Here is a 50,532-nt window from a genome sequence, read left to right on the forward strand (position 1 = left end):
GATTCTGAGCCGGATTTTCCGCCTCGATGGGGCAGGACTCAGCGCACATGAAGCGGCCGGGCTTCCCTCTGAGGCGGAGCCGTAAACGTACTGGAGCGGGGTGCCCCGATGCAAATCGGGGCACCCCGCTCCGGGTTCACACGGACGAGGGAACGTCCGCGGGTCAGACCTCCACGACGACCGGGAGGATCATCGGCCTGCGCCGATAGGTGTCCGAGACCCACTTGCCCAGGGCACGGCGGATGAGCTGTTGCAGCTGGTGGGGTTCCACGACGCCGTCCTGGGCGGATCGCTCCAGCGCTTCCGTGATCTTCGGGATGACGCCCGCGAAGGCGGAGTCCTCGATGCCGGAGCCGCGGGCCTGGACGTGCGGGCCGCCCGTGATCTTGCCGGTGGAGGAGTCCACCACCACGAAGACCGAGATGATGCCCTCGTCGCCGAGGATCTTGCGGTCCTTCAGGGCGGGCTCGCCGACATCGCCGACCGAGAGTCCGTCGACGTACACATAGCCGGCCTGGACCTTGCCTGAGATCTTCGCCTTGCCCTCGACGAGGTCGACGACGACGCCGTCCTCCGCGATGACGATCCGGTCGTGCGGGATGCCGGTGAGGGCTCCCAGTTCGGCGTTGGCCCGCAGGTGGCGCCACTCGCCGTGCACCGGCATCAGGTTCTTCGGGCGGCAGATGTTGTAGAAGTACAGCAGCTCGCCGGCGGACGCGTGGCCGGAGACATGCACCTTGGCGTTGCCCTTGTGGACGACGTTGGCGCCCCAGCGGGTCAGGCCGTTGATCACGCGGTAGACGGCGTTCTCGTTGCCCGGGATGAGGGACGAGGCCAGGATGACCGTGTCGCCGTCGACGATGCGGATCTGGTGGTCCCTGTTGGCCATCCGGGACAGGGCGGCCATCGGTTCGCCCTGGGAGCCCGTGCAGACCAGGACCACCTCGTCGTCCGGCAGGTCGTCGAGCGTCTTGACGTCCACCACCAGGCCCGGCGGGACCTTCAGATAGCCCAGGTCGCGGGCGATGCCCATGTTGCGGACCATCGAGCGGCCGACGAAGGCGACCCGGCGACCGTACTCGTGTGCCGCGTCCAGGATCTGCTGGATGCGGTGGACGTGGCTGGCGAAGCTGGCCACGATGATCCGCTTGCGGGCGCTCGCGAAGACCTGGCGCAGGACGTTGGAGATGTCCCGCTCGTGCGGGGTGAAGCCGGGGACCTCGGCGTTGGTGGAGTCGGTGAGAAGGAGGTCGATGCCCTCCTCGCTCAGCCGTGCGAACGCGTGTAGATCTGTGAGGCGATTGTCCAGCGGCAGCTGGTCCATCTTGAAGTCGCCCGTGTGGACCGCCATGCCGGCGGGGGTGCGGATCGCGACCGCGAGGGCGTCCGGGATGGAGTGGTTGACCGCGATGAACTCGCAGTCGAAGGGGCCGATGCGCTCGCGGTTGCCCTCGGCGACTTCGAGGGTGTACGGGCGGATGCGGTGTTCCTGGAGCTTCGCCTCGATCAGCGCGAGGGTGAGCTTGGAGCCGATCAGCGGGATGTCCGGCTTCTCCTTGAGAAGGAACGGCACTCCGCCGATGTGGTCCTCGTGGCCGTGGGTGAGGACGATGCCGTCGACGTCGTCGAGGCGGTCTCTGATGGACGAGAAGTCCGGCAGGATCAGATCGATTCCGGGCTGCTCCTCCTCGGGGAAGAGCACTCCGCAGTCGACGATCAGCAGGCGGCCGCCGTACTCGAAGACCGTCATGTTCCGGCCGATCTCGCCGAGACCGCCGAGCGGGGTGACCCGCAGGCCGCCTTCGGGGAGCGGCGGGGGTGAGCCGAGTTCAGGATGCGGATGACTCAAAAGACTCTCCTCACCACACGCGCCACGTACCGGTGGGCACGTGGCGCGCGTGACGTTCGTGCAGAAGCAGTTGTCGTTGTCGGATGCGGGCACCGGTGGCCCGCCTGTTCAGTTGTGAAGCCCGGGTGGTGCCAAGTCTGGTGTTAGAGCTGTACCCCGCCGGCGGCAAGATCGATCTTGAGCTGTGCGATCTCCTCGGGCGTGCACTCGACCATGGGTGCGCGCAGCGGTCCGGCGGGCAGTCCCTGGAGGGCGAGCGCGGCCTTGGCCGTCATGACGCCCTGGGTGCGGAACATGCCGGTGTAGACGGGGAGCAGCTTCTGGTGGATCTCGGTGGCCTTGTGGACGTCGCCCGAGGTGAAGGCGTCGACCAGGGCGCGCAGGTCCGGGGTGACCACATGGCCGACGACCGAGACGAAGCCGACCGCGCCGATGGAGAGCAGCGGCAGATTGAGCATGTCGTCGCCGGAGTACCAGGCGAGTCCGGACCGGGCGATGGCCCACCCGGCCCGGCCGAGGTCGCCCTTGGCGTCCTTGTTGGCGACGATCCTCGGGTGCTCGGCGAGGCGGACCAGGGTCTCGGTGTTGATCGGTACGCCGCTGCGGCCGGGGATGTCGTACAGCATGACCGGCAGTTCGGCGGCGTCGGCGACGGCGGTGAAGTGCCGGTACAGGCCCTCCTGCGGGGGCTTGTTGTAGTACGGGGTGACGACCAGGAGGCCGTGTGCGCCGGCCTTCTCCGCGGCGCGGGCCAGTTCGATGCTGTGGTGGGTGTCGTTGGTGCCGACACCGGCCACGACGTGGGCGCGGTCGCCGACCGCCGCCAGTACCGCTCGTACGAGATCCGTTTTCTCCGCGTCGCTGGTGGTGGGGGACTCGCCGGTGGTGCCGTTGACGATCAGGCCGTCGTTGCCTGCGTCCACCAGGTGGGTGGCGAGCCGCTGGGCGCCGTCGAGGTCGAGCGCGCCGTCCGCCGTGAAGGGCGTGACCATGGCGGTGAGGACCCGCCCGAAGGGGGTCTGCGGAGTGGAGGTCGGAGCCATGGGTAACACGCTACTCGCTGCTCACTGCGCGGTCTGCCCTAGGGGTGACGGGAAAGTCCGGACAAATGCGGAGCCCGGCACTGCCTGCTCGGGGGTTCAAGCAGTGCCGGGTCCGTTTGATCAGGCTAGATGAACTTCTCTAAATGCCGCAATACGGACACTTCGCGAGGCTGATCCGTACCTGCGTGCGGTCTCAGGGGGCGACGCGGCCGTTGGCGTTGAAGGCGGCGTGGGTGAGCGGCATGAGCTGGGCCCAGGCGGCCTCCATCCGCTCGCCGACCATCTCGATCTCCCGCTGCGGGAAGGACGGCACCTTGGCCAGCTCGTGCTGGGTGCGCAGGCCGAGGAAGTGCATCAGCGAGCGGGCGTTGCAGGTGGCGTACATCGAGGAGTAGAGGCCGACCGGGAGCACCGACCGGGCCACCTCGCGGGCGATCCCCTCGGCGAGCATCTGCTGGTAGGTCCGGTACGCCTGGCGGTAGGACTCCTCCATGGCGCGCGTCACCAGCTCGTGCTGGCCGGGTGAGCCCTCGACGAACACGTACTTGCCCGGCCGTCCCTGCTGCACCAGCTTGCGCGACGTGTCCGGCACGTAGAACACCGGCTGCAGCTCGCGGTAGCGGCCGGACTCCTCGTTGTAGGACCAGCCCACGCGGTGCCGCATGAACTCGCGGAACACGAAGATCGGGGCGCTGACGAAGAACGTCATCGAGTTGTGCTCGAACGGGCTGCCGTGCCGGTCCCGCATAAGGAAGTTGATCAGGCCCTTCGAGCGCTCGGGGTCCTTGTTCAGCTCGTCAAGGGACTGCTCCCCGGCCGTCGAGACGCGGGCCGCGAACAGCACGTCGGCGTCCGCCGCGCTGTGCTTGACCAGTTCGACGGTGACATCGCTGCGCAGCTCGATCTTGAACTCGTCGTCGGGGGTGGGGGTCACGATGCGGCGGGTCCTTCCCATCTCGTCACTTGGCGACGCCACTCTACGGCCCGCCAAAGGGGGCGTTCACTGCCGGGACCCAATGAATTTGGCGAAACCGGGCACCTTTCCCGTCGCTCACTCGTCTGTCCGGGTGAGAGCCATCCGTTCGATCACGATGTCCGCTTCCCGAAGGGAGATGTCCGCCCGATGTTCCGCCGGCGCGAACCCGTGCCGTTCGCCTTCCTCGCCGAGGCCGACAAGTTCCGCAGCAATGTCGCTCCCCCGCCGCGTCAGCGCGCGTCCGCCGGTCAGATGGCCGGGCGCTGGCTGCTCGGACTCACCCTAGTGGCCGGGCTCGTGGGCTCCCTCGTCCTCGGGATACCCGCGCTGTCCACTCCCGCCGCCCCACAGACCCCGCAGTCGCAGGCCGCGCAGGGGCGCTGACCGGGCACGGCCCGTGCGCCCCCCTTACGGACCCCCGCGGGTGGTGAGCGGGAACCCCGGCGGATAGCCTCACCGGGCACAGCCCATGCATGGACGAGTGAGGACCAGCCGTGCCCCTGCCCTTCCTGACGGCCGACCGCGCCTTCGAGGCAGCCGACGACATCGCGTTGCCGCACGACGACCGCGCCCGTTGGCGCCGGCCCTACCGGCCGGGTCCCTGGCGGGTGGGAGCGGCCGCGCTGTGGCTGCTGCTCGCCTCGTTCGTGCTGTTCGGCGCCGTCATCATCGCCCTGACCGCCGCGCCGGCCTCCGCGGGGGTGGTGTTCGCGCTCGCGCTGCTCGTCATCGCCGCGGCACTGCGGCTGCTGCGCATGGGCGTGTGGGTGAGCGCGCGCGGCCTGCGCCATGTGGCCTTCCTCGTCACCCGCACCGTGCCCTGGAAGCGGGTCGTCGCGGTGCGTACGGTGCAGACGCCGGTGCGCTGGCTCGGGCTGCCGCGCACGGTGCAGGGGCAGGCGCTGGTCCTCGTACGCCAGGACCGTGCGGCCGAGGAGTCCGCGCCGCTGCTGACCACGCACAACCTCGACTTCCTGGGTCGGATCTCGGCCTTCGACCGGGCGGCGGACACCATCGAGGCATGGGCGGCGGAGTACCGGCGGGGCTGAGCGGCACATGGGGCGGGGCCCGGCCCGCACGATCGGCGCAGTGCCTCGCCTCTTGCCGTATGCGTTGAGGGCGGCCTCGGCCAGGACAGCACGGCAGAGCGGTGGCGGGGGCGGCTGGGGTTGCGGACGGCGTTCGACGGCACGCTGATGTGGGCACCCGCCCTGGCCTTGCGCCATCACGTGCGGGATGAGAAACGGGACGCACCGGACCGGGCCGCCCCCGTCGGCGGACCTGTGGCGTGCGGGCCTCAGCGCACCGATGACGCGTGCGCGAGCCTCAGCACGCCGACGACGGGTGCGGGCTCAGCACGCCGACTTCGTGCGCGGGCCTCAGCACGTCGACTTCGTGCGCGGGCCTCAGCACGTCGACTTCGCGCGCGGGCCTCAGCGCACCGATGGCGTGTGCGGGCTCAGCGTGCCGACGACTGGTGCAGGGCGATGGCCCGCTGCATCGCCTTGCGGGCACGCGGGGTGTCGCGGGCGTCGTGGTAGGCGACGGCGAGGCGGAACCAGCTGCGCCAGTCGTCGGGGGCCGCCTCCGTCTCCGCCTTGCGCCGGGCGAAGACCTCGTCGGCCGAGTCCCGGTCGATGCGGCCCGCGGCGGTGCGCTTCAACTCGTCGACGGGCAGTCCGCCCTCGGCGTCGAGTTCGGCGGCGAGCTGGTTGGCCCGGCGGACGAACTGGGTGTTCTTCCACAGGAACCACACCCCGATCACCGGCAGGATCAGCACCGCGATCCCGAAGGTGACCGTGAGCAGGGTGCCGGACTGGATGAGCATGACGCCGCGGCTGCCGACCAGGACGAAGTAGAAGACCAGCAGGGCGGCCGTGACGGCGTAGGAGATCTTCGCGCGCATGGGAGCAGGGGTCCTCGGATCAGCCCAGGTCCAGGAAGTGTTCCAGGCCGAACGTCAGGCCGGGAGCCGACACCACGCGGCGCGCGCCGAGCAGGATGCCCGGCATGAAGCTGCTGTGGTGCAGGGAGTCATGGCGGATGGTGAGGGTCTCGCCCTCGCCGCCGAGCAGCACCTCCTGGTGGGCGAGCAGCCCGCGCAGCCGTACGGCGTGGACGGGGACGCCGTCCACGCTCGCGCCACGGGCGCCGTCCAGGGCGCTGACGGTCGCGTCCGGCGCCGGTGCCGAGCCGGCCAGGCGGCGCGCCTCGGCGATGAGCTGGGCCGTGCGCGTGGCGGTCCCGGACGGGGCGTCCACCTTGTTCGGGTGGTGCAGTTCGATGACCTCGACCGACTCGAAGTAGGGCGCGGCGATCTGCGCGAACTTCATGGTCAGGACGGCGCCGATGGAGAAGTTCGGGGCGATGAGCACGCCCGTCTCCGGGGACTGGGCGAGCCAGCCGCGCAGCTGCGCAAGGCGCTCCTCGGTCCAGCCGGTGGTGCCGACGACGGCGTGGATGCCGTGCCGCACGCAGAAGTCGAGGTTGCCCATCACCGAGGCGGGGGTGGTCAGTTCGACCGCGACCTGGGCGCCGGTCTCCGCCAGCGTCTCCAGCCTGTCGCCCCGGCCGAGGGCGGCCACCAGTTCCATGTCCTCGGCGGCCTCGACGGCCCGTACCGCCTCGGAACCGATCCGGCCCCTGGCACCGAGGACCGCCACGCGCAGCTTGCTCATGTTCTTGCTTCCTAACCGGAGGTGATGGGACCCGAGGTGGGGTGGCCGGGTGCGCTAGGCGACGGCTTCGTGCAGCCGCGCGGCCTGTTTGTCCTTGAGCGGGCCGATGACCGACAGGGAGGGCCGCCGGCCGAGGACGTCACGGGCGACCGCGCGGACCTCGTCCGGGGTGACCTGTGCGATCCGGGTCAGCATGTCATCGACGGACATCTGCTCGCCCCAGCACAGCTCACTCTTGCCGATACGGTTCATCAGCGCGCCGGTGTCCTCAAGGCCGAGCACCGTCGAGCCCTGGAGCTGCCCCATGGCGCGGGCGATCTCGTCGTCGGACAGCCCGTGCTCGGCGACGTGGTCCAGTTCGTCGCGGCAGATCTTCAGCACGTCGTGCACCTGGCTCGGGCGGCAGCCCGCGTACACGCCGAACAGGCCGCAGTCGGCGAACCCGGAGGTGTACGAGTACACGCTGTAGGCCAGGCCGCGCTTCTCGCGGACCTCCTGGAACAGCCGGGAGGACATCCCGCCGCCCAGCGCCGTGTTCAGCACGCCCAGGGCCCAGCGGCGGTCGTCGGTGCGGGCCAGGCCCGGCAGGCCGAGCACCACGTGCGCCTGCTCGGTCTTGCGGCCGAGCAGTTCGACGCGGCCGGCGGTGCGGATCGTGCGGCGGCCGTCGCGCGGCGCGACGGGCACCGCGTCCGGGCTGCCGAGCGCGCCGGCCTTCTCGAAGGCGGCCCTGACCTGGCGTACGACCTTGTTGTGGTCGATGTTGCCCGCGGCCGCCACGACCAGGTGCGTCGGGTCGTAGTGCTTCTTGTAGAAGCGGCGGATGCGGTCCGCGGAGAGGGCGTTGACCGTGTCGACCGTGCCGAGGACGGGCCGGCCGAGGGCGCTGTCGCCGAACATGGTGTGCGCGAACAGGTCGTGCACGCAGTCGCCGGGGTCGTCCTCGGTCATGGCGATCTCTTCGAGGATGGCGCCGCGCTCGACGTTGACGTCCTCTTCGAGGATCAGCGAGCCCGTCAGCATGTCGCAGACGACGTCGATGGCGAGCGGCAGATCGGTGTCGAGCACGCGCGCGTAGTAGCACGTGTACTCCTTCGCCGTGAACGCGTTCATCTCGCCGCCGACCGCGTCGATCGCGGCGGAGATGTCCAGCGCGGATCTGCGGCCGGTGCCCTTGAAGAGCAGGTGCTCCAGGTAGTGCGTGGCGCCGTTGAGCGCCGGCGTCTCGTCGCGGGAGCCGACGTGCGCCCAGATGCCGAAGGTGCCGGAGCGCACCGAGGGCAGGGTCTCGGTGACGATGCGCAGGCCGCCCGGGAGGGTGGTCTTGCGGACCGTGCCGATGCCGTTGGTGCCCTGGATGAGGGTTTGGGTACGGGCGACGGCCCGCGCCTCCGTGGAGGTGCGGGCCGTCGCCATGGCGTTACGCGACGTCACTTGTCGGCGTCGTCCTTCTTGTCCGAGCCCGCGGCGGCACCGCCGTCGGGGGCACTGTCCTCGCCCTCGATCACCGGGATGAGGGAGAGCTTGCCGCGGGAGTCGATCTCGGCGATCTCGACCTGGACCTTCTGGCCCACGCCGAGCACGTCGTCGACGTTCTCCACGCGCTTGCCGCCGGCCAGCTTGCGGATCTGCGAGATGTGCAGCAGACCGTCCTTGCCGGGCAGCAGGGAGACGAACGCACCGAAGGTGGTCGTCTTCACGACCGTACCGAGGTAGCGCTCGCCGACCTCGGGCATCGTCGGGTTGGCGATGCCGTTGATCGTGGTGCGGGCGGCCTCGGCGGACGGGCCGTCGGCGGCACCGATGTAGATCGTGCCGTCGTCCTCGATGGTGATCTCGGCGCCCGTGTCCTCCTGGATCTGGTTGATCATCTTGCCCTTGGGGCCGATGACCTCGCCGATCTTGTCGACCGGGATCTTGACGGTGATGATCCGCGGGGCGTGCGGGGACATCTCGTCGGGCCGGTCGATGGCCTCCATCATCACGTCGAGGATGTGCAGGCGGGCGTCGCGGGCCTGCTTGAGGGCCGCGGCCAGGACGGAGGCCGGGATGCCGTCCAGCTTGGTGTCGAGCTGGAGGGCGGTCACGAAGTCCTTCGTGCCGGCGACCTTGAAGTCCATGTCGCCGAAGGCGTCCTCCGCACCGAGGATGTCGGTGAGGGTGACGTAGTGCGTCTCGCCGTCGATCTCCTGGGAGATCAGGCCCATGGCGATGCCGGCGACCGGGGCCTTCAGCGGCACACCGGCGTTCAGCAGCGACATGGTGGAGGCGCAGACGGAGCCCATGGAGGTCGAGCCGTTGGAGCCCAGGGCCTCGGAGACCTGGCGGATCGCGTAGGGGAACTCCTCGCGGGTCGGCAGGACCGGGACCAGGGCGCGCTCGGCGAGGGCGCCATGGCCGATCTCGCGGCGCTTCGGGGAGCCGACGCGGCCGGTCTCGCCGGTGGAGTACGGCGGGAAGTTGTAGTTGTGCATGTAGCGCTTGCGGGTCACCGGGGAGAGGGTGTCCAGCTGCTGCTCCATGCGGAGCATGTTGAGGGTGGTGACGCCCAGGATCTGGGTCTCGCCACGCTCGAACAGCGCGGAGCCGTGCACCCGCGGGATGGCCTCGACCTCGGCGGCGAGCGTCCGGATGTCCGTGACGCCACGGCCGTCGATGCGCTTCTTCTCCTTGATGACGCGCTCCCGGACCAGACTCTTGGTCAGCGAGCGGTACGCGGCGGAGATCTCCTTCTCGCGGCCCTCGAACTCCGGCAGCAGCTTCTCGGCGGCGAGCTGCTTGACGCGGTCCAGCTCCGCCTCGCGCTCCTGCTTGCCGGCGATGGTGAGCGCCTGGGCCAGCTCGGGCCGGACGGCGCCGGTCAGGGCCTCCAGGACGTCGTCCTGGTAGTCCAGGAAGATGGGGAACTCGCCGACCGGCTTGGCGGCCTTGGCGGCGAGGTCGGCCTGGGCCTTGCACAGGACCTTGATGAACGGCTTCGCGGCCTCCAGGCCGGCGGCGACGACCTCCTCGGTCGGCGCCTCGGAGCCACCGGCGACCAGCTTGATGGTCTCCTCGGTGGCCTCGGCCTCGACCATCATGATCGCGACGTCGCCGTCCTCCAGGACGCGACCGGCGACGACCATGTCGAAGACGGCGTCCGCCAGCTCGGTGTGGGTCGGGAACGCCACCCACTGGCCGCGGATCAGCGCGACGCGCACGCCGCCGATCGGGCCGGAGAAGGGCAGGCCGGCCAGCTGGGTCGACGCGGACGCGGCGTTGATCGCGACGACGTCGTACAGGTGGTCGGGGTTGAGGGCCATGACCGTGGCGACGATCTGGATCTCGTTGCGCAGGCCCTTCTTGAACGAGGGGCGCAGCGGCCGGTCGATGAGCCGGCAGGTGAGGATCGCGTCCTCGGAGGGGCGGCCCTCACGGCGGAAGAAGCTGCCGGGGATCTTCCCGGCCGCGTACATCCGCTCCTCGACGTCCACCGTCAGCGGGAAGAAGTCGAGCTGGTCCTTGGGGGTCTTGGAGGCGGTGGTGGCCGACAGCACCATGGTGTCGTCGTCCAGGTACGCCACGGCGGAACCGGCGGCCTGCTTGGCCAGGCGGCCCGTCTCGAAGCGGATGGTACGGGTGCCGAAGGCGCCGTTGTCGATGACGGCCTCGGCGTAGTGGGTCTCGTTCTCCACTAGCGTTTTCTCCGTTACTTGTCGTCTTCGTCCCGCGGCTGCCCGTGTGGCAGGGGGACGGTCGCGGAGAAGCGCTCCGTCTGGTGCGGGCCGGTCTTCGATCGAAGCACCCGGGGCTCCCCCGGGGGCCACTACCGAGGACCGGCGGCGGCGAGGTGCGCTCCTCCTCGTTCATTGTCGTGCTGTGTCGTATGTATTGCGTTGTGCTACCACACTACAAAGCGTGAGTGACACTCCGCACGTTTCCGTACGTACAGCAAAGGGAGCGGCCCCCGATCGTTCCGGGAACCGCTCCCTTCGCGGCGTCTTACTTGGCGCCCGCCGCACCGCGGCGGATGCCAAGGCGGTCGACCAGGGCGCGGAAGCGCTGGATGTCCTTCTTCGCCAGGTACTGCAGCAGGCGGCGGCGCTGACCGACGAGGATCAGCAGACCGCGACGGGAGTGGTGGTCGTGCTTGTGGGTCTTCAGGTGCTCCGTCAGGTCGGAGATCCGACGGGACAGCAGAGCGACCTGGACCTCGGGGGAGCCGGTGTCGCCCTCCTTGGTACCGAACTCGGAGATGATCTGCTTCTTCGTGGCGGCGTCGAGCGACACGCGTACTCCTCTTGATCTGTGAGTGGCCGCCGAGTGCCCCCGGTCTTCGTCTCGGGGGAGCTTCCACAACTCGGAGGCGGGGATCCGTCGCGCGCGTCCGTCAGGGCCCGTGAGGGGTTCCGGGGGTGCGCGCACATACGGCCGTCACTCAGGGTACCAGGCGGACGCGTGTGCCTTTGCCCCGGCCGCCGAAGCACTCCGCGGCGACCGCGGCGGCCACTAGGGTGAGCGCCCGGATCAACGGTATACGTGCGGGAAGGGGTCGCTGCGGCATGGCGGAGACGGCGGAGGAGATCAAGGCGCGCAAGGAGCGGGAGCGCGACGAGCTGTACGCGCTCGACATCTCGGACGTCGAGTGGCACAGCGCGCCGGGCACGGAGCAGCACGAGGAGCGGGTCGAGATCGCGTACCTGCCCGGCGGGGCGGTGGCCATGCGGTCGTCCCTCGATCCGGACACCGTGCTGCGGTACACGGAGGCGGAGTGGCGGGCGTTCGTGCTCGGAGCGCGGGACGGCGAGTTCGATCTGGAACCCGCGCCGCAGGACGGGGCGCCCGCCGCGGAGTGAGCGGGGCGCGGCCGGAGTGAGCGGCACGCGCGCGTAGGGGAACGTGGCCGCCGGGTCGAGCGGCACACGCGCGTGCGAGGGAATTGCCGGCCCGGTTGAGCGGTACGCGCGCGTGGGGGAAGGTGCCCGTTCGCCTTCCCCCACGCGCGCGTGGCCTAGTTGTATTGCCCCGTGAGGTCGGCACTGCGTTACCGGCCCCCGCCATGCCGGTCAATTCTTGTGCGAGGCACGCCGGTTCGGGACCGACACTGATCGACCCCTGCCCCATTCCACCCCCCTTGTTCATACTTGTCTTGCGGAATGTTCACCAATACGCGGACTGTGTACGGCACTTCAGGGCAGGGTGTGACGGAGTGGGCGCATGCCCGGGGGCGGACGGGCCTGCCGGGGCGGGGGGCTCGGTGACTAGGCTGGGAGCGGGCGTGACGCCGGTACCCATGGACGGGACGTCGGCGCCCCAGGGGGAGAGCCGGTGGATCGGACTACCTCGAACGACAACGGACGACTGAGAACGACACGAGATGGTCGCCCCGGCACGGCACGAGGGTGCTCGACCAAGCGGGAGGAACTGTGAGCAGCGATCGGGACGGGATCCGCGGGGGCTGGGCCACACCCGGCGATGACCAGCCCGACGCGGAGTCGGCCATCGAGACGACCGGCGAATTCACCATCGACTACGCGCCGCCCGCCTGGTACACGCAGAACGCGGCGGGCGTTACGGGCGCTACGGGGGCGTCCGGATCTTCCGGATCTTCCGGGTCTTCCGAGCCCTCGGAGTCATCTGGGCCATCGGGCTCGTCGGGATCCTCCGGGTCGCCCGGTCCGTCGGAGGCATCCGGTGGTTCATCGCAGCAGGCGGGCGGGGCGTCCGGGCCCGGTGCGTCCCCTTCCTCGTCTTCCCCGTCTTCCTCATCTTCCCCGTCTTCCTCGTTCCCGAGGCAGGGCTCGCCGTTCCCGCCCGGTGCGCCGATTCCGGGTCTGACTCCTCCGCCGCACGCACAGGCCGGCGGGGCGTCGGGCCCCGCTTCTCCGGCGCCCGGGGCCCCGTTCACGCCCCCGGCGCCCGCGCCCGGGGCGCCCTTCACGCCGCCGGCTCCGGCGCCCGGCGCGCCGTTCACTCCCCCCGCGCCCGCGGCCGGGCCGGGTGCGCCGTTCACTCCGCCCCCGCCGCCCACCGGGAGTCCCGTCGCGGTGCCGAAGCTGCCGGTGGGCAGCGGGTTCGAGCCGCAGCAGCCGCAGCCGCAGCCGCAGCCGCAGACCGATCCCGCGTCGCCGACGGCCGTTCCGGACATTCCGGTCGCCGGAGCCCAGCCGTGGGCGGCGTCCTCGCCCACGGCTCCCCCGGCCCCTGCCGCGGCCGACGCGGACGAAGAAGCCGACGCGGACGAAGAGCAGCCGGACAACGGCGACCTGGAGAGCGGCGCCACGATGCGGTTCTCCTCGGTGGCGTTGAAGCGTGAACTCGCGGAACTCGCCGGGGGCGCGGGGCGTGCGAGTGCGGGCGACGGCGTGAACTCCGCGGCGGACGAGGCCATTGCGCCCGCATCGAGTGACGGTGAGGAAGAGCCGGCGGCGTCGGAGACGCAGGCCGTCGAGGGGGAGGCTGCCGAAAGTACGGCCGGGGAGCCGGACGCCGACGCCGAGGACTCGGGCGGCGACCGCGACGGCTCGGGTGAGGAGCCCGACGGCACGGGTGAGGAGCGCGACGGCTCGGTGGAGGCGGAGTCCGAGCCTGCCTCGGCCGTCGGCACGGCGGCCACGGAGGGCGAGGCCGAGACCGGGACCGCGGCGGAGGACTCGCTCCTTGCGCGCGCCCCGGCGACGGACACGGGTGCCGGTGCGGACGCGGGCGTGGCCGCGGAAGCCCAGGTCGATACGGATGTGTACGCGGATGCCGACGCCGTCGGCGCCGGGTCCACGGATGGCGGGCAGGCCCTCGACGACGATGGGGCCGTGGACGCCGACGCGGCACCGGAGATCGCGGCGGCCGAGGACGCGGCACCGTACGCGGCACCGCAGGACGCGGTACCCGCGACTCCGCCCGCGCCCCAGGACGCCTTTCCGATCGCGCCCCCGGCACCGCAGGACGCCGTACCCACCACGCCGCCCGCCGTGCCGCCCACACCGCAGGACGCCGTGCCTCCGGCACCCGTCGCGCCGCCTGCCGCGCCGCTGGCGCCCCAGGACGCCGTACCCACCGCACCGCCCGCGCCGCGGGACGCCATGCCCACCGCACCCCCCGTGCCGCAGGGCCCTCCGCCCGTCTGGCCGCCCGTGCCGGGGCCGCAGGGTGCGGTGCCGCCGTTGCCGCCCTCGTACCAACCCGCCGCGCCCGCGCCCGCCGCGCAGTGGCCCGTGCAGCCGGGGTCGCAGCAGCCCGCCCCCGGTCAGGCGGCCCAGCAGGGTCAGGCCGAGCCCGGTCTGACCGACCCGCGGGCAGCCGGTGCCGAGGGTCCGGCGGGCGGGGCGCCGCAGCCGCCGGCCGTCCAGCCGCAGGCTCCCCCGCCCGCGCCCGCCGCCTGGAACCAGCCCGCACCGCCCGCTCCCCAGGGTGGCTACGGCTTCCCGAACCCGGCCGACCCCCAGCCGGGCGCTGCCCCCGCCCCGGCTCCCGGCACGCCCGCGGGCTACGGCTTCCCGCAACCCGGAGCCCCCGCCCCGCAGCCGCCCGGCGCCCCGGCACCCAACGCGCCCAACGCGCCCAACGCGCCCACGCCCAACGCGCCCACGCCCGCCGCGCAGCCGGGGACCGCGCGGCCGGCGGCCGACCAGCCGCCCGTCGGACAGCCCGCCGGTTACGGCTTCCCGCAGCCGCCGGTCACTCCCAACCCGCCGGTCCAGCCCGGGGGTTACGGCTTCCCCCAGCAGCCCGCACCGTCGGGGCAGCCGCAGCCGCAGCCTCACGCCCAGGCTCAGCAGGCCGTGCCCCCGCAGGCCCGGCAGCAGCCCGTCGACCCGCGGGCGGGCGCCGCCTGGCCGCAGCCGCTCCAGCACGACCAGCGGCAGCCGACCAACCCCGGTGCCGCGCCGCTCGGTTACACCGCGGCCGTCGAGCTGTCCTCCGACCGGCTGCTCAACAACAAGAGGCAGAAGGCGAAGAGCGGCCGGACAGCCGCCCAGTCCTCCCGTTTCAGGATCGGCGGGAAGAAGGAAGAGGCCGAGCGGCAGCGGAAGTTGCAGCTGATCCGCACCCCGGTGCTGTCCTGCTACCGGATCGCGGTGATCAGCCTCAAGGGCGGCGTGGGCAAGACCACCACGACGACCGCGCTGGGCGCCACGCTCGCCAGCGAGCGGCAGGACAAGATCCTCGCCATCGACGCCAACCCGGACGCCGGCACGCTCGGCCGCCGGGTGCGCCGCGAGACCGGGGCGACCATCCGCGACCTCGTCCAGGCGATCCCGTACCTCAACTCGTACATGGACATCCGGCGCTTCACCTCGCAGGCGCCGTCCGGCCTGGAGATCATCGCCAACGACGTCGACCCGGCCGTGTCCACGACCTTCAACGACGAGGACTACCGGCGCGCGATCGACGTGCTCGGCCGGCAGTACCCGGTCATCCTCACCGACTCGGGCACCGGTCTGCTGTACAGCGCGATGCGCGGGGTACTCGACCTCGCCGACCAGCTCATCATCATCTCGACGCCGTCCGTGGACGGCGCGAGCAGCGCCAGCACCACGCTGGACTGGCTGTCCGCGCACGGGTACGCCGACCTGGTCGCGCGGTCCATCACCGTGATCTCCGGGGTGCGCGAGACCGGGAAGATGATCAAGGTCGAGGACATCGTGGCGCACTTCGAGACCCGGTGCCGCGGTGTGGTCGTGGTGCCCTTCGACGAGCACCTGGCGGCCGGTGCCGAGGTCGACCTCGACATGATGCGCCCGAAGGTGCGCGAGGCGTACTTCAACCTGGCCGCCATGGTCGCCGAGGACTTCACCCGGCACCAGCAGGCGCAGGGGCTGTGGACCAGCGACGGCAACCCGCCGCCGGTGGCCGCGCCGCCGCTGCCGGGCCAGCCGCTGCCCGGGCAGCCGCTGCCGGGCCAGCCGTACCAGCAGGTCCCGGCGCAGCAGCCGTACCCGCACCAGGGCGCGCCCTATGCGCAGCCCGCGGCCCCGCCGCCCTATCCGCAGCAGGCGCAGCAGGCGCAGCAGCCGTATCCGCAGCAGGCCCAGCCGCCGCAGGCACCGCCCGAGCGGTAGGACGGCGGTACGGCAAGGCGAAGGGCGGCCGGTGCGATGCGGCACCGGCCGCCCTTCGGCGTTGTGGGCGGCGGGCTACGCGTCGTCCGCCGCGATCAGCTCCCGGCAGCGCTTCACGTCGTCGGCCATCTGCTCCAGCAGGGCCTCCAGCGAGTCGAACCTCGCCTGCCCGCGCACATACGCCAGGAAGTCCACGGCGACGTGCAGCCCGTACAGGTCGAGCCCCACGCGGTCGATGGCGTACGCCTCCACCGTGCGCTCGGTGCCGTCGAACTGCGGGTTGGTGCCGACGGAGATCGCGGCCGGCATGACCTCGCCCTGGGCGTGCAGATAACCGGCGTACACGCCGTCGGCGGGGATCGCGGTGTGCGGAAGCGTCTCGACGTTGGCGGTGGGGAAGCCCAGTTCGCGACCGCGCTGGGCGCCACGGACGACCACGCCCTCCACGCGGTGCGGGCGGCCCAGGATCTCCCTGGCGCCCGCGACGTCGCCCTCGGCGACCAGACGCCGGGTGAGGGTCGAGGAGAACGGCTCGCCGTCGCCGGCGGCGCCCGTCACGAACAGGTCGACGACCTCGACCTCGAAGTCGTAGATCTCGCCCTGCTCGGAGAGGAAGCGGACGTTGCCGGCCGCCCGGTGTCCGAAGCGGAAGTTCGGGCCCTCGACGACCGCCCTGGCATGCAACTTGTCCACCAGGACCTTCACGACGAACTCGGCGGGCGACAGCTTCGAGAACTCGGTGGTGAACGGCAGGATCAGCACCGCGTCCACGCCCAGCTCGGCCATCAGCTCGGCCCGGCGGTGGTGCGGGGCGAGCAGCGGGGGGTGACTGCCCGGGCGGACGACCTCGCTGGGGTGCGGGTCGAAGGTCACCACGACGGAGGGGACGCCCAGCTCGCGGGCACGGTCCACGGTGTGCCTGATGATGAGCTGGTGGCCGCGGTGGACTCCGTCGTAGGAGCCGATGGTGACGACGCTGCGCCCCCAGTCCTGGGGGATGTCCTCCAAGCCACGCCAGCGCTGCACTGTGACCGCTCCTCGAACCCGTGTCCGTTTCTACCTGACCGCTTACGCAGGTCTAAGGGTGCCATGCCGGGTGCCCCCGCCCCGCATCGGCATGGGGTTGTGACCGGGCGCACGCGGGCACCGCGTATCCGGGGACCGCCCGGACCACCGATCGTACGGAACCCGTGTCACGCGGGGACGCGCACGCCCGCCGCCATCGAGCCTCCGGCTCGCGCCCGGTCCGGCCGGCCGGGTTGTGGATCGGCGCCGGGGACTCGTCAGAGCGGGGTTCCTGGCGAAAGCGCCCCCTTGTGCTCCCCTGGTTCACTCCGAGCGCCTGCCCGGCCGGGTGAATGGGCGGGGACAGCTGGATAACCCTAGGGGTGGGGGAACCGAGGGGGAACCGTGGAGCGGCGGCAGGGGCACCCCGTGCCCCGCCGCTCCACGGTCCGGACGAAGCCGTCAGCCGAAGACGGCCAGGCTCTTCGCCTTGCCCTTCTGTTCCTCGACGAGCGCGAGGAAGCGGCCCTCGGGGTCGAACACCGCGACGGCGCCGCGGCCCGCGTACACGTCGGGCATCTCCAGCCGTACGCCGTTGAGGAGCAGCCGGGCCCGTCTGGCGTCCACGTCCCAGCGCGGGAAGGCGGCCGCGGCGGCCTGCGCGATCGGCATCACGGTCAGCTCCTGCTGGAGCTGGTCCAGGGTCCGCGCCGACTCCAGTCGGTACGGTCCGACGCGGGTGCGGCGCAGCGCGGTGAGGTGACCGCCCACGCCCACATCGGCGCCGAGGTCGCGGGCGAGGGCGCGGATGTAGGTGCCGGAGGAGCAGACCACCGAGACCACCAGGTCGAGCACCGGGGTGCCGTCCTCGGCGACGGCGTCCCGGACGTCGTACACCGTGAAGGAGGAGATGGTGACCGGCCGGGCGGGGATCTCGAAGTCCTCGCCCTCGCGGGCCCGTTTGTACGAGCGCACCCCGTCGATCTTGATGGCGCTGACCTTGGACGGCACCTGCATGATGTCGCCGGTCAGCTTGGCGACGCCGGCGTCGACGGCCTCGCGGGAGACTTTGGAGGCATCGGTCGCGGCGGTGATCTCGCCCTCCGCGTCGTCGGTGAGCGTCGTCTGACCGAGCCGGATGGTGCCCAGGTACTCCTTCTCCGTCAGGGCGAGGTGCCCGAGGAGCTTCGTCGCCCTCTCGACGCCGAGGACGAGCACGCCGGTCGCCATCGGGTCGAGGGTGCCCGCATGCCCGACACGGCGCGTCCGCGCGATCCCGCGCATCTTGGCGACCACGTCGTGCGAAGTGAAGCCCGACGGCTTGTCGACGATGACGAGGCCGTCGGGCGTGGTGTGCTTGCTGGTCATTCGCCGGCGACGTCCGTCTCGTCGTCCGATCCGGGCTTGCGGTACGGGTCCGCCTCACCGGCGTACGCCGCGCCCGCTGACGCCTCGCGCACCTTCGCGTCGGAGGCGCGCGCCCGGTCGAGAAGGTCCTCGATGTTCCGGGCGGTGTCCGGCAGGGCGTCCGCGACGAAGGTGAGCGTCGGCGTGAACTTCACGCCGGCGGCCCGGCCGACCTCGGAGCGCAGGATGCCCTTGGCGCTCTCCAGTCCGGCCGCGGCGGCCTTCCGCTCCTCGTCGTCGCCGTACACCGTGTAGAAGACGGTCGCCTCCCGCAGGTCTCCGGTGACCCGGGTGTCCGTGATGGTGACGTGCGAGCCGAGCCGCGGGTCCTTGATCCCACGCTGCAGCTTCTGGGCCACCACCTCCCGGATGAGGTCCGCCAGCCTTTTCGCCCGCGCGTTGTCGGCCACTGGTCCGTCTCCCGTTCTTTCTTCTTCTGCGTTCTGTGGTCAGTCGTCGTCGCCGTGGAAGCGCCGCCGTACCGACAGCAGCTCCACTTCGGGGCGGCCGGCGACCAGCCGTTCGCACCGGTCGAGTACGTCGCTCAGGTGCCCCGCGTCGCCGGAGACCATCGCGAGGCCGATCAGGGCCCGGCGATGGAGGTCCAGATGATCCACCTCGGCCGCGCTCACCGCATACTTGCGCTGCAGTTCGGCGACGATCGGGCGGACGACGGAGCGCTTCTCCTTCAGCGACCGTACGTCGCCGAGGAGGAGGTCGAAGGACAGCGTCCCCACGTACATGTGTCCCCGGATGACCCGCCGGTACGGGATCGAATGGCCCTGCCCTCGGGATCGGGAGGGACATCAAGAACGGTACCGCGTGCCTGCCGGCGGCTCGACGGGGTTTTCGCGGTGCCGTCGGGTGTGGGTGCGGTGGGTGTCGTCTCGGGTTGCCTCTCCCACCCACCCGCCCGTGACGGTCGGCCGAGCCCTCAGCCCCGCGGGGCTCCGCCCCGGACCCCGTGGACCCGTGGCGCAACCCCCGGACCGTCCGGCCCGCGCCGAGACGGGCAGGTGGACACAGCCGGGACCCGAACGAAACCCCGCACGAGCACCCACGCCGCGGGGCTCCGCCCCGGACCCCAAAAGGCCCGGAGCACAACCCCCGGACCGTCCAACCCACGCCGAGACGGGCAGGTGGACACAGCCGGGACCCGAACGAAACCCCGCACGAGCACCCACGCCGCGGGGCTCCGCCCCGGACCCCAAAAGGCCCGGAGCACAACCCCCGGACCGTCCAGCCCGCGCCGAAAGGGCGGGTGGACAGAGACGGGACCCGGACGAAGGGGCTCCGCCCCGGACCTCACAAGGCGCGGAGCACAACCCCCGGGCCGTCCGGCCCGCGGCGAGACGGGCCGGGTGGGCAGGAGCCTGTGATGGGAGCGTTCGGGCCGCCGGGATCGGGGCGGGCGGAGGCCGTGGCGGGGTCGGTCGACCCGCTGACGCCTCGGCGGGTCGGTGGAGCCCTGTGGTGGGGCCGGCCCGGCCCGCCGGGGGGGGATGTGGGTACCGGCCGGCGGGACCGTATGGTCCGCCGGCCGGTTTCACGCCCGGCCGGGGGCTATGCCCGCGGCTTCTCCCTCAGCTCGTACGTCGCGATGACGTCGTCGACCTTGATGTCGTTGAAGTTGCCGAGGTTGATACCGCCCTCGAACCCTTCGCGGATCTCGGTGACGTCGTCCTTGAAGCGACGCAGGCCGTCGATGGTGAGGTTCTCCGCGACGACCTTGCCGTCGCGCAGCAGGCGCGCCTTGCTGTTGCGCTTGACCTCGCCCGAGCGGATGAGCACACCGGCGATGTTGCCCAGCTTGGACGACTTGAAGACCTCGCGGATCTCCGCCGTGCCCAGCTCGACCTCTTCGAACTCCGGCTTGAGCATGCCCTTGAGGGCCGCCTCGATCTCCTCGATCGCCTGGTAGATGACCGAGTAGTACCGGACGTCCACGCCCTCGCGCTCGGCCATCTGCTGCGCACGGCCTGCCGCGCGCACGTTGAAGCCGATCACGATGGCGTCGGAGCCCATCGCCAGATCGATGTCGGACTCCGTGACCGCACCGACGCCGCGGTGCAGGACGCGGATGTCGACCTCTTCGCCGACGTCCAGCTGGAGCAGCGAGGACTCCAGTGCCTCGACGGATCCGGAAGCGTCGCCCTTGATGATCAGGTTCAGCTGCTGGACCTCGCCGGCCTTCAGCACCTTGTCCAGGTCCTCCAGGGACACGCGGCGCGTGCGCTTCGCGAAGGCCGCGTTGCGCTCGCGGGCGGCGCGCTTCTCCGCGATCTGGCGGGCCGTACGGTCCTCGTCGACGACGAGGAAGTTGTCGCCGGCGCCCGGGACGTTGGTCAGACCCAGGACCTGGACCGGCGTGGACGGGCCGGCCTCGGCGACGTTGTTGCCGTTGTCGTCGAGCATGGCCCGGACACGGCCGTAGGCGTCGCCCACGACCATCGTGTCGCCCACGCGGAGCGTGCCTCGCTGGACGAGGACCGTCGACACGGCACCGCGGCCGCGGTCGAGCCGGGACTCGATCGAGATGCCCTGCGCGTCCTGGTTCGGGTTGGCCCGCAGGTCCAGGGCGGCGTCGGCGGTCAGCACGACCGCCTCCAGCAGGCTGTCGATGTGCAGACCCTGCTTGGCGGAGATGTCGACGAACATCGTGTCGCCGCCGTACTCCTCGGCCACCAGGCCGTACTCGGTCAGCTGACCGCGCACCTTGGTCGGGTCCGCGCCCTCGACGTCGATCTTGTTGACCGCGACCACGATCGGCACGTCGGCCGCCTTGGCGTGGTTCAGGGCCTCGACCGTCTGCGGCATCACACCGTCGTTGGCCGCGACCACGAGGATCGCGATGTCCGTCGACTTGGCACCGCGGGCACGCATGGCGGTGAACGCCTCGTGACCCGGGGTGTCGATGAAGGTGATCGCCCGCTCTTCGCCGTTGACCTCGGTCGCGACCTGGTAGGCACCGATGTGCTGGGTGATGCCGCCGGCCTCGCCCGCGATGACGTTCGTCTTGCGGATGGCGTCGAGGAGCCGGGTCTTTCCGTGGTCGACGTGACCCATGACGGTGACCACCGGCGGGCGGACCACCAGGTCCTCCTCGGAGCCCTCGTCCTCGCCGAACTCGATGTCGAAGGACTCCAGGAGCTCGCGGTCCTCCTCCTCGGGGCTGACGATCTGAACCGTGTAGTTCATCTCGCCGGCGAGGAGTTGCAGGGTCTCGTCGGAGACGGACTGCGTCGCGGTGACCATCTCGCCCAGGTTCATCATGACCGCGACGAGCGACGCCGGGTTGGCGTTGATCTTCTCCGCGAAGTCGGTGAGCGACGCGCCGCGGGAGAGACGGATGGTCTCGCCGTTGCCGCGCGGCAGCATCACGCCGCCGACGCTCGGGGCCTGCATGGCCTCGTACTCCTGGCGCCGCTGCCGCTTCGACTTGCGGCCACGGCGGGCGGGACCGCCGGGACGGCCGAAGGCACCCTGCGTGCCGCCACGGCCACCGGGGCCGCCGGGACGACCGCCGAAGCCGGGACGGCCACCGCCGCCACCGGCACCGCCGAAGCCGCCACCGCCGCCGCCACCGGGACGGCCGGCGAAGCCGCCACCGCCACCGGGACGACCGCCGCCGCCACCGCCGGGACGGCCGGCGAAGCCGCCGCCACCGCCGGGACGACCGCCGCCGGGACGGCCGGCACCTGCCGGGCCGCGACCGCCGCCGGGGCCCGGACGCGGACCGGCAGCGGGACGCTGCGGCATCATGCCGGGGTTCGGACGCGGGCCGCCGGGGCCGCCGCCGGGACGCGGACCGCCCTGCGGACGGGGCATGCCGGCCGGGCTGGGCCGACCCGAGGAACCGGAGTGACCACCGGGAGCCTGCGGACGCGGACCGCCGCCCTGGGCGCCGGGCGCCTGCGGACGGGGGCCGCCGCCGGGGCCGCCGGGGCCGCCCGGACGCGCGCCCTGCGGACGGGGCGCCTGCGGGCGCGCCATGCCGGTGGAGCCACCGGAGGTGAAGGGGTTGTTGCCCGGTCGCGGACCGGCCGGACGGGCGCCGGGGCGTCCCTGGCCGCCGGAGCGCGGGGCACCCTGGCCCGGACGGCCCTGGCCCTGGCCCTGCGCGCCCGGACGGGCACCGGGCTTGGGGGCGCCGGGGCGGGCGCCGGGACGCGGGCCCTGGGCAGCGGCCGGGGACGGAGCCGGGGCCGACGGCGGAGCGGTGAACTCCGGCGTGGTGGGCGCCGCGGGGGCCGGACGGGGCGCGGGCTTCGGGCCCGGGCGCGGTCCGGGGGCCGGCGCGGGCGCCGACGGGGCCGCGGGCTGCTGGGCCGCGGGGGGCCTCGGGGCGGCCGGCTTCGGTGCGGCCGGACGCTCCCCCACTGTCCTGGCGGCATGGGAGTTGCCCCCAGCCTGCGCCGGGCTCGGCGCGGCGGGCTTGGGGGTGGCCTTGCGCGGGGCGGGCTTGGCGGCGGACCTGCCGTTGCCACCGCCCTGGAAGGCGTCAGTCAGCTTGCGTACTACGGGCGCCTCGATCGTCGAGGACGCCGAACGGACGAATTCACCGAGTTCCTGGAGCTTGGCCATGACGACCTTGCTCTCCACACCGAACTCCTTGGCGAGTTCGTAGACCCGGACCTTAGCCACTTCGCTCCTTTGAGGTCCGGGTTGCGGCCGGACCGTCGCTAGTTCATGGGCGTACTCATCGCGTACTCATCGAGTGCTCATCGCAATCTCGACCTGCTTTCGACTCGCGAGGTACCAGGCCGCACGGGGTTCCGTACGGCACGTCTTTCCTTGCCGTGTTGCCTCAGCAACTGTGTGTCTGCTCGACGTACCGGCGCAACGCCATTACGTCGAGCGGTCCCGGGACGCGGAGCGCCCGCGGAAACACCCGGCGGCGTACCGCCTGATCGAGACAGACCGGGACGGGGTGCACATAAGCACCCCGGCCGGGCAGCGTACCGCGAGGATCGGGGACGCAGGCGTCCTCGACCGCCACGATGCGCAACAGTTCGATCTTGGCCGCTCGCTGCCTGCACCCCACACAGGTGCGCTCAGGGCATGCGCGGGCTCGCGTCCGGCCAGACACTGCTAAGTCTACCTCCCCGCACCGACCTCACCCCTACGGGGCAAAGATCGAACGGTTGTTGTCGTGTTCCAAGCGACCTGCGGCTTGGATCTATTCCCCCCGTCCGGGTGAGCTCACTCGGGCGACTGCTCGGTGTCCGGACGGATGTCGATGCGCCAGCCCGTGAGCCGGGCCGCGAGCCGGGCGTTCTGTCCCTCTTTGCCGATCGCCAGGGACAGCTGGTAGTCGGGCACGGTCACCCGGGCGGAACGGGCGGCCATGTCCACGACGTCCACCTTGGAGACCCGGGCGGGCGACAGCGCGTTCGCCACCATCTCCGCCGGGTCGTCCGACCAGTCCACGATGTCGATCTTCTCGCCGTTCAGCTCGCCCATCACATTGCGCACCCGGCCGCCCATGGGGCCGATGCAGGCGCCCTTGGCGTTCAGACCCGGACGGGTGGAACGGACGGCGATCTTGGTGCGGTGGCCGGCCTCGCGGGCGATCGCGGCGATCTCAACGGACCCGTCGGCGATCTCCGGCACCTCCAGCGCGAAGAGCTTCTTCACCAGATTGGGGTGGGTGCGCGAGAGGGTGACCGACGGCCCGCGGACGCCCTTGGCCACCCGGACGACGTACGAGCGCAGCCGCGTGCCGTGCGGGTAGGTCTCGCCGGGTACCTGCTCCTGCACCGGCAGGATGGCCTCCAGCTTGCCGATGTCGACGAGCACGTTCTTCGGGTCGCGGCCCTGCTGCACCACGCCGGTGACGATGTCGCCCTCGCGGCCCGCGTACTCGCCGAGCGTCGCGTCGTCCTCCGCGTCCCGCAGCCGTTGCAGGATGACCTGCTTGGCGGTGGTGGCGGCGATGCGGCCGAACCCGGACGGGGTGTCGTCGAACTCGCGGGGTTCCTGGCCCTCTTCGAGGTCCTCGGGGTCCTCCTTCGCCCACACGGTCACATGCCCGGTCTCCCGGTTGAGCTCCACGCGCGCGTGCCGGCGGCTTCCCTCGGTGCGGTGGTAGGCGATGAGGAGGGCCGACTCGATCGCCTCGACCAGCAGGTCGAAGGAGATCTCCTTCTCCCGGACCAAGCCCCGCAGGGCGCTCATGTCGATGTCCACGGCTACGCCTCCTCTTCCTTCTTGTCGTCCTTCTTGTCGTTCGTGGCGGGCTGCTCGCTGTCCTTGCGGCTGAACTCGACCTGCACGCGCGCCTTGGCGATGTCCGGGAAGGCGAGTCTGCGCGCGGTCGGCCTGCGGCCCTTGACACCGGGCACCTCAAGGTCAAGGCCCTCCTCGTCCACCGCGAGGATCCGGGCCACCAGTTCGCCGCCCTCGTGCAGCTGGAACTTCACCAGACGGTCCGTGGCACGCACGTAGTGGCGGTGTTCGGTCAGGGCGCGCTCGGCTCCCGGGGTGCCCACCTCCAGGTCGTACGCGCCCGCGCCCATCGCGTCCGTCTCGTCGAGCTTCGCCGAGAGCGCGCGGCTCACATCGGCGATCCGGTCCAGATCCGCACCGGTGTCGGAGTCGACGACAACACGCAGCACCCGCTTGCGTCCTACGGAGTCCACGGCGATCTCTTCGAGATCGAGGCCCTGCGAGGTGACGAGCGGTTCCAGCAGTTCTCGCAGCCTCTCGCTCTGGGTGGTGCTCATCCGGGTGACTCCTCGGCCGCGTGTGCTGTTGTGGGATGGGTCGCGTGTCTGGTCAAAGGGTATCCGGTCGAGGGGGGTGTTGCCGTCCACCTGCGCACGAGCGGTGCCGGTGACCGGCGCCGGGAAGGCACGCGGGTACGGTGATCACGAGCGTGCCCCCTTCTCGTCGTACGAGTTCCCCGAGGACGTCTGCCGTGCCCCTCTCCCCGCCCTCGCGCGCCCTGTCGGGGCCGCGGAGAAGAACCCTGCTCGCCTCGGCCGCCGGAACGGTGCTCCTTGTGGGCTGCTCCGGCGGGGACGGGGACTCCGGCACCGGCGGCGGCCCGTCGGCCGCCGACCGGACACGCGCGCGTGCCGCCCGGGACAGCCGGGAGCTCGCGGCGCGGTACGACGCCGTGCTCGCCGCGCATCCGGCGCTGGCACGGCGGTTGCGGCCGCTGCGGGCCGAGGTGATGGCGCACGCCGCGGCGTTCGCGGAAGGGGAGGAAGGGAGCGAAGGGACGGTGGACTCGTCGCCGTCGCCGTCCGTCTCCTCGTCAGCGTCCGCCGCGGCGGTACCGGCACGGGCCACCGAGGCACTGGCGGGGCTCGCCCTCGCCGAACGCGAGCTGGCCGACCGGCGGGCCGAGGCGCTGCTGGAGGTGCCGGGCGAGCTGGCCCGGCTGCTGGCGTCGGTGGCGGCGGCCGGGGCGGCACACGCGTATCTGCTGGCGGGCGACGGCAGATGAGCGCAACGACCGAGCGGGAGCGCCCGGCGCGCCGGGCAGCGCGGAAGGAGGGCGCCGGGTGAGCGAGGCGCAGGACGGCGGGCTGACGGCACTGCAGGCGGCGCTGGCCGCCGAGCACGCGGCCGTGTACGGGTACGGCGTGGTCGGCGGGCGGATCGCCGCGGGGCGCCGGGCCGAGGCGCGGGCGGCGTGGGACGCGCACCGGGCGCGGCGGGACGCGCTGGCGCGCGAGGTGCGCGACCGGGGCGGCGAGCCGGTCGCGGCGAGCGCCGCCTACGCGCTGCCGTTCCCGGTGCCGGACTCGGCCGCCGCGCTGCGGCTCGCCGCCGAGCTTGAGGAGCGGGTCGCCGGTGTCTGCTCCGACCTGGTGCGGGCGGTCTCGGGCCGGCAGCGCGGCTCGGCCGCGGCGGCGCTGCGGGAAGCCGCGGTGCGCGCGGTGCGCTGGCGCGGGGAGAGCGTAGCCTTCCCTGGTCTCGCCGAACGGGCCGGCGGGACGACCGGCAGCGGCCGGGCTCCGGCGCCGCGGACGCCGTAGCCCCGTACAGACAGGAAGGGAACGACTCGCGCATGTCTTTCGAACCGCCGCGCCGCCTGGTGCGCGCGCTCGGTGAGACGGCACCGGACGGTGACGACTGGCTGGAGAAGCTGCCCGAGGCGGCCCGGCAGGCCGTCGCACTGCGCGAGTTGACCGTGGAGCGGGTGCAGGTGCCCGGCGGGCGCAGCAGCCTGGTGCTGCTGGTGCGGCGCGCGGACGGGTATCCGGCCGTGCTGAAGCTGGCGCCGCGCCGGGCCCGGCCGGAGAGCGAGCGGGCGGCGCTCGCGCACTGGGGCGGGCTGGGCGCCGTCCAGTTGCTGGAGCCCTTCGTGACGGAGGGCGAGCTGCTTCTGGAGCGGCTGCACCCGGATGTGTCGGTGCGCTCGCTGCCGGAGGCGCGGGCGTTGCTGGAGGCGGCCGGGACGCTGCGGCGGCTGTGGGTCGAGCCGCCCGGCGGGCATCCCTTCGAGACGGTGGCCGAGCGGACCGGGCGGCAGGCGGCGGCGATGCGGGCCGGGGCGGACGCCGAGGTGCTGGCGCTGGTCGACGCGGCGCTCACGGCCCGCGATGAACTGCTCGTGGCGCCGCCCGAGCACCGGCTGCTGCACGGCACGTTCCGGCAGAGCAAGGTGCTCGCCGGGGAGCGGATGCCGTGGCTCGCGGTGGGGCCGGACCCGGTGGTCGGCGAGTGCGCCTTCGACCTGGCCCGGCTGGTACGGGACCGGGTGGAGGATCTGATCGCCTCCCCGTCGGGTTCGGCGACCACCCGCCGCCGGGTGAAGCGGCTCGCCGAGGCGCTGGACGTCGACCAGGACCGGCTGCGGGGCTGGACCCTGTTCCGCGCGGTGGAATCCGCGCTGCGGTCCCGCCGAGCGGGCCGCACCAAGGACACCGAACTTCTCCTGGAGTTCGCGTCCTGGCTGTAGAGCCGGCCGACCCCGACCAGGGCGGACCGGGTTCCGGCCCTGGCGATCGGACTCGGCCACGCTCTTCAGCGGGGTTCCGCGACAGCCCGCGAGAGCGACCGCACGATGCCGGCCGGGGCGGCCCCCTCAAGGTGTCCCCGGGCCGGGAGATTCCGCGGTCCCCGCGGCCGGGAAATCGCGGTCACCTCGGATGGGGCTCCCTGGCTCCCCTCGCGGATTGCGCTGCGGGCCCTCCCGACGAGTTGTCGAGGCGGCCGCATCCCAGAGGCTCCCCCACCCCCACTCGGCCGGCAGCCCCTGGCCCCCCGGCGCCGCTCCGGACGGGCTCCTCGGGGTGTCCCCCGTTCACGGGAGGCCCGGCGGCAGCCGGGGTGTGCCTGCGGGCGCCGCGGATGGGTGCTTGGGGTGTCCGGCCCGGGGCGCGGGCCCGGGGGCGCCGGGCCGCGGGCGCCGGAGGCGCGGGGCCCGGACCGGAAGACCGGGGGTGCTGGGCCCGAACACCGGAGGCGCGGAGACCCGGACCGGAAGACCGCGGGCGCCGGGGACCCGGACCGGAACACCGGAGGCGCGCAGGCCCGGACCAGAAGACCGCGGGCGCCGGGCCCGAACACCGGAGGCGCGGGGCCCCGGGCCGGAAGGCCAGGCGTACCGGGCCACCGGTCGACAGCGCCCGATTTACGGAAGGATTCCGCTGGGGCGCCGACCGGAGGCACCACGCCGAAAGGCCGGGCATACCGGGCAGGAAGGCCGGAGGCACCGGGCCGGAAGGCCAGGAGTCCCCGGCCGGGAAGGCCAGGGGCGCCCGGCCACCGGTCGGGGTCGCTCGTTTGGTGGAAGGATTCCGCTGGGGCGCCGCAGGGGTCAGTGGGATGTCAGGCGAGTGATCGCCTCGGCGACGGTCAGCTCCTCACGGTGGCCGGTCCTGCGGTCCTTCAGTTCCAGGACGCCCTCGCCCGCGCGGCGGCCCACCACCAGGATGCGGGGCACGCCCATCAGCTCGGAGTCCGTGAACTTCACGCCCGGTGAGACCCCGGCCCGGTCGTCGACCAGGACGCGGAGGCCCGCGGCGGACAGCTTCTCGGAGACGTCCAGCGCCACCTCGGTCTGCAGGGCCTTGCCCGCGGCCACCACATGCACGTCCGCCGGGGCGACCTCCGCGGGCCAGCACAGGCCCTGCTCGTCGGCGGTCTGCTCGGCGAGGGCGGCGACCGCGCGGGAGACGCCGATGCCGTAGGAGCCCATGGTCACCCGGACCGGCTTGCCGTTCTGGCCGAGGACGTCGAGCTTGAGGGCGTCGGCGTACTTGCGGCCCAGCTGGAAGATGTGGCCGATCTCGATGGCGCGGTCCAGCTTGAGCCCGGTGCCGCAGTTCGGGCACGGGTCGCCCTCCTGCACCACGACGACGTCCACGTACTCGTCCACCTCGAAGTCGCGGCCGGCGACCACGTTCCTGGCGTGCACGTGCTCCTTGTTGGCGCCCGTGATCCACGCCGTGCCCGGCGCCACCCGCGGGTCGGCGAGGTACCTCACCTTCTCCAGGCCCTGCGGGCCGACATAGCCCCGGACCAGGTCGGGGCGGCCCGTGAAGTCCTCGGCGGTGACCAACTCGACGGCGGCCGGGGCGAAGTGCGCCTCTACTTTGTCCATGTCGACCTCGCGGTCGCCGGGCACACCCACGGCGACGATCTCGCCGTCCACCTTGATCAGGAGGTTCTTCAGGGTGGCGGACGCCGGGACGCCGAGGGAGGCGGCCAGGGTCTCGATGGTCGGGGTGTCCGGGGTGGGGATCTCCTCGGCCGCGGGCACCAAGGAGCCGTCCACCGGCTTGAGTTCGTAGCCGATCGCCTCGGTGTTGGCCGCGAAGTCGCAGTTCGGGCAGTCCGCGAAGGTGTCCTCGCCGGCCCCGGCCGGGGCCAGGAACTCCTCGGACTTGGAGCCGCCCATGGCGCCCGCGGTGGCGGCGCAGATGCGGTAGTCGAGGCCGAGGCGGTCAAAGATCCGCTGGTACGCCTGCCGGTGCAGGGCGTAGGACCGCGCGAGGCCGTCGTCGTCCAGGTCGAAGGAGTACGAGTCCTTCATCAGGAACTCGCGCCCGCGCAGGATGCCCGCGCGCGGCCGGGCCTCGTCGCGGTACTTGCTCTGGATCTGGTAGAGGATGACCGGCAGGTCCTTGTAGGAGGACGCCTGGTCCTTCACCAGCAGGGTGAAGATCTCCTCGTGGGTCGGGCCGAGCAGATAGTCGCCGCCCTTGCGGTCCTGGAGACGGAACAGCTCGGGGCCGTACTCCTCCCAGCGGCCGGTCGCCTCGTACGGCTCGCGCGGCAGCAGCGCGGGCAGCAGCACCTCCTGGGCGCCGATCGCGTCCATCTCCTCGCGGACGATGCGCTCCACGTTGGCGAGGACCCGCTTGCCGAGCGGCAGCCAGGACCACACGCCGGCGGCGGTGCGGCGCACATAGCCGGCGCGGACGAGCAGCTTGTGGCTGAGGACCTCGGCGTCCGCCGGGTCGTCGCGCAGCGTCTTGGCCATCAACTGGGACATGCGCTGGACCGGTGCGTTCGCCATCGTTCTCGTACTCCTGCCGGGGAAGGGTGATGGCTAGGAGGTTAGCCGGGCGGCTGCCATGGCCGGAAATCCATTCCCGGCCGGCGGCGCCGCAGGGGCAGCGGCGCCCCCATGACCGCGTACGGTCTGGGCGCGCTGGGGAACAGGACCTGGCGGGCCAGGTCCTCGTAGCCGAGGGAGTGGTACAGGCCGCGGGCCGGGCTGTCGGTGTCGATCGCGGAGAGGATCGACCGTGGTTCGGCGGCCTGGTCGGTGATGGTGATGATCAGGGCGCGGCCGATGCCCCGGTTCTGGTACTGCGGGTGGACGTGCAGTTCGGTGATCACGAAGGAGTCGTCGAGCCACTGGTCGTGGCCCTGCGCCCGCAGGTACGGCTCCACGACGGTGGACCACCAGTGCGTGCGGTCGTTGGGCATGCCGTACACGAATCCGACGAGCCGGCCCGCGACGGTGGCGCCGAAGGCCCGCGCGCCCGGGTAGGTCATGTGGCGCAGGACGATGTGGCGGCGCACGGCGATCTCGTCGGCGCCGAGCCCGAAGGCGACGGCCTGGACGGCTAGGGCCTCGTCGACGTGGGCGGAGAGGTCCAAGGGGCCGATCACGAGGTCCATGGCCCGGAGCCTACAGGGGTGTTCCGGGGGCCCGCGGGGCCCGGGCGCCCCTTGTCGGCCGGGAGCCGGCCCCGCCCGGCCCGCGAACGTCTCCCCGGGCACAGCGGCCCCGGGCGCCTCGGCGGCCACAGCGGTCTCAACTGGCTCCAGGATCGCTGCCGACCCCAGCCGGATCGGTGGCCCAGCGGGCTCTGTGGACGCTGCGAGCCTTCATCGGACGGATCGACTCAGGCGGCTCTGTGGGGCCTACCGGCCCCAGCTGGGATCGCTCGGCTCAACTGGCTCTTGAACGCTGATCGGTGGGCTCAACTGGCCCTTGGGCACCAGCGGCCCCTGCGGGATCGCTCGGCTCAAGCGGCTCCGCGGGCGCCGCCGGCCCCGCCGGATCGGCCGACTCAATGACTCCGTAGCGCTCCCAGCCCCCCGCCGAATCGGGCGGCTCAACCAACTCCATGGCGCCCTCGGCTCCCACCGGATCGGTCGGTTCCACTGGCTCCGCGGGCTCAACGGTTCTGTGGGCGCTGCCGGCCCCCGACGAATCGGCCGACTCCAGTGGCTCTCGGGGCGTTGCCGACCCCCCGCCGGACCGGCCGGCTCAAGCAGCTCCGTGGCACAGCCGACCCCTCTGGGATCGGGCAGCTCAACCGGCTCTCTCTGTCGCGTCGGTGTGCTCGGAAGAGGTCGGTTCAGAACAGTACGCTCATGAAAGCGCCGACCTCCCGGAAGCCCACCCGCAGGTAGGTGCGTCTGGCCGGGGTGTTGAAGTCGTTGACGTACAGGCTCGCCACGGGGGCCACGTCCGCCAGCGCGTAGCGCAGCACCGCCGCCATGCCGGGGGCGGCGAGGCCCCGCCCCCGGTACTCGGGGGCCACCCAGACGCCCTGGATCTGGCAGGCCCGGTCGGTCGCCGCGCCGATCTCCGCCTTGAAGACGACCCGGCCGTTCTCGTCGAGCCGGGCGAAGGAGCGGCCGGAGCCGACGAGTTCGGCGACCCGGGCCTGGTAGAGCAGTCCGCCGTCGCCGGCCAGCGGGGAGACGCCGACCTCCTCGGTGAACATCGCCACGCACGCCGGCATGATCGTCTCCATCTCATCCTTGCGGATGCGGCGGACGTAGGGGTCCGCGGCGATGTCGCCGGGCAGCCGGTCGGTGACCATGAGCGGTTGGTGGGCGCGGACCTCGCGGGCCGGGCCCCAGTGCGGTTCGAGCAGGCGCCACAGCTGGGCGGTGGATTCGGCGGGGCCGACGATGGAGGAGCAGCGCCGGCCGGCCCGGCGGGCCCGGTCGGCGAAGGCGCGCACGGCCCTCGGGGTGGCGCAGATCGGCACCAGGTTGGCGCCCGCGTAGCACAGGGAGGTCAGCATGCCGTCCTCGTACCAGCCCCACATCTCGCCGCCGAGCCGCCACGGGTCGAGGCCCGCCACCTGCACCCTGGACGTCACGAAGGCGTTCGCGACGGGCTCGCGGTCGAGGACGGCGAGCGCGGCGTCCAGGTCGCTCGGTTCGAGCACCCGTGAGGTGGTCTGGGTCAACACGTGCGGGGCCTCACCCTGGGGGTTCTGCTGATCTCCGCACTGTACCCGCCGAATTTGTGCCGCGCCGCCCCACGGGGGCGGTGCGGTGGGGCGGTCGGTCGGCCGCGCGTGAGGGGTCTTGTCGATGCGCGGGGTGCGGGTCGTGGGCGGGCGCGGTCCGCGCGGGGCAGGTCGGGACGACGGTGAGCCCGGTGCAGCGGGCTCACGGCCGGTCCGGGAGGCCGGTGCGGGGGATGCCTCGGGTCCTCTCCGGCACCCCGGGGGGCGCCGCGCCTCACGCACTGTGTCGCTGGAGGGTCGTCGAGGGCGTAACCCGGCGGAAGGAACACCCCGTTGGCGCTGTGGGCGGTGAAGTCGCCGCCGATCACGGTGGGTTAGCCAGCGGCGGTGGCCCATGGCGCGGTGACGTGGAAGTACCGGGTGGTGCCGGCCTGTGCGCGGCTGACGGTGACGTAGCCGTACGCGCCGGCAAACTGCCCGGCCGCGGGCCGCCGTTCATGCAGCCGCCGCCCCGAACGCGGTGCAGGGGATCCCAGATGGGCGGGAGGTGGTCCTCCCCGGGGGCGGCGGCACGGCGAGCGACCGGGCGCTCGGGGCGGGCGTCAGCCGGCGACCGACACCGACGGCTCGCCGGAGGCCGCGCCGTCGGCCTCCATCTGCTCGGCGATCTTCATCGCCTCCTCGATCAGGGTCTCGACGATCTTCGACTCGGGCACCGTCTTGATCACCTCACCCTTCACAAAGATCTGCCCCTTGCCATTGCCCGAGGCCACACCCAGATCCGCCTCCCGCGCCTCACCGGGACCATTGACCACACACCCCATCACCGCGACCCGCAACGGCACCTCCATCCCCGTCAGACCCGCCGTGACCTCCTCCGCCAGCTTGTACACATCCACCTGCGCACGCCCGCACGACGGACACGACACGATCTCCAGACCCCGCTGCCGCAGATTCAACGACTCCAGAATCTGGATACCGACCTTGATCTCCTCCACCGGCGGAGCCGACAACGACACCCGGATCGTGTCACCGATCCCCTGCGACAACAGCGCACCGAACGCCACCGCCGACTTCACCGTCCCCTGGAACGCCGGACCCGCCTCCGTCACCCCCAGATGCAACGGATAGTCACACTGCTCCGCCAACTGCCGGTACGCCTCGATCATCACCACCGGATCGTTGTGCTTCACCGAGATCTTGATGTCACGGAAACCGTGCTCCTCGAACAACGACGCCTCCCACAGCGCCGACTCCACCAGCGCCTCCGGCGTCGCCTTCCCGTACTTCTGCAGCAACCGCCGGTCCAACGACCCCGCGTTCACCCCGATCCGGATCGGAGTGCCATGATCCGCAGCCGCCCTCGCGATCTCCCGCACCTGATCATCGAACTTCTTGATATTGCCCGGATTCACCCGCACCGCCGCACAGCCGGCCTCGATCGCCGCGAACACATACTTCGGCTGGAAATGAATGTCCGCGATCACCGGAATCTGCGACTTGCGCGCGATCGTCGCCAACGCATCCGCATCGTCCTGCGTCGGACAGGCCACCCGCACGATCTGACAACCCGACGCCGTCAACTCCGCGATCTGCTGCAACGTCGCACCCACATCCGACGTACGCGTCGTCGTCATCGACTGCACCGACACCGGCGCGTCCCCACCCACCGCCACCGAACCGACCTGGATCTGCCGGCTGCGCCGACGCTCGGCGAGCTTGGTCGGAACGGACGGCATGCCGAGAGAAATCGCAGTCATCTGCTGTGCAACCCCAAGTCGTGGATCAGGATCCGGTCCCGGAACGGCGGGCTCCAGGGTCCGAGATTACGCCACGGCCCCCGACGCCGGCACATCCCTCCGGGAAACCCGCCCGATGGAACACGGCCCGGAACCCGGGATCCCGGGCCACCGCCAACCAGGCATGACCAGGAGGTTCTGACCGGGTTAACGACGTCCGGCCCCGCTCGGCCCTCGGGAGGGCTTCGGTGCCGAGCCCGGTACGCCAGAGAGCCGCGCTCTTCGCCCGGGTGAGTTCCCCGAGTGAAGAGCGCGGCCCCGGTGCTCGCGGCGGAAGGTGTCCGTCGGTCAGCTGATCTTGACCGGGTTGACCACGTCGGCGACGAGGACCAGGAGGGTGAAGCAGATGAACACTCCGGCCACCACGTAGGCCACCGGCATCAGTTTCGCCACGTCGAACGGGCCCGGGTCCGGGCGGCGGAGGACCTTGGCGAGGTTGCGGCGCAGGGCTTCCCACAGGGCGCCCGCGATATGTCCGCCGTCGAGCGGGAGCAGCGGGAGCATGTTGAACAGGAACAGGGAGAGGTTGAAGCCCGCGACCAGCATCAGGGCCATCGCGAGCTGCTGGGTGGGCGGGATGTCCAGGGTGAAGATCTCGCCGCCGACGCGGGCCGCGCCGACCACGCCCATGGGCGAGTCGGGCTGGCGCGGTGCGCCGTCGAAGGCCGCGTTCCACAGGGCCGGGATCTTGCCGGGCAGGCCGGCGATGGAGTGGGCGGCCTCGCCGATGCGGTCGCCCATCCAGGTCACGGAGTCGCCGAAGTCCTGGCGGACGATGCCGGTGGCGGCGCTGAAGCCGAGGAAGCCGGCGGTGACGTACTGGCCCTGGACGATCTGGCCGCTGGAGTCCTTCTTGGCGACCTGGTTGGTGGCGATCGTCGCGCGCAGGGTCAGTCGCTCGCCCTTGCGGTCGACGACGATCGGCACCTTCTTGCCGGGGGCGGCGCGGATGAGGTCGGAGAGCTGGTTCCAGCTCTCGGTCCTGACCCCGCCGAAGGAGACGATCTTGTCTCCCGCCTTCAGGCCCGCCGCGGCGGCCGGGGAGGCGGCGTCGCCCGACGCGCAGGTGTCCCGGTTCTCGCTCTGCGCGATGACGCACTGCGAGACCGAGCTGACGGTCGTGGTCTGCTGCGAGATGCCGAAGCCCATCAGGACGGTGAGGAACAGCACGACCGCGAGGACGAGGTTCATGAAGGGGCCCGCGAACATCACGATGACCCGCTTCCACGGCTTGCGGGTGTAGAAGAGGCGGGTCTCGTCGCCCGGTTTGAGTTCCTCGAAGGCGGCCGAGCGGGCGTCCTCGATCATGCCGCGCCACGGTGAGGTGGAGCGCGCGCTGATCCGGCCGTCCTCGCCGGGCGGGAACATGCCGATCATGCGGATGTAGCCGCCGAACGGGACGGCCTTGATCCCGTACTCGGTCTCGCCCTTGTGACGGGACCAGATGGTCGGGCCGAAGCCGACCATGTACTGCGGGACGCGGATGCCGAACATCTTGGCGGTGGACAGGTGCCCCAACTCGTGCCAGGCGATCGAGAACAGCAGGCCGACCACGAAGACGACTATGCCGAGGATCATCATCAAGGCTGTCATGCACGCGCCTCCGCGGTCGCCTTCTGTGCGGTCAGTTCGCGGGCCCGGGCCCTGGCCCAGGTCTCCGCTTCGAGGACGTCCGACACCGTGAGCGAGGTTCCCGTGCGGGGGGTGCCGTGCTCCTCGACCACCCGGGTGACGGTCTCCATGATCCCGTTGAAGGGCAGCGCGCCGCCGCGGAACGCCTCGACGCACTCCTCATTGGCCGCATTGAACACCGCCGGGGCGGTGCCCGCGAGCCGCCCCACGTGCCTGGCGAGGTTCACCGACGGGAACGCCTCGTTGTCGAGCGGGAAGAACTCCCAGGTCGAGGCGGTGCTCCAGTCGAAGGCGGGGGCGGCGTCCGGGACGCGTTCGGGCCAGCCGAGACCGATGGCGATGGGTCCGCGCATGTCGGGGGGCGTCGCCTGGGCGAGCGTGGAGCCGTCGGTGAACTCGACCATCGAGTGGACGCAGGACTGCGGGTGCACGACGACCTCGATGCGTTCGAAGGGGATGTCGTACAGCAGGTGCGCCTCGATGACCTCCAGGCCCTTGTTGACCAGGGTCGCGGAGTTGATCGTGATCACCGGGCCCATGGCCCAGGTGGGGTGGGCGAGGGCGTCGTCGACGGTGACGTCGGCGAGTTCGGCCTTGCTGCGGCCGCGGAACGGGCCGCCGGACGCCGTGACGACGAGTCTGCGCACGTCGGCGCGGGTGCCGGCGGCGAGCGACTGGAAGAGCGCCGCGTGCTCGGAGTCGACGGGGATGATCTGCCCCGGCTTGGCGAGCGCCTTGACCAGGGGGCCGCCGACGATGAGCGATTCCTTGTTGGCGAGCGCGAGGGTGCGGCCCGCCTCCAGGGCGGCGAGGGTCGGTGCGAGGCCGATGGAGCCGGTGATGCCGTTGAGGACGGTGTGGCAGTCGGCGGCGGCGACCTGGGTGGCCGCGTCGGGTCCGGCAAGGACCTCGGGGACCGGTTCGCCCGCGCCGTACTGCGCGGCAAGGGCCTCGCGCAGCGCCGGTACGGCCTCCTCGCGGGCCACCGCGACGGTCTTCACCCGGAGCCGGCGGGCCTGCTCGGCCAGGAGGGACACCCGGCCGCCGTTGGCGGACAGGGCGGTGACCCGGAAGCGGTCGGGGTTGCGCAGGACGAGGTCGATGGCCTGGGTGCCGATGGACCCGGTGGAGCCGAGGATCACCACGTCCTTCGGCCCGTCTCCCGCGCGGGGGTCGTGGACGAGGTGCGGGTCGGCGAGGGGCGCCGGACTGGCGGGGCTGTCGGTCATCCCCCCATTGTTGCCGCAAGCGGCGCCCGGAAGGACAGCGCGTCCCTCGGGCGGGTGCCATGTCTGGGCTTGATGGTGAAGGGACGGAAATCCTCCTTTGTGAAACAGCCGTGAAGATCATGTGATAACACTGCTGTTCTCAACGACTTCCCCGGGGGGATTTCCCATGCGTTTTCGCGCCACCCTGCCCGCGGCCCTCGCGGGCGCCGCGCTGCTCACCGGCACCCTGCTCAGCACCCCGGCCGAGGCGGCCGGGGGTGTGTCGATCCGCCATGTCTGGTTCGACAGCCCGGGCTCGGACAACGGGTCCAACGCGAGCCTGAACGGCGAGTGGGTGCAGCTGAAGAACACCAGCCGTTCGGCGGTGTCCCTGAAGGGCTGGATCCTGAAGGACGCCGCCAACCACAAGTACGTCTTCCCGAACGTCCGGATCGGCGCGGGCAAGACCCTGAAGGTGCACACCGGCAAGGGCACGGACAGCGCCTCGCACAAGTACCAGAACCGCCGCTGGTACGTGTGGAACAACACCAGCGACACCGCCACCCTCACCAAGGCGAGCGGCGCGAAGGTCGACTCCTGCTCCTGGACCAGGCGGGACCCGAGCGACAAGTGGTGCTGACCGGCACCCGCCGCGGGACACCGGTCAGCAGCTGACCGGCCGGCCGGCCCTGACCCGGCCGGTCGGCCGCCCGGCCGTCACCTGATGGGCCGGTGCACGTTCTGCCGACGGCTCGGGCCGGGGGTCGCGTCCGCGATCCAGGGGCCGTCGCCCGACGGGTCGACGACCCCCTGCTCCAGCCACGCGTAGACGCCGCCGAGTACGCCCTTGACGACCTTGCCATCGACGTCGTCGGTGTTGGACCACAGCCGGCCGAACAGCTCGTCGACCCGGATGCGGGCCTGCCGGCAGAAGGCGTCGGCGAGCTGGTACGCCTCACGTCCGTGGTCGCCCTGGCTGCGCAGCAGCTCGGCCCGGACGCAGGCCGCGCTCATCGCGAACAGCTCCGCGCCGATGTCCACGACCCGGCCGAGGAAGCCCTGCTTGGTCTCCATCCGGCCCTGCCAGCGGGACATGGCGTAGAAGGTGGAGCGGGCCAGCTTGCGGGCGTGCCGCTCGACATAGCGCAGATGCCCGGAGAGGTCCACCTCGCGTTTGAACTCACCGTACGAGGAGGGCAGTTGCCCGGGTCCGGCGACCAGCCGGGGCAGCCACCTGGCGTAGAAGGCGCCGGCGTTCGCGCCCGCCCTCGCCTTGTCCGACAGGGTCTTGTCGGGGTCGATGAGGTCACCGGCGACCGCGAGGTGGGCGTCGACGGCCTCGCGCGCGATCAACAGGTGCATGATCTCGGTGGAGCCCTCGAAGATCCGGTTGATGCGCAGGTCGCGCAGCAGCTGTTCGGCGGGGACCGCCCGTTCGCCGCGGGCCTTCAGCGAGGCGGCGGTCTCGAAGCCGCGGCCGCCGCGGATCTGGACCAGTTCGTCGGCCATCCGCCAGGCCATCTCGGAGCCGTACAGCTTGGCGAGGGCGGCCTCGATACGGATGTCGTTGCGGCTCTCGTCGGCCATCTGCGAGGACAGGTCGACGACGGCCTCCAGGGCGAACGTCGTGGCGGCGATGAAGCTGATCTTCGAGCCGACCGCCTCGTGCAGCGCGACCGGCTTGCCCCACTGCTCCCGGGCCGCCGACCACTCGCGGGCGATCTTCAGGCACCACTTGCCGGCGCCGACGCACATCGCGGGCAGCGACAGCCGGCCGGTGTTCAGGGTGGTCAGCGCGATCTTCAGGCCGGCGCCCTCCGGGCCGATCCGGTTGGCGGCCGGTACCCGCACCCGGTGGAAGCGGGTGACGCCGTTCTCGATGCCGCGCAGGCCCATGAAGGCGTTGCGGTTCTCGACGGTGATGCCCTCGGAGGACGCCTCGACCACGAAGGCCGTGATGCCGCCCTTGTGGCCCTCGGACTTCGGCACCCGGGCCATGACGACGAGGAGGTCGGCGACCACGCCGTTGGTGGTCCACAGCTTCACCCCGTCCAGGATGTAGTGATCCCCGTCCGGCACGGCGGAGGTGGCAAGGCGCGCGGGGTCGGAGCCGACGTCCGGCTCGGTCAGCAGGAACGCCGAGATGTCGGTGCGGGCGCAGCGCGGCAGGAAGGTGTCCTTCTGCTCCTGCGTGCCGAAGAGCTTCAGCGGCTGCGGTACACCGATCGACTGGTGGGCGGAGAGCAGGGCGCCGATCGCCGGGCTGGCCGAGCCGACCAGGGCGAGGGCCTTGTTGTAGTAGACCTGGGTGAGGCCGAGGCCGCCGTACTTGGTGTCGATCTTCATGCCGAGGGCGCCGAGGTCCTTGAGGCCGTCGACGACCTCGTCGGGTATCTGCGCCTCGCGCTCGACACGGGCCGGGTCGATCTTCGTCTCGCAGAAGTCGCGGAGCTTGGCGAGGAATTCCTCGCCGCGCTGGGCATCGTCGTCGGCCGGGTGGGGGTGGGGGTGGACCAGGTCGAGGCGGAAGCGGCCGAGGAACAGTTCCTTGGCGAAGCTGGGCTTGCGCCAGTCCTGTTCCCGGGCGGCCTCCGCGACCTGCCGGGCCTCACGCTCGGTGACCGTGGGTTTGCTGGTGGGTGCGGACATGAGGCTCACCTCGCCGCGAAGAGGGATGTTGAGGACCGTTCGTTACCGACCAGTGCTACTGGATCGTTGGTACCCGAAACGGGCCGCGTGCACCAGTCCTCGCGCAGCCCTCACGCAGCCCTCGCGCGCCCGGCGGGGCGGGAGACGCGGGTCCCGGCCCCAGGGCGCGGGCACGGTTTCGCGGTGGTGCGTCGTTAGGCCGTCCGGGGGACGGCGGCCGGGACCGGTCCGCTCTCGACGCTCGGAGAAAAGGGTGTCGAAGCGCTTCGACGGCAGCATGACATATGGACACCCCGCCTATGCTGGGGTTAGGGTCGATGCACCCTCACCCGTCCACGGTCGGACAGGCGCACTGTCGAAGCGCTTCACAACAGCTTGGAGAGCCGGATGGTCACCCTCGCCGAGGTCGCCCAGCACGCCGGAGTCTCGGCGAGCACGGTGAGCTATGTCCTCAGCGGCAAGCGGTCCATCTCCGCCACCACCCGGCAGCGGGTCGAGGAGAGCATCAGGGAACTCGGCTACCACCCGAACGCGGGCGCCCGTGCCCTGGCCAGCAGCCGGTCCAACATCATCGCGCTGATGGTTCCGCTGCGCACCGACATGTACGTACCGGTGATGATGGAGATCGCCATCGCGGTGGCCACCACGGCCCGCACCCATGGGTACGACGTCCTGCTGCTCACCGGCGAGGAGGGCCCGGACGCGGTGCGCCGGGTCACCGGCAGCGGGCTCGCCGACGCGATGATCCTGATGGACGTGGAGCTGGAGGACGAGCGGCTGCCGCTGCTGCGCGGCACGGACCAGCCGTCGGTGCTGATCGGGCTGCCCGCCGACACCGGCGGTCTGACCTGCGTCGACCTCGACTTCGGGGCGACGGGCGCGCTGTGCGTCGAGCACCTGGCGCGGCTCGGACACCGTGACATCGCTGTCATCGGCGAGGCACCCGCCGTCTACGAGCGGCACACCGGATTCGCCGAGCGCACCCTCGACGGGCTGCGCTCCCGCGCCCGGGAGCTGGGACTGCGGGTGCTGCACCGACCGTGCGAGGGCGGATACGACGCGATGGCCCTCACCCTCGCCCGGATCTTCGACGAACGGCCGGGCACCACCGGGTTCGTCGTGCAGAACGAGGCGGCCGTCGAGCCGCTGCTCGCCCTGCTGCGGCAGCAGGGCCGGGCCGTGCCGGAGGACGTGTCGGTGGTGGCCATCTGCCCGGACCAGGTCGCCGTCCAGGCCTCGGTGCGGCTCACGTCGGTCGCGATCCCCGCGCAGGACATGGGCCGGTACGCGGTGGAACACCTGGTCGCCAAGCTGGACGGCCGCGGCAGCGACGACGTCGTGCTGATCGCGCCCGAGCTGACGGTACGGGCGAGCACGGGCCCGGCACCCGCCGCGCCCTGACGGCCGCCGCGTATCGGCCCGCGGCGCCCGGTGGACCGCGCGTGGACCGGTGAGGCGTACGCGGGCGGCTCGGCCGTGACGGTCGGCGCCCCGCCGGACCGTGTCCCGCTGTTCCTGCGGGACGGGGCGTGGCTGCCGATCGTGGAGTGAGCGCGGCACGGTGGACGGGCCGGTTCCCGGTGCGGGGCCGGCCCGTCGTGTCGGGGGGTGCTCGGTCAGCCGCCGCTGACCGTCAGGTTGTTGGTCGTGAAGTCCAGGCCACCGGAGGAACTGGTGATCTCGTAGCCGAACTGCACGTCACCGATGGTGACGTTGCCGAACCAGCCCTTGGTGTCCTTGATCCATTTGAGGATCGGCAGGATGTCGACGGTGCCGGAGCTGGAGTTGGAGCCGCGCACGAACGAGAAGACGTCGTTCGAGCCGTTGTTGCCCTTGTAGACGGACCAGGTGGAGCCGCCGAGGGTGAGGCTGCCCTGTGAGGTGCCGAGCGGGCCGACGGCGCCGGTCTTGTTCACCCAGAGCATGACCTCGTACTTGTAGCCGGTGTCCCAGATGTCGTACGACGTGTTGTACGCGCCGGAGGACGGGACGGTCACGTTGTAGCTGCTGGTGAGGGAGGTCAGCGAGGTGATCGGCTTGTTGATGACCTTCTTGGCGTTGGGGTAGGACTTGATGCCGCCGGTGTTGGGGTGGTCGGCCCAGACGCCCCAGTTGGTGCCGGAGTTGGCCCAGACGCACTGGCTGCCGGCGCCGGAGCCCCAGATGTTGTTGTAGAGGGTGTAGCCGTTCAGCGTGGTGTTGCCCCACTGGTCGCAGGAGTTCCAGACCGCGGCGGAGGCGGGGGCCGAGGCGAGGCCGACGGTGGCGCCGAGCGCCAGGGCGGGGGCGAGCAGGGCCTTGGCGACCCTGCCGAGGGTGCGTGTTGCCATGGTGTCCCTTCCATGGGTGGGGGGAATTGCAGCGGTCACCGCGCCCCCGGGGTGAGGACGCGATCCTCTCCGGCGCCGACGCCGAGGGGCCGCGCGCCGGAGGAAGTCCGCGGATCGATGCGTTCGGTGGGCCGGGTCGCGGCCCGTGGCGGGTGCCGGCCGAGGTCGGCGGTGGCCCCGAACCGGGGGCGCGCACCGCGCCGTTCGTGCCGGGGGCCGAGCGCTCGGAGCGCGGGCAGCGGAAGCAGGTGCCGCGACACCGAGCCCGGCCGGTGTGCCGGGCAGGCGATGGTCCGGGCCGATGCCGGGCGGGATGGCCGGGTGTGCTCGCCGTCGTTCGGGCGGACCAGGGTGTGGGGGCGAGGATGCCCCGGTCTCGGGCGGGGGGCCGTGCGCGTGGGCGCGGCGGTGGTGCGGGTCGGTTCGGGGCCGGTGGCGGGCGTCATGGCGCCAGCACCGCCGTGCCGTGCCGGGTCAGGGTGAGGGCGCCGTCGACCGTCTCACCGGTGAGCAGGTCGCGGTGGGTGCCGGGCACCCGCACGGTGACCGGTTCGCGGCCGTGGTTGAGCAGGAACAGCAGGTCGCCGCGGCGGACCGCCTCGACGCGTACGGGCAGCCCGTCCAGTACGGGACGCGCCCCCGCCTCGGCGGCCACGCGGGCGAGCAGGGCGCGCAGCGCCCCGGGTTCGGGCAGCGTGGAGACGTACCAGGCGCGCCCCCTGCGCAGCACGGCGGGCAGCCCGTCGAGGTCACCGCCCCGGTACGGCACGGTCTCCTCGGCGCCGTCACCGGCCTCGATCTCCTCGGACCAGAGCGTGCCGTCAAAGCCCTCGCAGGCGACGGTCCGGCCGGGCTCCAGCGGCCACCACTCGTGCAGGGTGCGGATGCCTAACAGCTCGCGCAGCCGGGCGTCCATGCCGCCGGGCCGCACCCGGTCGTCCTCGTCGGCGATCCCGGTGAGGAAGCCGCACACCAGGGTGCCGCCGCCGCGGACGTGTCCAAGGAGGTTCTCGACGGCCGTGTCGGTGAGGAGGTAGAGCTGAGGTACGACGACGAGCCGGTAGCCGGACAGGTCGTGCTCGGGGTGGGCGAAGTCGGTGGTGAGGTGGGACTCCCACAGGGCGCGGTGCCAGGCGTGCAGGACGGCGGCGTGGTCGACCTCGGTGGAGGGCCTGGCCTCCTGGGCGCTCGCCCACCAGGCGTGCCAGTCGTGCAGGATCGCGATGTCGGCGGCGATGCGGGTGCCGGCCACCGCGCCGCCGATCCGGGCGAGATCGGCGCCGAGCCGTTTGACCTCCTGGTGGGTGCGGCCCTGCGGGCCCGCGTGGGGGACCATCGCGGAGTGGAACTTCTCCGCGCCCTGCCGGGACTGGCGCCACTGGAAGTAGCAGACGGCGTCGGCGCCGCGGGCCACGGCCTGGAGGGACCAGAGCCGGTTGAGTCCGGGCGGCTTCGGGTGGTTGACGCCGCGCCAGTTGACCGGTCCTGCCGCCTGTTCCATCAGCATCCAGGGCCCGCGGGCCTGGGAGCGGGTCAGGTCCTGGACGAGGGCGGCGTGCTGGGGGGCGAGCGGGTCTTGTGGGTCGGGGTAGAGGTCGACGGAGACGACGTCCTCCCGCTCGGCCCAGCGCCAGCCGTCCTGGCCGGTCCACAGCGGCATGAAGTTGGTGGTGACCGGGATGTGCGGGGTGTGCCGGGCGACGATGTCGCGTTCGGCGGTGTAGCACTCCAGGAGCATCTCGGAGGTGAAGCGGCGGAAGTCCAGCACCTGGGTGGGGTTCTTCAGGTAGTGGACGTGGCGGGGTGGCAGGATGCCGTCCCAGCTGTCGTAGCGCTGGCTCCAGAAGGCCGTGCCCCAGGCGGTGTTGAGCGCGTCGAGGGTGCCGTATCGGGCCCGCAGCCAGCGGCGGAAGGCGGCGGCCGCCTCGTCCCCGTGGTCGAAGGTGCAGTACTCGTTGTTGATGTGCCACATGGTCAGGGCGGGGTGGCCTGCGTAGCGGGCGGCCAGGTCCTCGGTGATCGCGGCGGCGTAGTGCCGGTAGGTGGCGCTGGAGTGCGAGAAGTGCTGGCGCCCGCCCCACCATTCGATGCGGCCGTCGGCGTCCCGGGGCAGGGTGTCGGGGTGCAGACGGCCCATCCAGGGCGGCGGCGCGGCGGTGGGGGTGGCCAATACGACGTCGATGCCGGACCGGTGCAGCAGGTCCATGACCCGGTCGAGCCAGCCGAACTCCCTGGCGCCGGGGCTCGGTTCGAGGGCGGACCAGGAGAAGACGCCGAGGGTCACGGTGGTGACGCCGGCGTCCCGCATCAGCCGTACGTCCTCGTGCCAGGTCTCCTCGGGCCACTGCTCGGGGTTGTAGTCGCCGCCGTAGAGGATCCGGCCGCGGGTGGCGTCGGCGAGCACCGGTGGTGTGCGCCGCGCCGTCACGCCGGCTCCCCGTGCGCGTTGCGGCGGCGTCCGCCACGCCGGCTCGAATGGGACGCGCTCATGACACAAACCTCGCTCTGTGGACGGGGGCGGCGGGCCGCCCCGCGGGTCGGCACACCGGTCATCCCTTCACGGCGCCGGTGAGCATGCCCTTCTTGAAGTGCCTCTGGACGAAGGGCGACAGGACGGCCACCGGCAGCAGGGCCATGACCATGACCGCCATCTGGACGGCGAGCGGCGACAGCTGCCCCGTGTTGATCTGCGCGGACAGCCCCACCGGGCGCTGCTGCTTCTGCACCAGCTGGATCATGACGTTCTGCAACGGCATCATGTCCTGGTCGGTCAGGTAGATCGACGCGTTGAACCAGGCGCTCCAGTAACCCACCGCGTAGAACAGGGTGATCACGGCGAGCACCGCGCGGGACAGCGGCAGCACGATCCGGCACAGGATGCGCCAGTCGCCCGCGCCGTCGATGCGGGCGCTGTCGATGAGTTCGGGCGAGATGCCCATGAAGAAGCCGCGCAGCACGAGGATGTTGAAGACGCTGACGGCGCTGGGCAGGATCAGCGCCAGATAGGTGTCGGTCAGACCGAGTGCCTGCACCAGCAGATAGGTGGGGATCAGGCCCGCGCCGAAGAACATCGTGGCGAGCAGCGTCAGCAGGATCCAGCGGTGGCCCAGCGAGCCGCGGCGGGACAGGCCGTAGGCGCACAGCACGGACACGGCCATGCTGAACAGGGTGCCGACGACGGTGACCCCGATGCTGACCAGCGCGGCCCGCTGCACCTGGCCGCCGCTGAGCAGTTCCCGGTAGGCCACGAAGGTGAGGCCCTTGGGGATCACCACCAGGCCGCCCGTGGCGTCGATGGTCTTCTTCGGGGACAGGCTGGTCACCACGACGATCCACAGCGGGAAGAGGATCACGAAGCAGGCGAGGCCGAGCACCAGGCCCTTGCCGGCCAGGCCGGCCCTGCGCGGCGTCTCCTCCCAGACGGGCCGGGGCGGCGCGGACCAGCGGCGCCGCCTGTCCCGCTGCCGCTCCCCTGCCGCCGCGGGTCGGTCGACGACTGCGGTCATTTCCGGTACACCCCCTGCTCGCCCATGAGGTGGGCGACCTTGTTCGCCACGAGGACGAGGGTCAGTCCGACGACGCCCTTGATCAGGCCCGCCGCCGCGGCATAGCTGAAGTCCTGGTTGCGGATGCCGTTCCACCACACATAGGTGTCCAGCACCTCGGCGGCGTCGGGTCCCACCGCCTGCCGCTGGAGCAGTAGTTGCTCGAAGCCGACGGTGAGGGCGTCGCCCACCCGCAGCACCAGGAGCAGGGCGATCACCGGGCGCAGCGCGGGCAGGGTGATGTGCCACATGCGGCGCCAGCGCCCGGCCCCGTCCATGGCGGCGGCCTCGTACAGGTCGGGGGAGACGGAGGCGAGCGCGGCGAGGAAGACGATGATGCCCCAGCCGGCGTCCTTCCAGACCATCTGGGCCGTCACCAGGTACTTGAAGATCCCGGGGTCGGTCATGATGTCGAAGCCGGTGTGCCCGTGCTCGCGCAGGGTCTGCGCGATGATGCCGGCGCCGCCGAAGACCTGCTGGAAGACGGTGACGACGAGCACCCACGAGAAGAAGTGCGGCAGGTACATGATCGCCTGGGCGATGGCCCGGACCCGGGGCCTGACCACGCTGTTGATGAGCAGCGCCAGCAGGATCGGGACCGGGAAGAACAGCACCAGCTGGAGGAAGAACAGGACGAACGTGTTCTGCACGGCGTGCCAGAACGCGGAGTCCTCGAAGACCCGCTGGAACTGTTCCAAGCCGATCCAGGGGCTCTGGAAGATGGCGACGAAACCGTTGTCGCTCAGATACGGGTCGTAGTCCTGGAAGGCGACCACGTTGCCGAGGATCGGTACGTAGTTGAAGACGAGCAGCAGCAGGAGGGCGGGCAGCGTCATCAGGATCAGCGTCCGGTCCCGCCGGAACCTGGTCCCGAGGCCCTGCTTCCCGCCGCGCCGGCGCGGCTCGCGTCCGGCGCCGCCGCCGGGCGCCTGAAGTCTCTTCCCCGTCGTCCTGGCCTCGGCCCTGCTGCGAGGCACCGTGCTGTGCGACACGACCGTTCTCCCTGCCTCAGCCCTGTATGTCCCGGGTCACCGGGCCGAGCCGGCGTCGTCGAGCAGCTTGCGGTACCAGTCGCGCAGGTCGTCGCCGCCCCGCTTCTTCCAGTCGGACACCGCCTGCTGCACGTCGCCGATCTTCTTGCGGCCGCGCACCACGTCGTCCTCCAGTTGTTCGAAGTCGTCGGCGAGGTTGGACCAGCGGGTGGGCTCGGTGATGGTCAGGCCGTAGAAGGAGGACTTCTTGGTGAACGCGCCCATCCGCTGCTGCCACTCGACCATCCCCTTGGTGACCTCGGGGAAGTCGGGGTGTGCGACGAAGGGCGCCGGGTCGCCGGTGTAGTCGAAGGCGCCCAGCACCTCGTTGACGCCCTTGGTGGTCTTGGTGGGTACGCCGTCCTTCAGGGTGAAGTCGGTGCTCTGCAGGCCGTAGTTGGTGAGCAGCCACTCCTTGGTGCCGTACGGCGCGGCGCAGAAGTTCGCGATCGCCAGCAGGTCCTCGATCTGCCGCTTGGACGCCTTCTTGCTGACGAAGGTGAAGATGTTCGCGGGCTGTACGGCCCACAGCAGCGGGTCGCCGCCGTCGTGGGTGAAGATGTCCATCGCGGCGGTTGCGAAGTCCGGGTTCTGGGTGCGCTGTTCGGAGGTCTTGCCGAACCAGTCGGACAGGTCCTGGTTGTAGACGAGGACCTTGCCCGCGGTGAACCGGGAACCGGCGTCGGAGGCGGTCTTGCCGGCCCGGGCGTCGGGGTGCACCACGCCCGCCGCGAACAGCTTGCGCGCCCACTCGACGGCCTCCAGGTACTCCTCGGTCTCCACCCGGTTGACCAGCTTGCCGCCTTGCAGGTTCCACCACAGGGCCTTGTCGCTGCCGTTGAGGACTCCGAAGGCGTTGAACGCGGTCCACTTCATGTCGTCGCAGGCCCACACGCCGCCCTTGGCGTCGGTGGCGTCCTTCGCCCAGGCCAGGAACTCGTCGGTGCTCTTCGGGAGTTGGTATCCCTTCTGGTCGAAGATGTCCTTGCGGTAGAAGGGCGCGATGTTGGTGACGTAGGAGGCGGGCATCGGGATGGCGCGCAACTGGCCGCCGAAGATGGCGCGCTGCCAGGCGTCGGTCGGCACCGCGGCGAGGTTGGGGTAGTCCTTGACCTTGTCGCCGGACAGATGGGGGCCGAGGTCGGCGAACTTGGCGTTGACGGCGCTCGGTATGCGGCCGTTCAGGTTCCAGCCGGGGACGACCACCACGTCCGGGATGTCGCTGGAGGCGAGCACGGCGCCCAGCTTCTCGTCGTAGGTGTTGCCGTCCTGGTTCTGCCAGCCGACCCGCACCCCGATGGCGTCGTTCATGGCCCGGTAGTAGGGGTTGTCCCCGGACGGCGGGGTGCCCCACAGCGGGGCCATGACCGTCAGCCGGCCGCCGCTGCCGAGCTTCTCGGGCACCGATGTCTTCAACTCGTCCATGGCGATGGCCTTGGTGAAGCCGGCCGCGGAGCCGTTCTTCGCCGGGATGTCCGGGGCCACGACGCTGGACGCCACATACGCCGGCAGCAGCTTCCGCGCCGCCTTCCCGGAGGTGGTGCCCTCCTTGCGGCCCTCCTGGCCGCCGCCGCAGGCGGTGAGCAGCGGCATGCCGCCCGCCACCGCGGTGGCGGCGACCGCCGTGGAGGCGAGGAAGGTTCTCCGGCTGGGCGCGGAGGCGGCAGAGGCGGCGTTCGGCGTCATTGCGTCAACCCTTCGTGGCGCACCAGGACACCCGGCGGTGGCCGTCGGCTGCGGTGTCTTGAGTGGAACTGGCTGAGCAGAAGCGGTCCTCGGAGGAATGTCCGTCTCACCACGACGGCACCATCGAGTCGAAGCGCTTCGATGTTGCTGCGAGGTTAAGTGAACACCTGAGGGCGCACAAGGGCCGCTTCCAAGATTCCTCCAAGGCGCCACGGTCCTACGCGGGCTCGCATCCGGCTTGAAATATCGTCAGAGGTCGGAGCTGTTGCCACGGGATGTCTTGACACCACCCCGCGCGTCGAATCAGCATCGAAGCGCTTCGAAAGCGCCTTGCCACCTCCGCGCAAAGGGAACCGCCCGTGACCGCACCCCCGCCGCCCGCCCCGCCGTTCCGCGATCCGCGCCTGCCGTTCGCGAAGCGCGTCGACGATCTGCTGGCGCGGCTCACCCTGGACGAGAAGGTCGGCTTCCTGCACCAGTTCGCGCCCGCCGTCGAGCGCCTTGGCGTCGCCGCGTTCCGCACCGGCCAGGAGGCGCTGCACGGGGTCGCCTGGATGGGCCCGGCCACCGTCTTCCCGCAGGCCGTGGGGCTCGGCGCGACCTGGAACCCGGACCTCGTGCGCCGGGTCGGCGACGCGGTCTCCAGGGAGGTGCGCGCGATGCGCGCCCGCGACGACCGCGTCGGCCTCAACGTCTGGGCGCCGACGGCCAATCTGCTGCGCCACCCGCTGTGGGGCCGCAACGAGGAGGGCTACTCCGAGGATCCGAGGCTGACCTCGGCGATCGCCACCGCCTACACCCGGGGCCTGCGCGGCGACCACCCGGTGTACTGGCGCACCGCCCCGGTGCTCAAGCACTGGCTCGCGCACAACAACGAGACCGGCCGGGACGTCACCTCCTCGTCCATCCGCCCGCGCGTGCTGCGCGAGTACGACCTGCGCGCCTTCGAGGAGGCCGTGCGGGCCGGTGCGGTGGCCGGTGTGATGCCCGCCTACAACCTGGTCAACGGCCGCCCCAACCACGTCTCCCCGTACCTGCGCGAGCATCTGCGCACCTGGACCGGACAGGACCTGCTGGTCTGCTCGGACGCCGGCGCGCCCTCCAACCTGGTCGACTCCGAGCACTACTTCGACAGCCACGAGGAGGCCACCGCCGCCGCCCTGCGGGCCGGCGTCGACAGCTTCACCGACCACGGCACCGACGGCTCGCAGATCACCGCCCGGCTCCACGGAGCCCTGGCGCGTGGCCTGTTGACCGAGTCGGACATCGACACGGCGGTGCGCCGCCAGCTCTCGGTGCGCTTCCGGCTCGGCGAGTTCGACCCGGCCGAGGACCCGCACGCGGACACCGGCGCCTTCGACACCCCGGAGCACCGCTCGCTCGCGAGACAGGCCGCCGAGCAGGCGGTGGTGCTGCTGAAGAACGACGGTGTGCTGCCGCTCGCCCACGACACCCGGATCGCGGTGGTCGGCCTGCTCGCCGACGAGTGCAAGCTCGACTGGTACAGCGGCACCCTCCTGCACCGGTCCACACCGCTGGAGGGCCTGTACGAGCGGTTCGGCGCCGAGCGGGTGGAGTTCGCCGAGGGCGTGGACCGGGTGCGGCTGCGCACCCGCGCCGGGACCTTCCTGCGGGTGCCGCCCGCCGCCGACGCGCCCGACGAGGTGCGCGGCGCCGAGGGCGCGCTCGACCCGGCGCTGCTCGCCGGCCGCACCGACCTGCCCCCGCTCACCACCGGCGCCATCGGCACCGAACTCGCGCTGATCGACTGGGGCCGTGGCGTGCTGACGCTGCGCGCCCCGGACGGCCGCTATCTCTCGGTCGCCGAGGACGGCTTCGTGCGGGCCGCCGCGGACCAGCCGGGCGGCTGGGTCGTCCAGGAGACGTTCCGTCTTGAACCCCACGCCGGCGGTCACCTCCTGCGGCACATCGGAACCGGTCGTCATGTCCGGGTCGCCGCCGACGGGGTGAAGGTTGCCCCCGCCGGCGACACGGCGGCTCCCGAGGTCTTCGAGCTGATCACCGACGAGCGCGGCGAGGACGCCGTCGCCCGGGTGACCGGCGCGGCCGATGTGGTCCTGGTGGTCGCGGGCAACGACCCGCACATCGGCGGCCGGGAGACCGAGGACCGTACGACGCTGGCCCTGCCCGCCCAGCAGGAGCGGCTGCTGCGCGCCGCCCGCGCCGCCAACCCGAACACGGTGCTGGTCCTGGTCTCCGGCTACCCGTACGCCGTGCCCGTCGCCGGGCTGCCCGCCGCGCTGTGGACCGCGCACGGCGGGCAGGCCGCGGGCACCGCGCTGGCCCGGGTGCTGGCCGGTGACGTCTCCCCCGCGGGCCGCCTGCCGCAGACCTGGTACGCGTCCGACGCCGACCTGCCCGATCTGCTCGACTACGACGTGATCGGCGCCCGCCAGACCTATCTCTACTTCGAGGGCACCCCGCTCTTCCCGTTCGGCCACGGCCTGTCGTACGCGTCCTTCTCCTACGCCGACCTGTCCGCGGGCGCGACGGAGGACGCGGTGCGGGTGTCCTTCACGGTCACCAACACCGGTGACGTCACCGCGGCCGAGGTCGCCCAGCTGTACACGCGCGCCCTCGACCCGTCGGCCGTCCGCCCGCGCCGCGAGCTGCTGGCGCACCGCCGGGTGACGCTCGCCCCCGGACAGCGGACGGAGCTGACCTTCGACGTCCCGCTGTCCGCCTTCGCGTTCTGGGACGTGGCGCGGGACGGCTGGCGCCGCGAGCCGGGCCCCTACGAGCTGCTGGTGGGCGCCTCCAGCGAGGACATCCGGCTGCGCCGCACCCTCGTCCTCGACGGCGAGCCCGCCCGGCCCCGCGCGGTGCTCGACCGGGGCCTGGACGCGGCGGGATTCGACGAGCAGTCCGGTGCCGCGCTGGTCGACCGCGCCAAGGAGTCCGGCGACGCGGTGACCCCCGTCGACGGCGGGAGCGCCGAACTCCTCTACCGCGACTGCGACTTCGGCGCGGGTGCCCGGGAGGTGACCGTGCGGGTGTCCGGCTGGGGCGC

At 71.8% G+C, this 50,532-nt stretch carries 38 protein-coding genes and 1 pseudogene; 11 read left to right on the forward strand and 28 right to left on the reverse strand.

The genetic code is table 11. The annotated features are described in order from the left end of the window. Positions 1-163: 163 nt before the first annotated feature. From AC27LF_RS41340 to thyX, 3 genes are all read right to left on the reverse strand, one after another. Positions 164-1,849, reverse strand: a complete 1,686-nt coding sequence (locus AC27LF_RS41340; RefSeq protein ID WP_479661936.1) for a ribonuclease J — start codon at positions 1,847-1,849, stop codon at positions 164-166. A 143-nt stretch (positions 1,850-1,992) separates the two neighbouring features. Then, complete coding sequence (gene dapA, locus AC27LF_RS41345; protein ID WP_479661937.1) at positions 1,993-2,892, reverse strand: 4-hydroxy-tetrahydrodipicolinate synthase; 900 nt, start codon at positions 2,890-2,892, stop codon at positions 1,993-1,995. A gap of 193 nt (positions 2,893-3,085) precedes the next feature. Continuing rightward, positions 3,086-3,826: an FAD-dependent thymidylate synthase gene (gene thyX, locus AC27LF_RS41350; RefSeq protein WP_479661938.1), complete on the reverse strand. Its 741-nt coding sequence runs from the start codon at positions 3,824-3,826 to the stop codon at positions 3,086-3,088. A gap of 189 nt (positions 3,827-4,015) precedes the next feature. Between thyX and AC27LF_RS41355 the strand changes: the two genes are divergently transcribed. Continuing rightward, on the forward strand, positions 4,016-4,252 hold the full coding sequence (locus AC27LF_RS41355) for a hypothetical protein (protein ID WP_404039615.1): 237 nt from the start codon (positions 4,016-4,018) through the stop codon (positions 4,250-4,252). Positions 4,253-4,362: 110 nt separating this feature from the next. Next, positions 4,363-4,917, forward strand: coding sequence for a hypothetical protein (locus AC27LF_RS41360; RefSeq protein WP_479661939.1), 555 nt, complete (start codon positions 4,363-4,365; stop codon positions 4,915-4,917). Between the two features lie 410 nt (positions 4,918-5,327). On the opposite strand, the gene AC27LF_RS41365 is transcribed toward AC27LF_RS41360, so the two are convergent. The 5 genes from AC27LF_RS41365 to rpsO all read right to left on the reverse strand — a co-directional run bounded on the left by AC27LF_RS41365 (position 5,328) and on the right by rpsO (position 10,815). Beyond that, complete coding sequence (locus AC27LF_RS41365) at positions 5,328-5,774, reverse strand: tetratricopeptide repeat protein (RefSeq protein WP_404039609.1); 447 nt, start codon at positions 5,772-5,774, stop codon at positions 5,328-5,330. 19 nt (positions 5,775-5,793) lie between these two features. Continuing rightward, on the reverse strand, positions 5,794-6,546 hold the full coding sequence (dapB, locus tag AC27LF_RS41370) for a 4-hydroxy-tetrahydrodipicolinate reductase (protein WP_479661940.1): 753 nt from the start codon (positions 6,544-6,546) through the stop codon (positions 5,794-5,796). A 54-nt stretch (positions 6,547-6,600) separates the two neighbouring features. Continuing rightward, on the reverse strand, positions 6,601-7,980 hold the full coding sequence (locus AC27LF_RS41375; protein ID WP_479661941.1) for a M16 family metallopeptidase: 1,380 nt from the start codon (positions 7,978-7,980) through the stop codon (positions 6,601-6,603). After that, complete coding sequence (locus AC27LF_RS41380) at positions 7,977-10,220, reverse strand: polyribonucleotide nucleotidyltransferase (protein WP_479661942.1); 2,244 nt, start codon at positions 10,218-10,220, stop codon at positions 7,977-7,979. Before AC27LF_RS41380 ends, AC27LF_RS41375 begins: the two co-directional genes overlap by 4 nt. Positions 10,221-10,527: 307 nt before the next feature. Then, positions 10,528-10,815 carry a 30S ribosomal protein S15 gene (rpsO, locus tag AC27LF_RS41385; RefSeq protein ID WP_004982702.1) on the reverse strand — a complete coding sequence of 96 codons (288 nt, stop codon included), beginning with the start codon at positions 10,813-10,815 and terminating at the stop codon, positions 10,528-10,530. A 272-nt stretch (positions 10,816-11,087) separates the two neighbouring features. Between rpsO and AC27LF_RS41390 the strand changes: the two genes are divergently transcribed. The 3 genes and pseudogenes from AC27LF_RS41390 to AC27LF_RS41400 all read left to right on the forward strand — a co-directional run bounded on the left by AC27LF_RS41390 (position 11,088) and on the right by AC27LF_RS41400 (position 15,584). Continuing rightward, positions 11,088-11,381 (forward strand): DUF397 domain-containing protein, encoded by a 294-nt coding sequence (locus tag AC27LF_RS41390; protein ID WP_479661943.1) that lies wholly within the window; start codon positions 11,088-11,090, stop codon positions 11,379-11,381. A 570-nt stretch (positions 11,382-11,951) separates the two neighbouring features. Beyond that, a pseudogene (locus tag AC27LF_RS41395) lies at positions 11,952-12,032 on the forward strand (SCO5717 family growth-regulating ATPase); the annotation flags it as partial. 540 nt (positions 12,033-12,572) lie between these two features. Then, positions 12,573-15,584 (forward strand): MinD/ParA family ATP-binding protein, encoded by a 3,012-nt coding sequence (locus AC27LF_RS41400; RefSeq protein ID WP_479664867.1) that lies wholly within the window; start codon positions 12,573-12,575, stop codon positions 15,582-15,584. Between the two features lie 75 nt (positions 15,585-15,659). Here the strand turns inward: AC27LF_RS41400 and AC27LF_RS41405 are convergent, their stop codons facing one another. From AC27LF_RS41405 to rimP, 8 genes are all read right to left on the reverse strand, one after another. Then, positions 15,660-16,610, reverse strand: coding sequence for a bifunctional riboflavin kinase/FAD synthetase (locus tag AC27LF_RS41405; protein WP_479661945.1), 951 nt, complete (start codon positions 16,608-16,610; stop codon positions 15,660-15,662). A 441-nt stretch (positions 16,611-17,051) separates the two neighbouring features. Further along, positions 17,052-17,957, reverse strand: a complete 906-nt coding sequence (gene truB, locus AC27LF_RS41410; RefSeq protein WP_479661946.1) for a tRNA pseudouridine(55) synthase TruB — start codon at positions 17,955-17,957, stop codon at positions 17,052-17,054. Continuing rightward, positions 17,954-18,406, reverse strand: a complete 453-nt coding sequence (gene rbfA, locus AC27LF_RS41415; RefSeq protein WP_479661947.1) for a 30S ribosome-binding factor RbfA — start codon at positions 18,404-18,406, stop codon at positions 17,954-17,956. The genes truB and rbfA overlap by 4 nt, the downstream gene beginning before the upstream one ends. 39 nt (positions 18,407-18,445) lie before the next feature. Beyond that, entirely contained in the window at positions 18,446-18,739 is a 294-nt protein-coding gene (locus tag AC27LF_RS41420; RefSeq protein WP_121895592.1) for a DUF503 domain-containing protein, read from the reverse strand. Positions 18,740-19,559: 820 nt separating this feature from the next. Continuing rightward, complete coding sequence (infB, locus tag AC27LF_RS41425) at positions 19,560-22,640, reverse strand: translation initiation factor IF-2 (RefSeq protein WP_479661948.1); 3,081 nt, start codon at positions 22,638-22,640, stop codon at positions 19,560-19,562. 163 nt (positions 22,641-22,803) lie between these two features. Then, positions 22,804-23,085: a YlxR family protein gene (locus AC27LF_RS41430; RefSeq protein WP_479661949.1), complete on the reverse strand. Its 282-nt coding sequence runs from the start codon at positions 23,083-23,085 to the stop codon at positions 22,804-22,806. 113 nt (positions 23,086-23,198) lie between these two features. After that, on the reverse strand, positions 23,199-24,185 hold the full coding sequence (gene nusA, locus AC27LF_RS41435; RefSeq protein ID WP_388721974.1) for a transcription termination factor NusA: 987 nt from the start codon (positions 24,183-24,185) through the stop codon (positions 23,199-23,201). A 2-nt stretch (positions 24,186-24,187) separates the two neighbouring features. Continuing rightward, positions 24,188-24,721, reverse strand: a complete 534-nt coding sequence (gene rimP, locus AC27LF_RS41440) for a ribosome maturation factor RimP (protein WP_479661950.1) — start codon at positions 24,719-24,721, stop codon at positions 24,188-24,190. Between the two features lie 194 nt (positions 24,722-24,915). Here rimP and AC27LF_RS41445 point away from each other — a divergent pair, with 194 nt between their 5' ends. The 3 genes from AC27LF_RS41445 to AC27LF_RS41455 are packed head-to-tail and all read left to right on the forward strand — an operon-like array spanning position 24,916 to position 26,910. After that, positions 24,916-25,449, forward strand: a complete 534-nt coding sequence (locus AC27LF_RS41445; RefSeq protein WP_479661951.1) for a hypothetical protein — start codon at positions 24,916-24,918, stop codon at positions 25,447-25,449. Between the two features lie 58 nt (positions 25,450-25,507). Then, positions 25,508-25,984, forward strand: a complete 477-nt coding sequence (locus AC27LF_RS41450) for a DUF4439 domain-containing protein (RefSeq protein ID WP_479661952.1) — start codon at positions 25,508-25,510, stop codon at positions 25,982-25,984. A 32-nt stretch (positions 25,985-26,016) separates the two neighbouring features. After that, positions 26,017-26,910 carry an aminoglycoside phosphotransferase family protein gene (locus tag AC27LF_RS41455; RefSeq protein ID WP_479661953.1) on the forward strand — a complete coding sequence of 298 codons (894 nt, stop codon included), beginning with the start codon at positions 26,017-26,019 and terminating at the stop codon, positions 26,908-26,910. A gap of 861 nt (positions 26,911-27,771) precedes the next feature. Here the strand turns inward: AC27LF_RS41455 and AC27LF_RS41460 are convergent. The 6 genes from AC27LF_RS41460 to dxr all read right to left on the reverse strand — a co-directional run bounded on the left by AC27LF_RS41460 (position 27,772) and on the right by dxr (position 36,281). After that, positions 27,772-29,475, reverse strand: coding sequence for a proline--tRNA ligase (locus AC27LF_RS41460; protein ID WP_479661954.1), 1,704 nt, complete (start codon positions 29,473-29,475; stop codon positions 27,772-27,774). 41 nt (positions 29,476-29,516) lie between these two features. After that, positions 29,517-30,086, reverse strand: coding sequence for a GNAT family N-acetyltransferase (locus AC27LF_RS41465; protein ID WP_479661955.1), 570 nt, complete (start codon positions 30,084-30,086; stop codon positions 29,517-29,519). Positions 30,087-30,772: 686 nt separating this feature from the next. Continuing rightward, a complete protein-coding gene (locus tag AC27LF_RS41470; protein WP_479661956.1) occupies positions 30,773-31,621 on the reverse strand; it encodes a GNAT family N-acetyltransferase in 849 nt (282 codons plus the stop codon). Positions 31,622-32,223: 602 nt separating this feature from the next. Further along, the gene (gene ispG / locus AC27LF_RS41475) at positions 32,224-33,381 is read right to left on the reverse strand and encodes a flavodoxin-dependent (E)-4-hydroxy-3-methylbut-2-enyl-diphosphate synthase (RefSeq protein ID WP_487227846.1); all 1,158 of its coding nucleotides are present in this window, start codon (positions 33,379-33,381) and stop codon (positions 32,224-32,226) included. Between the two features lie 327 nt (positions 33,382-33,708). Continuing rightward, entirely contained in the window at positions 33,709-35,001 is a 1,293-nt protein-coding gene (locus AC27LF_RS41480; protein ID WP_479662271.1) for a M50 family metallopeptidase, read from the reverse strand. An 8-nt stretch (positions 35,002-35,009) separates the two neighbouring features. Beyond that, entirely contained in the window at positions 35,010-36,281 is a 1,272-nt protein-coding gene (gene dxr, locus AC27LF_RS41485) for a 1-deoxy-D-xylulose-5-phosphate reductoisomerase (RefSeq protein WP_479662269.1), read from the reverse strand. A gap of 166 nt (positions 36,282-36,447) precedes the next feature. Between dxr and AC27LF_RS41490 the strand changes: the two genes are divergently transcribed. Further along, the gene (locus AC27LF_RS41490) at positions 36,448-36,900 is read left to right on the forward strand and encodes a lamin tail domain-containing protein (RefSeq protein WP_479662268.1); all 453 of its coding nucleotides are present in this window, start codon (positions 36,448-36,450) and stop codon (positions 36,898-36,900) included. Positions 36,901-36,977: 77 nt separating this feature from the next. On the opposite strand, the gene AC27LF_RS41495 is transcribed toward AC27LF_RS41490, so the two are convergent. Continuing rightward, the gene (locus AC27LF_RS41495; RefSeq protein ID WP_479662266.1) at positions 36,978-38,909 is read right to left on the reverse strand and encodes an acyl-CoA dehydrogenase family protein; all 1,932 of its coding nucleotides are present in this window, start codon (positions 38,907-38,909) and stop codon (positions 36,978-36,980) included. A gap of 387 nt (positions 38,910-39,296) precedes the next feature. On the opposite strand from AC27LF_RS41495, the gene AC27LF_RS41500 reads away from it, so the two are divergent. Continuing rightward, the gene (locus tag AC27LF_RS41500; RefSeq protein ID WP_404027651.1) at positions 39,297-40,310 is read left to right on the forward strand and encodes a LacI family DNA-binding transcriptional regulator; all 1,014 of its coding nucleotides are present in this window, start codon (positions 39,297-39,299) and stop codon (positions 40,308-40,310) included. Between the two features lie 215 nt (positions 40,311-40,525). Here the strand turns inward: AC27LF_RS41500 and AC27LF_RS41505 are convergent, their stop codons facing one another. The 5 genes from AC27LF_RS41505 to AC27LF_RS41525 form a co-directional block, all read right to left on the reverse strand. Next, positions 40,526-41,239 carry a glycoside hydrolase family 12 protein gene (locus tag AC27LF_RS41505; RefSeq protein WP_479662265.1) on the reverse strand — a complete coding sequence of 238 codons (714 nt, stop codon included), beginning with the start codon at positions 41,237-41,239 and terminating at the stop codon, positions 40,526-40,528. A 442-nt stretch (positions 41,240-41,681) separates the two neighbouring features. After that, the gene (locus AC27LF_RS41510) at positions 41,682-43,667 is read right to left on the reverse strand and encodes a beta-galactosidase (protein WP_479662264.1); all 1,986 of its coding nucleotides are present in this window, start codon (positions 43,665-43,667) and stop codon (positions 41,682-41,684) included. 121 nt (positions 43,668-43,788) lie between these two features. Continuing rightward, a complete protein-coding gene (locus AC27LF_RS41515; RefSeq protein WP_479662263.1) occupies positions 43,789-44,745 on the reverse strand; it encodes a carbohydrate ABC transporter permease in 957 nt (318 codons plus the stop codon). After that, positions 44,742-45,776, reverse strand: coding sequence for an ABC transporter permease (locus tag AC27LF_RS41520; protein WP_479662262.1), 1,035 nt, complete (start codon positions 45,774-45,776; stop codon positions 44,742-44,744). Before AC27LF_RS41520 ends, AC27LF_RS41515 begins: the two co-directional genes overlap by 4 nt. Before the next feature lie 36 nt (positions 45,777-45,812). Beyond that, positions 45,813-47,501, reverse strand: a complete 1,689-nt coding sequence (locus AC27LF_RS41525) for a type 2 periplasmic-binding domain-containing protein (RefSeq protein WP_479662261.1) — start codon at positions 47,499-47,501, stop codon at positions 45,813-45,815. Positions 47,502-47,860: 359 nt separating this feature from the next. Between AC27LF_RS41525 and AC27LF_RS41530 the strand changes: the two genes are divergently transcribed. Further along, positions 47,861-50,532 (forward strand): glycoside hydrolase family 3 C-terminal domain-containing protein (locus AC27LF_RS41530; protein ID WP_487227845.1); only part of this gene is annotated, 2,672 nt, incomplete at its 3' end.

The sequence above is a fragment of the Streptomyces diversicolor genome (assembly GCF_057537855.1).

Bases quoted from the DNA above. Each gene is read 5' to 3' on its own strand.
- dapA (WP_479661937.1), bottom strand. From the start codon at position 2,892: ATGGCTCCGACCTCCACTCCGCAGACCCCCTTCGGGCGGGTCCTCACC.
- AC27LF_RS41460 (WP_479661954.1), bottom strand. From the start codon at position 29,475: ATGGCGAACGCACCGGTCCAGCGCATGTCCCAGTTGATGGCCAAGACG.
- AC27LF_RS41490 (WP_479662268.1), top strand. From the start codon at position 36,448: ATGCGTTTTCGCGCCACCCTGCCCGCGGCCCTCGCGGGCGCCGCGCTG.
- dapB (WP_479661940.1), bottom strand. From the start codon at position 6,546: ATGAGCAAGCTGCGCGTGGCGGTCCTCGGTGCCAGGGGCCGGATCGGT.
- AC27LF_RS41420 (WP_121895592.1), bottom strand. From the start codon at position 18,739: ATGTACGTGGGGACGCTGTCCTTCGACCTCCTCCTCGGCGACGTACGG.
- AC27LF_RS41515 (WP_479662263.1), bottom strand. From the start codon at position 44,745: ATGACCGCAGTCGTCGACCGACCCGCGGCGGCAGGGGAGCGGCAGCGG.
- dxr (WP_479662269.1), bottom strand. From the start codon at position 36,281: ATGACCGACAGCCCCGCCAGTCCGGCGCCCCTCGCCGACCCGCACCTC.
- ispG (WP_487227846.1), bottom strand. From the start codon at position 33,381: ATGACTGCGATTTCTCTCGGCATGCCGTCCGTTCCGACCAAGCTCGCC.
- AC27LF_RS41455 (WP_479661953.1), top strand. From the start codon at position 26,017: ATGTCTTTCGAACCGCCGCGCCGCCTGGTGCGCGCGCTCGGTGAGACG.
- truB (WP_479661946.1), bottom strand. From the start codon at position 17,957: ATGACCAGCAAGCACACCACGCCCGACGGCCTCGTCATCGTCGACAAG.
- AC27LF_RS41500 (WP_404027651.1), top strand. From the start codon at position 39,297: ATGGTCACCCTCGCCGAGGTCGCCCAGCACGCCGGAGTCTCGGCGAGC.
- AC27LF_RS41495 (WP_479662266.1), bottom strand. From the start codon at position 38,909: ATGTCCGCACCCACCAGCAAACCCACGGTCACCGAGCGTGAGGCCCGG.
- AC27LF_RS41390 (WP_479661943.1), top strand. From the start codon at position 11,088: ATGGCGGAGACGGCGGAGGAGATCAAGGCGCGCAAGGAGCGGGAGCGC.
- AC27LF_RS41365 (WP_404039609.1), bottom strand. From the start codon at position 5,774: ATGCGCGCGAAGATCTCCTACGCCGTCACGGCCGCCCTGCTGGTCTTC.
- AC27LF_RS41465 (WP_479661955.1), bottom strand. From the start codon at position 30,086: ATGGACCTCGTGATCGGCCCCTTGGACCTCTCCGCCCACGTCGACGAG.
- AC27LF_RS41480 (WP_479662271.1), bottom strand. From the start codon at position 35,001: ATGATGATCCTCGGCATAGTCGTCTTCGTGGTCGGCCTGCTGTTCTCG.
- AC27LF_RS41525 (WP_479662261.1), bottom strand. From the start codon at position 47,501: ATGACGCCGAACGCCGCCTCTGCCGCCTCCGCGCCCAGCCGGAGAACC.
- rimP (WP_479661950.1), bottom strand. From the start codon at position 24,721: ATGAGCACCACCCAGAGCGAGAGGCTGCGAGAACTGCTGGAACCGCTC.
- AC27LF_RS41505 (WP_479662265.1), bottom strand. From the start codon at position 41,239: ATGGCAACACGCACCCTCGGCAGGGTCGCCAAGGCCCTGCTCGCCCCC.
- AC27LF_RS41355 (WP_404039615.1), top strand. From the start codon at position 4,016: ATGTTCCGCCGGCGCGAACCCGTGCCGTTCGCCTTCCTCGCCGAGGCC.